Raw genomic sequence first — 57,671 nt, 5'->3', positions numbered from 1 at the left:
CAACATCAATGTTCGGTAACCGATGTTATAATAATTAAAGAAATAGAGACAATACAATATCGCCAGCACAATGGAAAATGGCCTGAATAAATAGCCGAACAACAGACTCAGTGCACCAAGTGACTCCAAAAGCATCATAATAAAGCCGATTGCTTCCGGAGGAAGGCCGATATTTATAAAGCTTAGGCCAGTCCCTATTTTTTTCCAGTAGGCAGCTCCGCCAATCAATCCGGGCATGGAATGGATTAAAAGAATGACAGCCAAACCCACGCGCATCACCAGCAGGCCAAAATTAATTTTTCTTTCCTGAGAATTATAAAACATATATTCCTCCAACTGTTATCATTGGTATTCACTATGGATAATCCATAATAAATGTCCCAACATTGAGCAGCTCTCACTCAGTATCCCCTAACCCGCATCCTACCCGTAAATCAATAAAAAAACACAAACCCAAATGCAATTGATATGTTACAGGTGCCTGATAAAGTCCCATATGGCTTTATGCACTCTTTTTGACCCATCCCCCAATAATATGCCGTGGCGTTCAAAATTAAAAAGGATGTATTCCTTGTCTTTTGAACCTAAAAGCTCAAAAATTCTCTTTGAGCCTTTCGGGTCTACCACAGGATCTCCCTGGGATTGTGCGATAAGTGCAGGCACTTTTATGTCGGCCAATTTTGGCTCAACTGAATCCATCAAACGCACAAGTTCTCTTACACCGGAAATGGGATTGCGCAAATAATTTATATGAGGGTTTTCCGGGTTATTTTCCACAAATTCCATTTTGGCGTCATCCAGGTGAACCCTGTTCATCAACTTGTTCCACACATCTACCGCAGATGCGAACTTTGATGAGAAATCTTGAAGCCTTAGTGGGGGGCAAACGGCAAAAACACCTTCAATATTTTTAACTCTGGCCGCCAGTTCAAGGGCCAAACCGGCACCGTTGGAAAATCCCCCCACCACCACACGCTTACAAAGGCTGTCTATTATGGCATATCCGTCATCAACTGATTCAATCCAGTTCTTATATGATCGAACAGCCAGGTCTTCAGGAGAAGTCCCGTGACCTTTCACCCTTGGTACATATACCCATAATCCCTTTCGGCCAAGATAGTCTGCAAGCCCTATTACCTCGGGTGGAGCGGCCATATACCCATGGATGAGAACAACTCCCGTATCCTTCGATCTCCCTTTAACCAGACGGGGCATTCCCACCTCTTTATTTTTAGATTCCCCCTCTATATAAAATTCATTGTAGTCTGTTTCATATTCATCGATTGCCTTTTTAATCAGATACCCGGCCACTTTGCGTTTTATCCAGAATCCGGGCTGGCGGGCAAGCTTTCGAACTTTGCGTTGCAGTATGATGAGCGGCTCGACCGCATTGGCCATCACTTCTATGGGGTTGTCTATTCTTGCACGATGAAAATCGTAAGGAGAAGAGAATCTCGACCGGTCCTTCAATAAAATATCTCCTTTTTTCTTCACGATATTCTTTTCCAGGGCGATTTCGAGAAAATCGGAAAATTTGTTCAACCGATCGTCTGTAAGCAGATGTGTTTGATTCCCTTCCAAGCTTTTATGGAGATAGAATTCGGTCTGGTCTCTTAGAAATAATGCTGCAAGAAATACTCTTCTCATCAAATTCTTCGGGTTAATTTTTTTCCGGGGAGTCATTCTGAGCATTGAAGCAAAAAGATGGTCGTGATTGACTGTGGTTAAAGAGTAAATCGACGACATATATCGCTGCATAATCCTTAAAGCTTCCTTCCGCATTCTCAGCAATGAAGGAAGTTTATCATCAAATTTTATTCTTTGTTTTTTTGAAATATCCCTGCTTATCGCTTTGGATTGAACGCATTCTTTTATCGAAATAGGTTTACCGAATCGTATGTCCACATCCACCCCGGAAAGCAGCATGGTGCCTTCAGCCATAATTTCTTCCACCGCTCTTTCCGGGATATCTTCAACCAACTGAACGGCAAGATTGCTCAAAATATTTTCCCGGACTCGGATCGGGTAATAAGTCAAATTCACGGGAACAATATAGGTACTTTTTTCTAGTACCGGCTCAATGGAATCAATTTGAAAAAGTTCCATTATATATTTTGCTTCCTCGGGAACTTTTTCATTCATTGTTGCCAGACGCTGCCGGTAAAATTCCGTTCTCAGCGCCAGAGTGGCGGCACCGGTATGGGGAGGGTGCTTTCCACCGGCATATGAGATCATAAATTGCCCCTTTTCTACTATTTTTTTATTTTTCACCATCCGGCCTTCGGGGAAAATGATCCAGGAAGACTCTCCGGTAAGGAGGCTTTTTACGATCAGCAAATCCCTGTCCGGATCTTTAGTGGAAACTGCACCCACCATATCAAGAAGGGTGCCCAGCGTGCCCTTAAACAGCCCATAATCGGCCAGAGACCATACCGGGGTTTTGGTTAATTTAAAGATGTAATACGGCATCAGCAGGGTTTCAATTCGGGTAAAATGATTGATAACAAAAATGACGGAGCCGTGGGGAATATGATCCGTCCCATGCACATTTATTTTTGCCTTTGAAAGGCCGGCGAGCGCTTTTATGGCAAGTCCTGTGGTTCGATAGGCAAAACGGTTCATGTTGAAACCATCCCCGCTGGAAACTTGTAGCTATTGAGGCGGATAGGCTGAAGATTGTCAGGGGAAAACGCATTTAGAGGGTATGTTTGGTACAAAAATAATTCATCAAAGTACGGCAATCATACCCCTGACCTCTTCAGCCTTCAGTCTAAATAGCTTCAGCCTGACTACATGAGTAGACACAGAAAATTCACAGGTGGCCAGGTTCACAGTTATAAATTGCATTTACCCTTGATCGGGTACATGTTAATGTTGACAGTGTTTTCAATTGTCTTTATGATAATATTTTAATGATAAAAAATAAAGGATTTTCTGGAGGTTTACCTTGTATTCAAAGATACTTATTCTTCGCTTTGACAAAACAAAGGTCCAGGAACCGATCGTTTGCTATCTGACCAGAGATTACGACCTGATTTTTAATATTCTCAACGCGACGGTTTTTCCAAGAAAAGAAGGTGTCATGGTTCTAGAGCTCTCGGGCTCTAAAAAAAACTTCAAAGAGGGAGTAAAATATCTAAAGAACAAGGGTGTACATGTTGAAAATGCGTCCCAGGAAATCAGCCGTGACAAGAAAAAATGCACCCATTGCGGCGCATGTACCGCTGTTTGTCCAACAGGTGCCCTTTCTGTGGAACGGCCGGAAATGTCTGTTAAGTTCGAACAAGAAAAATGCAGTATATGTGAACTTTGCGTAACTGCCTGCCCCACACGGGCTATGGAAATTCGCCAGATAACCCAGACTTTTTTTGAATGAAGCAGATAACAGCCATTGCCTTAAGCGGCGGCATCGATTCTCTTGCAGCAGCATACCTTTTAAAACAGCAGGGGCACCCTGTCATCGGTATCCATTTTCTTTCCGGGTTTGAAACCAAAGCTTTTCCTTCTTATAATAACAAGTTTACCGATATTGCAAACCAGCTTGGAATTGCAGTAAAAATCATAGATATAAGTGCGGACTTCAAACTAAAGGTTGTTGATTATTTCACCCAAACTTACCTTTCCGGGAAAACCCCTAATCCATGCCTGGTGTGTAATCCTTCCATAAAATTCGGCACGTTATTTACCTTTGCCCGTAAGCTGGGAGCATCTCGCCTTGCTACCGGCCATTATGCCAGGACATCGGCTGACAGTGAAGGCAAATTTCATCTGTTTCGCGGTATGGATAGAAAAAAAGATCAGTCTTATTTTCTGGCTTTTATGACTCAAAAGCAGCTGGCCCGTGCATGCTTTCCATTGGGAAAAATGACAAAATCAGCTGTAAAAAAACTGGCACAGGAAAAAGGGCTTCGTCCGCAAATAAAAAAAGAAAGCCAGGACATATGCTTTATCAAAGATAATAAATACGGAAACTTTCTTTTGCAGCAACAGAACTTCAAAGCCAAACCCGGGGATATTGTAGATATGAAAGGCCACATTCTGGGCAAGCATAATGGACTTCATCTTTTTACCATCGGTCAGAGGCGTGGTATCAACTGTCCTGCTGCCGAACCTTATTATGTGGTTAGATTGGATATAAATGATAACCGGCTTGTGGTCGGATTAAAAAAAGACCTCCTTTCATCAAGTTGCCGGGTCAGCAAAATCAACTGGATTACAGATAAACCACCCGCACCATTAGATGTAGATATCCGTTTAAGATACCGTCATAAGGCAGTCCGGTCCAGACTTATTCCTGATGGTAGCACTTCAGCTACCATCAATTTTGAAATTCCCCAGTCAGCAGTGACACCCGGGCAGGGGGCTGTATTTTATAAAGATGATGAGGTGATTGGAGGTGGATGGATAGATGCCTAAATTTACCATCACCACATTGGGATGCAAGGTCAACCAGTACGAATCAGAAACCATCGCCCAAAGGCTGTCTGATGATGGACAGTGGGTGATATTGCATGATAAAGAAATAGCGGATCTGTGCATTATCAATACCTGCACCGTCACGCAGAAAGCATCCATGCAGTCCAGACAGGCCATACGACAGGCCATACGCTCTCATCCCAGGGCACGCATCATTGTTACAGGATGCTATGCTCAAACCGAACCTGAAGAAATTAAAAAAATCAAAGGAGTCCACCATGTCATTGGCCATTTTGACAAACACAAACTTCCCGATATGATCCTTAGCGGAAAAGAAAATATTCTCCCCTCCCCTGATTTAAAACAGACAATACACCATTTTAATCCCATGCCATCGGTCGGCTTAGGATACCGCACCAGACCTTTCTTAAAAATACAGGATGGCTGCAGTGACTTTTGTACCTACTGCATCGTTCCCTATGCAAGGGGAGCCAGCCGGAGTCTTGAACCAAAACAGGTACTGGATAATATCAAAAAAATTCATCAGGCCGGTTATCACGAAGTTGTTCTTACCGGCATTCACCTCGGTCATTATGGCTTGGACCTCGGCCAACGGAAATTGGGTCTCCTTGACCTTTTATACCGTATTCGCAACTCATGCACCATTGATCGTATTCGGCTCAGCTCCATAGAACCTTTTGAGCTCACAGAGGATATCATCAAACTTGTCGCTCAATCCGGCACAGGCCCGGGAAAAATCTGCCATCATTTTCATATCCCGTTGCAAAGCGGCGATGATTTCATTTTAAAAAGAATGCACCGGCCCTATTCGAGATCATTTTTCATTGACCTGGTGGAAAAAATTCATAAGCTGTTGCCGGACAGTGCAATCGGTGTGGATACGCTCATCGGTTTTCCAGGTGAATCAAACCGGGCATTTGAGAATACCTACTCTTTAATTGAACAGTTGCCGGTCTCCTACCTTCATGTATTTCCATTTTCCCCTCGAAAAGGGACTCCCGCCTATTCTTATCCTGACCGGGTCGACTCAAACGTTATCAAGGAACGATGTCAAGAGATGAGAACGCTGGGAAAGCTTAAAAGGAATGTTTTCTATCATAAATTTATAGGCCAAACCCTTGATATCCTGATAGAGGGTAAACAGAAAAAATCGAAAAACCTCTTAAAGGGAATCACGTCCAATTATATTCCGGTATTGGTTAATGGTAAGGATAAACTGAAAAATACAATGGCTAATGTTACCATTGACGAAGTCAATGACAGCAATCAAGTGTTTGGCACAATTGATAGATAAATATAGCGGATTTATTACTTACTGAGTACATATATTTTTAAATACGATTACGTATAATGTTTTATTTTCACCGCAAGACGCAAAGAACGCTAAGAATCATTTTTTTATTACTTTCCGTTAAGCCCCGCTTAGCGGGAAAGGCCGGACGTTCAAAGAAATCTATATAAAATACGTCATCGAATTAACGAATTAGAGAAATAAGGGGGAAAATAATGTTTGATTACCTTCTATCCAAAAAAGAATTAAAATTAAGGGAAGAAGTCAGGGACCTCGTCAAATGGGTCCCAAAAAAGATGATTCTGGATATGGACCAAGACCTGATCCGGTTTCCCAAAGAGTTTCTAAAAGAAGCCGGAAAAAGAAACCTGATGGGATGCCGTTTCCCCCAAAAATGGGGTGGTAGAGATATGGACTGGGTAACCACCTGCATGGTTATGGAAGAAGTCGGCACCCTGGGTTATATTTTTGCCTGTGTTTTTGGCGTGGGTGCCGAACTGGTTTGTGATGCAATTATTCTTCACGGAACCGACGTCCAGAAGGAAAAGTATGTCAAACCCCTTTTAAAAGGTGATCTCTTTGCTGCTGAATGTCTCACCGAACCCAGGGGCGGTTCTGATTTTTTCGGAACCACCACTTTTGCTGAAAATAAGGGAGATTATTTCTTATTAAACGGTCAAAAAAGATTTATTGTAGGCGCTGAAGGGGCGGACTACTTCCTTGTTTATGCCAAAACCGATCCCCACGCCCAGCCTCACAAGGCTCTCACCTGTTTTATTGTGGATCGCGGCCCCGGGGTGGAAACCAAATATTTATACGGCCTGATGGGCTGCCGGGGGGGTAGCGCAGGCCGCATTGTATTTAAAGATGTCAAAGTACCGAAAAAAAATGTGGTGGGGCAAATCAACAGGGCCTATGCCGTGTTTAATACCATGATGATACCGGAACGCCTGGGAACAGCAGCCATGACCATCGGCGCGGCAAGACCCGCCCTGGAGATTGCCACCGCCTACACTACCCGGCGAAAGGCTTTCGGCCAAACAATTAATCAGTTTCAGGGGGTCAGTTTCCAGATTGCCGAGGCCGCCATGCTGCTTGATGCCACCCGCGCCATGATTTATACCACCGCCCGAGGGGTGGACGCCGGTATAGAGCCCAAACGTATTAGAAGGATGGTTTCTGAAACTAAAAAATTTGTCACCGAAGCATGTCAGAAAATCGCCCATCACTCCATGCAGGTCATGGGGGGCATCGGTTATACCAATATTTTTCCCATAGAACGGATTGTTCGGGACCTTAGACTAGCCTCCATATGGACAGGTACCAACGAGGTCATGTCCATGATCATCGCCAATGAATGGTATCGTGAATATTTTAAAAATAAGCAAGATGGATTTTCAAGAGACTGGGAATCGGACGCACAGGAAGCGGGAGCCTTGGACGAAAAGGTGTATGAGTAGTTATAGTTTTAATGGTGGTCATGTGTACAACCACAGCTGGATGCCAGTTCCGATTTATAATCGGAATCAGCCAGAGCCCACCACTGATCATTTAAAGGAGGGGTCAACACAAAAGGGTTCTGATTATGGTGAAGATGCCCGCATTGAAATTTTTGATCAAAAACAGCTTTATGATGCCCCTCTTTGAGTCGTTTTTCAATTATTTTATCACCCTTGACTGTCTTTTTGCCGTTATTGTCAGCAAATAGAACATTTAGCATATTAATGCTGATATCGTCCGTATCCACACATTGAAATGTATGGTTTGAACCATATATATATTCAAATCCCGGGCTGCGTGTTAGAAGCACTCTTTCCGGCTTTATTTTACTGTAAAAAGAATACAGAGAAAGAAGCCGGTCAAAAAGCGGATAGCCGAGTTCATATCCAGGAACATCTCTGCCTTTCTCACCTGCTTTATATTTCTTCTCCTTTTTGATTTCAGGATATGATTGTAGCGTTTCCTGCTTATAACAGATACGCATGGAATCAAGGCCTTCAAATGTAAAGAGTGCCAGATTGTCTTTAGAATCCATCGTCAATTCTAAAGTGGCCACATTAAAAAGTGTTTTGGGTATGTTTTCTTTGTATTCAAACAGAGGTGTGTGGGTATGATCAAAAAAATCACTTTGGATAAAAGACTGCTCTTCAAAAGAAAATGACTGAAAAACTTTTTCATGGGTGTAAGGATAGCATTTGATTGAAAAAACTCCTGTTGCCAGATCATCGCTTTCCCAATCATCATCAAACCCTTCCTCCAGTTGAATATAATAGACGCCGGGTGCTTGAGAAATCCAGAAATACCATGCCGGTTTATCTCCCCAGACCTGGCTCACCGCTTCAAGACCGATCAAGTCTTTGACTTTTTCAACCCAGGAAGTGGTGACCAGCATATTGTCTATTTTATTGCGAAAAAAGCTCTCAAAATCTATTTTAATATCCCCCCTTTTTTTTAAGCAGTTCCTTTACGATCTCATTTTTCCCCCGTCCTTCGGTTTCAATTCCATAGCTCTTGGCTGTTTCCAGCAAAATTTCATCCGGATAAGCCAGGGTCAAGGCGTAGCTCGATTCATACGACTTAAAAAAATTGTCAAAGTCCTCCTTTTGCTTAGCTTCCTCAACCCCGGCTTCAAATCCTTCGATAATTTCACCGATTTGCCGAAGAAAATACCGGGTGCAGAAATCTCTCTTGCTTTTATCCACCATTATTTTCTTTAGCTCTTACCTTTTTTTTAATGGCCATCCTTCGAAAAATTCGAACTGTACCAGGATGATGCTCAGGAATAAGAGTCCCCACACCAGCGGGGTGTCACCGGGTTGGGCAAAACCCTCCACTTTTGCCAGAAAAAAGGTTGCCAATGGAGAGTAGTAAAACCAGTAAATCAGCAATCCCAGCACCAAAGCGAGTATGGTTCGAATAATAGCCTTTAGCCAGAGCGGGCCGGCATTGGGAAAATTGTTAAAATAATTTTTCAGGATAAATACAGCCAAAATAAAAAAGCCGGCGATTTCTCCTGCATGAATATAACGAAAATCCGGACCATCCGTATACTGACCACCCACAAAAGCCTCATCCCAAACGACATTCATGACTTTTATCAGTATAAAAAGCAGGATCATTCCAAAAAGAAATGTGGTCACAAAAGTAACAAATCCTTTTCCGAATGTTCCCTCGCCATCTTTTTCCAGGAACTTCCAGGGATACCCTTCCCAATGCAGATCAGAGACAATAATCCAGAACAGGATACACAGCACCAGTCCCAGGCCGAAAAAGGCGCTTCCGGTTCCGGCAAGCTCTGCCCACCACGGATCTACTCCTGCTTTGGATTGCGCAGGATAGAAAAGATAACAGATATGAGGGTGGAACAATACCACATAAATAATGCTGACCAGAAAGGATATGCCGAAAACCCTGGACCATGCCACCACCCCTGAACTTGTTTTTTGCCAGGGCCAGCGTCCAAAACCCACACTCCAGAACAAAGCGATCCATAAAAAAGCGGTAAAGAAATAGACGACTGCGGTAGAGGCGTTTTCCCGTGCTGAAAAAGGTTCGGCCCCTATACCTCCTCCCGCCACGATGGAATCAGGACTGAAATAGGCGATGCCGAATTTCCCTAAAAACCCCCAGAAAACAAAGTAATTTATGAAAAGCATTAAAATAAAAGAAACAACGGTCAATATAATTCCCCTTAAGATAAGGTTATCCTGTGCAGGAAGATGATCCTTAAAAACAGAATAGTCGATGACCTTTGTCATCAATATAATACCGGACAGAAAAACCACCACCAGGGAAAACCCATACATCGGAGTGTAAAGTTTCATCACCGTGTTCGGATTCATAAAAATATACCACAGGAACCAGACAATACAGAATACTGCCGCTAGGTTTAACAGCCCAAAGAAATAATTAAAATTTTTTTCCGTGTCTGTGCTTGCATCCATAATATCGAACCCTCCAGTTTATTAAAAAAAGGGAAAAGAAATCATTTGCCGCGTATTCTTTTCCCTTATATTCCTTTGCCTCCCCTTTCAATTATTAAAATGGGTTCTTCTCCAATTTAATTGGAAAAGAGGATTCGAGGATTCAAGGGATTAAGGGGTCAGGTGAATGCAAATGACTAGATACAGTTTGCATAAGCACCTACGCTTTCCCTGCCCTTAACCCTTGATATCCTCAAAGTGTGTCTTTATAAAAAATGGTTCCAAGGATCAGGAAATTGTCTATATGCATTTCTTTTTCGATCATTTTCACTCGATCTCCCTTGAATCCATGACTCCTTGGCCCCTTAAGATCACTTCAACCTTTTTTGAAGTGATTCTTAAAATGTAACCGTATCTCCATTGGTTAAAAAGACATTGCTCGCCTTTGCAACCGTGGAATACTTTTTATAGGTTTTATACTTATTGGTTCCTTTAACCACCGGCACACCTGCCTGAGCGGCTTTTTCAGCCCAGATCCACCCGGTACAGTGGTTGCATCCCAGCTTTTTAATCTTGAATGCTTTAACACCCTTAATGATATCGTCAAACTTTGGATCCCAGGTTTCAAACAGGCTGATATGCAAGCCACCATAGCAACCATAAGGTTTATATCCCTTAAAATTCTTTCTGGCGTAGGAAAACAGGGACAGAATGCCGGGATGGCAGCAGCCGGTGACCGTGACAATTCCTTTGTCCTTGACGTTAAAATAAAGCACATTTTCACCCCTGACCCTGAGCAGGATGGGCACATCAAAATTCCTTATGGCCACACCATCCATCAGCCGGTAAATACCTTCCCCTTTTTCTCCTTTTGGATCGCACAGGATCAGTTTGCCGGTATGGGGAACATCATTCTTGCAAATATGCATCATTTTTCCGGTCACCTTATCCTTGGCTTTATGATGGGCCTTATCTTTTAAAAGTGCCATATCTTCAGGATAATAGGTCTTGGGAACATAAAAAGGAATGTCCGGTTTATGTTTCAACGTCGATTCAATCCCCCAGTAGTGATCCAGATGCCAGTGGGACAGTACCATGAATTCAATCTCACCGCTTTTCAGCATGGGAGGGATGTTGTTCTTTTCATTGATATAGTCCATCCATTCGTTGTTCCAGCCTGTATCCAGTAAAAATTTTCTTTTTTTTCCTTCAAGTGTGGTCACCGTCATTAAAACAGAATACCCTCCGGCATTGTCCCACTTCCAGGGAATGGTGTACTGGTTGGTCATTGCCCCGCCGTAATCCATGATGTCTTTTTTAAACTGATCGTTGTCAAACCAGCTCGTTTCGGTAAGCACATCGATCTTAAGTTCCTTAATTTCTCCGATATCGATCTTCTTGCGTGCTTCGGCCTCACGGGTCAAAACACCTGTTCCTGTCATTGATGCGGCAACCCCCGTTGCAGCCATTGATTTTAAAAAGGTTCTTCTTTTCATAGCAAAATCTCCTTTCCCAATTAAAGTTTATCAAATAAACCGTTTAACCGGCTTCTCTTTCAATGCCCCGGCGAAGGTCATAGAGAAGATCGATGATCAGCTCACTTTGTGCCTCGGATAAATCCATCCCGTAATCATGCATAATATTGACGATCATGTGCCAGTCATCCCGGGTCCGGCCCGGTTTTTCCGGATCAGCAACCGAATTATGACAACCGAGACACTTTTTCTTGAAAACCTTGAACGCTTTTAACTGGTTTTCCTTTTTGACAGATTTTTTTTCCCCAGCGATTGTGTCCGACCCCTGCAGCAATATACCCCCCAGTAAAAAGGCACTGCAAACAACTCCGATAAGAATGAGTCTCCAATAAATATTTCGCTTCATTTTATTTTTCCCCCTTTCTTATAAATTTTTCCTTCTCTTGTTAAAAATTTTCCCTCCTTTCGCTAAAAGTTCAATGTTTAACGCAACACCTACTTTTGACTTTATCTTCTCTCATTACTGCTTGCGCACCAATGTCTTTTGATTTGGCGTCAAGTTGACATGCAAACCGGATTCTATCCAGAAAGTAGGATCTGTCCACTGTTGCTTTCATTCATTTTGATGGCATCGGCAATCAGTTCCGGCATTTTAATATCTTCATACTTAACAAGCAGCTCACACATTCGAAGAATATTTTTTTCAACCTTCTCTTTGACAAAGAACGCATCTTCTTTTTTTAATCCATTTAAAATATCAACATAGTCGGCAAAAATTGAATCTCTTTCAAATTCGCTTAACTGATCAAAGTTATTGAAAAACAGGTGATTATTGCTGTTGAGCTGGTTCATGGTGAAAATTAAAAACCTGTTTTTACTGCTGCAAAAAATAATTCTGCGAAATTCCGCGTCTACATCTGCGATGTTTTCCTTTTCTCTCCCGATAATCGCCCGGCTCAAACGGATCAGACATTTTTCAAGTTCTTCTATATTTTTTTTTGTAATTCTTTTTGCTGACAGAAAGAATGTCAAAGGTTCGAATAAATATCGGGTTTCAAGCAAATTTTGTAGTTCCTCAGATGAATCCGCATCTTTGTCTTCCAGCCAGTCCTGACAATAACCGTTTTTGCACAGTACGAAGCAACCGCTTCCTTTACGAATATCCACCATACCCCGTGCTTCGAGTTTGCGCAGGGCGTTTCTCACAGTATTGCGACTGACGTTAAATTTGCTGGACAGTTTCCGCTCAGAGGGAAGAGGAAAGCCGTTTTTGAAATCATCACTGTTGATAATAGCAATGATTCCTCTTATAGTTTCAAGTTCCTTGGTCATAAGTTAAATTACCAAGTTTAGGCGACTATCTCATTCTGGTTTGGTAGTACCAATTAATAGATTAATCGAGATATTGATGTCAAGTAAAAAAATAAATATAATTTATTTTTTTTAATCTTCTGTTTTGGAAGTACCAATTTTAAAAAATATATTTCTTTTGGTTAAATTTAATGAATCGAGGAAAATAGAGGAAACAACCCTTTACGTCATGGCCGAAAGGGTCGGAATTCAATGATTTAAAAAGGTTTTGGCTCCGACTTGCGCCGTAGTGACGAAATGGAAAGTTTTTAGACATTCATGAAATTTAATGGATTTTATGTTCAGAACGGATAACGAAGAAAGGAAAGATGGCTTTTTAAACAATTATGAAGATTTCTTGTTTTTTTTTGCTTTTCGCCAATTGGTCAATCCGAGTAGAAACGGTTTATACAACAACGCATAATCGGCCACATTTTGATCGAAAAACATATGACGTTGCTCCGAACAAAGTATAAGGACCGTTCGCATGACCTTGCGATCAAAAAAAGGCTTGGCAAAATAGGACCGCAGGCCATGGGGAATGAATAGGGCCCAGTCAATGGCCTTGATGCTGGAAAAGGTATCTTCCACGATTAAATAGTCCAGTTTATAGCGATCGATATTCTCTGCAATGGTCCCTTCATAGGGGAAGACCTCCCCCTGCTTCATGGGAGACAAAGCCTTGCCTGCGGTATAAACAACCACCCTGTTTTTCCTTGCATAAATATCTGAATATATAATAGAATCAAAATTCATATGTCCATACTGGTTATCTAACATAATTTGCAGAATAACGGACATATCGCTTTCATCTCTAATTTTTCCCATCAGTTGATTAATATAACTTTGCTTAGCCGTATCTGAGGAGTTAACCTCATTTCCCAACGTAAAACTAAACATTCTATTCGCCTCATCATCAACGCTTACGTTGTCTACGGACACTCGAAATACACGAAAACCCCGGAAAAACAGGCTGCGCATAACGACCTCACCAATGAAAGGGGATTTGTTCTTGCGCTTAAGGGTTAATTTGCCTTCCCATTTTTTATCAAAAATGACTTCTTCATAAATCTTGTTGATGCGCGATTCAATACTGTGATGATAAAGATCGGAAAATTTGAGTTTTAAAAATTCACCGGCCCGATAGCCAAAAAGATCTCTTGCAGCTATGTTGTGCGCCAATATCTTTTTATCATAGGGATCAATAAGAATGACCGGATTATTTACCAGCTCTATCATGGCTTCTGCATCTGCTTCTTTTTTTAAGGTATCCTGAACGATATCGACGGTATTGGAAACGTCCAGCATAAACCCCAGATAAAAACGTGGATTTTTTTTATTGACTGTCCCGGTCACCTTGATCCAAGTAATGGCGTCATCCTGATTTTTAATTCGAAATATGGTTACAGCCGTCTCTCCATTTCTCACTGCTCGCATAAATCCTTCAAGAAGATGAAAATCTTCTTTAAGTATAATTTTTTTGCTGAAATCAATATTCTGGAGAATGAGACCCGATTTGGACCCCAACCCCTTAATCTTATAGCCGTTTAAATACTCTATCTTGTTTTTAATGATATCGATACGCCACAAAAGAGCAGGAAAATCCTCCACAAAGTTAAACAATTCCTCTTCGGTAATAATTCCCTTCGGTATCGATTCGTGTATTTCTTCCATTATTATTAAAAACCCCTATTGGTCCTGAAATCCAATACTGCAAATGAAGCAAAACCCTTGTTGTATTCCCCTTTTCTCCACCTATATTTTTTTTATTTAACTGTAATTCCTGTAATTTTTATAGATTATTAACATAAAATCATCCAATAATCAAGTAGGGATAATTCAAATAGCAGAGAATGGAAGAATGTACCTAGGTATAGGGGATTGAGATTGCAAAAGGCACAACCAGAATGTTTACCCCCGGGGAAAAAGTGAAATTGTGCGGAGTAAAGAAAGAAATGACAACAGTGGAACAACTATCATGTCAAAACTCAGTTACTTTTCCGACATGATTAAAAAAGAAACGATTTCCGAAATGATTCATCAAAGCCATTGCCGCAGGCATTCCAGTGCAATGAGACACACCGATTTTCTCAACTTTGAATTCTTGAAGTTTTGCTATGCTTTGGTTTATCTGGTATGAATCGGATCGAAAGAGATGTGTTCCACCCAGGACCGCAAGAATTTTCTTTACTCCGGTAATTTCTTGGGCGTGCATGAGTGTGTTAATCATGCCATGATGGCCACACCCCAATACTACGATCAATCCTTTAAGTGTGTTAATAATTAATGCTTGATCGTCCAGGACTTTGTCCTGTTTAAGTTTTTCCTCAGTCTTAACAAACAAATTATTATCAATGGATTCAAATGAGGTCTTCATGGGCACTTCACCGGTTGTTACGATGTGGTCATTGATCCATACAGGTTCCCGGCTCAGAGTAAATGAAGCGCCCAGGTTTTCCAATTCAGCTTTCACAAAGGGAATGCCGATAAAATGTACCTGACTGCCGGTGGTTTCGGGTCGAGTTGCATATTTTTTCGCCCAGGCTTCGGGATGAATGATAATTTCCACATTTTTCCTCATAACCTGAAGCAGATTCCTCAACCCGCCGGTATGATCTAAATGCCCGTGACTAATGACGATACGGGTAATTTGGTTCAGGTCGATCCCGTTATTAACCGCATTGTACACCACGGAACCCGTCATGCCGGTATCCAACAGGATTTTTTCCTCTCCACACTCCACCAGGATACTAAAGCCCCATTCACCAATAAAGCCAATAGAACCAACCAGGTTATCGCATAGAGTGGTCAGACGTACATTCATCGTTTTGGCCTCCGCACCTTGAAAATATGAAATTGACAGGATAAAGTTACCAAACTGTTAAAAAGCCAAATTCCTGTTCTAGATTAAATATCCTTAAAAGTGATCTTGCTTTCAGTACAAAAGCTGTATCAAAAGTTGTTAAGCCCATTAAAAAGTTTGCCTCCCCTAAAGCTTTAACTTTTTTTATATGCTGAAATAGCCAAACTAAGGTATTTTCCATTTTCCTCAAACATCAATTTTTTGTCTGTCATCATTTTCAGGAAAGGGATAAGTCTGTCTTCGGATAATTGGGAAAATTGTTGTAAGATCCTTTTAAAGGAGCGATGATGCCCACAAAACAGATAAATATCTCTGGACAGACCTTCAAGGCGGTGAGTGAACGGATCGGCTGAAACACGTTTTTGACGAATGATCAAAAAATCCTTTCCGTCCCGGTAGCTTAAGATGGGGGATTTCACCGGGCCTTTTTGAATCTCAGTGTACTCTTTTTTCCATTTTCGGATTCTCTGTTTTACCGGCTGCCATAGCCTTCTCTGATATCCAAGATCACCTCGATAAGCCTGCACCATAAAAACCATCTGCCGGCATATATCAGGCGGAAAAAGTGTGGTATAGTTGGGATGATTGAAAACCGCTTTTATGGCGAAATCTTTGGGATTTTGCCATACCGGACTTTTAAGCCCGAGCCAGAAGTGAACAAACCTCATGGGGCGAAAATAGATGGCAAATTCCAGATTTTTCAGGGTCTCTTTTACATCCTCCCTGTCACTGCCCGGAAAATGCAGTATCAGGTTTGAATGATTGGCTATCCCGAGCTCTTCACAGTGTTTCATGATCTCCAGGTTCTGTATGGCAGAAGTTCCTTTATTTATTTTTTTAAGCAACCGGGTACTAAGCGCCTCAATCCCCACCTGAACTTCCCGCACCCCTGCCCTTTGCATGCTTTCCAGCACACGCCTGGGAGTGGTTGCTCGAATTTCACAAAATAGATGAAAATCCTTTTTTAATTTGCCAAGTTTGTTAAAAATCTCTGAGGATGAGTTCACCGGAACCAGGTTATCCATAAATGCCACTGATAAATTCTGATATTTTGCAGTCAGGTAATCAATCTCAGCAACCACCTGATCCGGATTTTTGGACCGGTATCCTTTCCATTGGAGGTTGAGATTGCAAAAAGCACAACCCGAATTTCTTCCTCGGTGGACAGATTTCCCCTTCCACCAGCACCCGCGCGAAATCTCGGCTGATAGGGTGGGAAAAAATGTTTTGTCCGGCTTGAACGATTTGAGCAGGTTAAAGTAATCATCATAATCGGGAACCGGGAGATTTGCCAAATCTTCTATCTGGCTGAAACCGAGCGATTCTATCATGTCCGGTTCTTTGGCCGATATGGTACCGGGTATGGGCGGGAAATCTCCTGTCTTCTGCCAATTTTTTAAATTTCCCACCAGCCGGCTCAAAGGAAGTTCACCTTCGCCAATAACCATAAAATCTATTTCAGGAAACAATTTTACAAAATTTTTAGCTGAAACTCCGCTGAACATCGATCCGCCGACCACCACTGGAAGACTGGAAGACCTTTTCTTTATGCGGCGTATAAAATAAATAGCAGACGTAAGCTGGCATAGACAAACCGAAAAACCTGCAAGCCCAAACCTATCCCAGTCTTCCTGATCAATAAAGTCATCTGTAACTTTGGCCACCCGCTTCGTTAAAGTCTTAAAATCAACATCATGTAATAAAGGTTTGCCTTTGGCCTCTTTGATAAAAAGCTTTTCAATCGATTCGAATCGTTCTGGGTATAATAAAGCGGCATAAACGGTTTCGGCCAGCCAGGTCCTTTCAGATATGGCGTGATACAGTTTATATCCTATGCGTTCCGCAACCTGTAAATAAAAGTGATGGGTGATTACTTTGAGTTTGGGAAACTGTACCCTTAAATAGGACTTGAGGGTTCCCAGCTGAATGGATGGTCTGCTGAAAAAAGACCATGGTGTGGATAAGAGAACCACGCGTTTTAATGGTCGGGTTGAATTCATTTTGCCAATGGATGGTTTCGGAAAAAGTCGAATTTACCACGGAGGGCACAGAGTTCACAAAGACAACTAATTAATAAAACAGGCTATTCTATGTGTTCTCTGTGAAGTCAGTGGTGAAACATAACTTTTTATGAGACCGTCGCTACTTAATACCCCTTTCTTTCCTAATACGGTCGTATGCATCCTGAATTTCACGAAATTTATCTTCGGCAAACTTGGTAAACTCCTCCGGTAGACCCTTTGATACGATTTTATCAGGATGATATTCCATGACCAGTTTTCTGTACCGGCTCTTTATACGTTCATCGGTATCATTTTCCCCGCATCCCAGGACGGCATAATACTTTTCAAACTCCTGAACATATTTTGATTTCAGCTTGTTATATCTTTCGTCACTGAAATGAAATATCCTCGCCGCAGAGCGTATTTGTCTCTCCTCACTTTCACTCATCGTCCCATCCGCAATAGATACTCTTAGTAAAATATCTATCATGAGTTCAAGCATCTGAGGTTGAACACTAAACTGACTGTAAAACTGGGCGGCAAAATCATCAAAACTCTCTGAAGATTCGATCGCCGCATTAAAAATATTCATTGCAGCCATTCTACTTTCAGGATCAAGGTTCAAATCATACAGCATAAATTTATTCACCGTATCAACTTCCTCTTCTGATACATGTCCATCTGCTTTGGCGAGCTTTGCCAGCATTGAAAACGCAGCGATAAAAAAAGTAAACTGTGCTTCTTCACCTGTTGAAAGACGGGTCTGCTCACCGATGTACAGCCCTTCATTTTTTCTATCAAATGTATGACCAAAGGCAGCGCCTGCAATTGCGCCGAGTGGCCCTCCCAAAGCAAACCCTATGGTGCCTCCAACAATTTTTCCCAGCCAACCCATTTGAATCTCCTTATTTCATCTATGGTTAAAACGGTTTCATCATAATGGTAAATTCATCTACAAAAATCAATTTAAAACATTACCGTTTTTAAAACAATGCCGATTTGACGCATAAAAAAAGCGCAATGTTGAAATTGCGCTTTTTATGCTTATCTTTTTTGGTGCCGAAGGCGAGACTCGAACTCGCACAGGCATACGCCCACTAGACCCTGAACCTAGCGCGTCTACCAATTCCGCCACTTCGGCACACCAGTCAATCTTTTAAAAAAGATTGATTTACTAAAACGGATGATTTAAGTATATTCTTTTGTTTTTTATGTCAAGTATTTAATCGTCGCATGGTCTTATCTCGCTATTATGTTGAATATAGTAAACAAAAATGAAAATTATTGAAAACCTTGATGATATAAAAATGCCTTTTAAAAAAGCGGTAATCACCATCGGCAATTTCGATGGGGTTCACATCGGACATCAGGCGCTTTTTCATGAAGTCATTGAAAAAGCGGATATCATAGGCGGAACGTCCATTGCCATGACTTTTGAACCGCATCCAATCAAGGTGCTTAAAAAAAACAGTCATCCACCCCTTATTACCCTTTATGAACAGAAAGTTGAGCTTATTGAAAAATCAGGCCTGGATGTTTTAATTTGCGTCCCATTTACCCTTGAATTTGCCGCGTTATCTGCAAGAGAATTTGTGGAAGATATTCTAATCAGGCAGATTGGAATGACCATCATTGTGGTTGGTGAGGATTATGGCTTTGGTAAAAACCGGGAGGGAAATATTGATTATCTAAGAACCTTTGCCGAACTTTTTGATTTTCAGGTCATCCTGGCAGACTGGATTCAGGAACCCAATGGCTCGTCCGGCCGAATCAGCAGCACTAAAATACGCGAGCTTGTCATTTCCGGTCATCTGGAAGAGGTTCCCAAACTTCTGGGCCGTTACTATCAAATACGTGGAGTGGTTGCCACCGGACGCAACCGGGGGGGCAGACTTCTCGGATTTCCCACTGCAAACATCAACCTGCACGATGAACTATGTCCCAAAACCGGTGTATATGCGGTAACCGTCGAGTTTAGAGATATTGTCTACCATGGTGTGGCCAATATTGGGTACAGCCCCACATTTGACGACCATGTCTTTACAGTTGAAGTCCATATTTTAGGTTTTGATGAAAATATATATGGTCAAAATATCCGCGTGAATTTCATCTCACATATAAGAGATGAAATAAAATTTGAAAATATTAATGAGCTTTCAGCACAAATCAGACAGGATATTGAGAAAGCACGTAAAATTTTATCGTAATCATTCACAGACTCAGGCCTGCCATTGGAACGGCAGGCAAGATTCAGAGTTGTTTCTATTTTGTTGAATCTCAAACTGTAATCGTGAACCTTGAACCATCAAACCCGTAATATGAATAAAAAAACCGGCGTCTCCTTCTTTTTAGGAATAATACTATCATTAATTGCGCTTTATTTTGCCTTTAGAAATGTACCCTTTGCCGACCTGATGGCCTATTTGAAATCGATTAACTATCTATGGGTATTACCGTCGACTTTGATTGTGTTTGCAGGTTTTATTTTACGGGCGGTTAGATGGCAGCTTATTCTCAGCTCAAACCAAAAAATTGGTTTGTTAAGCGCATATCACCCTCTTATTATCGGGTTCATGATCAATTGTCTTCTTCCCGGAAGGGTGGGTGAAGTGGCCAGGCCTGTTATCTTAAAAAAAAAGCACGATGTTCCCTTTTCCACCGGGCTTGCCACGGTCTTGGCGGAACGAATATTCGACCTTTTTGTGCTTATCATTCTTTTTATTTTTTTTCTGTCAACAGCAAACATAGACCCCGATCTTAGCATTAAGTTTGGCGATTACAATTTAGACAGCAAAACTCTTGAAGCTGTGTTTAGGGGAATGATAAAGTTAAGTGTTCTTCTTTTTGTCGGGATTATAGTTATCGGTTTTGACCCCACGCGAAAAATCATCAACCGGATTACCATGGGGATACCTTTTGTTTTATTTTTTTTCAGCTCCTCTGTTAAAAAGAAAATACAACATAAAGTTTGTGCACCGGTGGTAAACATCATAGAAAATTTTGCTTCCGGCTTTTCTATTATAAAATCCCCCAAGTTAATCTTAACCTGTGTTGTTTTCTCTGTAATAATCTGGCTGCTGGCTGCATTTACCTATTATATATTTTCTCTCGGTTGTCCCGGTATAAATTTATCATTTGCCCAAATAACCTCTGTCATGCTGATCGTCTGCTTTTTCATTGCCCTTCCATCTGCCCCGGGTTTCTGGGGGCTCTGGGAGGCAGGAGGTGTTTTTGCCATGCTTCTTTTTGGTGTCCCCGAAAAGGAGGCCGCAGGTTTTACTTTGGCCAATCACGCCATTCAGATGTTTCCCGTTATTGTGATGGGTTTGATATCCGCCTTTATTACCGGAGTTGATATACGCCGTGTTTCATATAACAGGCAAAGAAACCGTACCTATTGAATTAAATTAAAAGGAAATACCCCATGTCGATTCTTGAAGTATTAACCTATCCGGACAAATTTTTGAGTCAGCCCACTAAAACTGTGGAAAATATTGACGACAAAATTCAGCAAACCATCGATAACATGGCTGAAACCATGTATAGCGCACCAGGCGCCGGTCTGGCTTCAATACAGATTGGGTTTGATAAAAGCATTATCGTGTATGATGGGCTTCCCGGAGAAGTAAAGCAATCGCTTCAGGTTCTGTTAAATCCGAAAATTATCGAACAAGAGGGGGAAATCATTTCAGAAAATGAAGGATGTCTGAGTGTCCCTGATTTCAGATCGGACGTTAAGCGCTCTTCCTTAGTCCTGGTTGAAGGCTTTGATCGTGACGGAAAACCTTTGCGATTTGAAGCCGAAGGATACCTGGCAATCGTTTTACAACACGAAATAGATCATTTAAACGGCATGTTGTTTATTGAGCGCATCAGCTCGCTGAAAAGGCAACTTTATAAAAGACGTATAAAAAAACAATTAAGAAAAAAGTGACGCATAAACCCAAACTGATATTTATGGGCACACCGGATTTTGCCGTGCCCTCACTAACCGCTCTGCATAAAAACGATTACAATGTATCCCTGGTTGTCTCCCAGCCGGACAGGCCGAAAGGACGGGGACGAAAGGTTGTTTCTCCTCCGGTCAAAGAAGCCGCACAGCGCTTTGGATATGATGTCATCCAGCCGATTTCGCTAAAAAATAAAGACTTCTTTGATACCCTTTCCGGGCTTAAACCCGATATGTTTATCGTGGTGGCTTTTGGTCATATTCTCTCAAAAAATATTCTCGGGATTCCGCTAACAGGGGCAATCAACCTGCACGCATCACTTCTTCCTAAATATCGAGGGCCGGCGCCTATCCAATGGGCAATCATAAACCAAGAAAAAGAAACCGGCGTCACCACCATGCTGATGGATGAAGGCATGGATACCGGGGACATTCTGCTTTCATCAAAAGAAAAAATTACTAAACTGGATACGTCCGCCAGCCTGCATGACCGCCTTGCGGTCTTAGGGGCCGACCTTTTATTAAAGACCTTAAAATCTTTTGAAATGAATAATCTCAACCCCGCCGCCCAGGACCATGCCGACGCCACTTATGCTCCCCTGCTAACAAAAGGCGATGGCCGCATCGACTGGAAAAAAAATGCCGAACAGATCGCTTGTTTTATCCGCGGGGTGACCCCATGGCCGGGTGCATTTACCTTTCAGGATGACAAACGTCTTAAAATATTTTCTGCCAAACCCATTTTCGTTGAGGTCAATGAAGCCCCGGGCACTGTTTTGAAAGGGTTTCCTGATGAACTGCGCATTGCAACCGGAAAAGGTGCACTGTCCGTCATTGAAATCCAGGGGGCTTCAGGAAAGCGTCTTTTAATTAAAGATTTTCTGATGGGAAGCCAAATGCCTCCCGGAACTGTTCTACATTAGCATTGGGAAAAGGCTCCCCGCATACGATCTTTTTTAGGCCGCTAAAGATGGCATAACTCATCTCGGACATGACCACATGAAACCAAATATCCAGCTTTTTAGAAACCAGTGGTTTTTCCTATCCTACCGGAATCGTCGTAATTGGTATCGTTGAATTTTTTAAAACTTTCTCAAAAACACTTCCAAAACGAAAATGCCCTCTTTCTCCCCGGCTTGCCATCACCACCATGTCGATCTCTTCTTTTTCAATCATTTTTAAAATCTCTTGCGCCGGGTCACCGACAGCAACGTGTTTAATGTACAGGGGGCAACTTTGCAAATATTTTTCGCAAATCTGATCTAAGCGGCTTTTAGCCGATTCATTTGTCCGTTGCATTAATTTGTTGATGTGATCTTCGTCAAATTCTCCATACCATGATCGGTGATGAGCGACGTCGTCGATCACATACAGTACATGAATTTCCGCCCCGTATTTCGTGGTCAGCGATGAAATATATGGCAAAGCCTTTTGTGCACTACTTGAAAAATCTGTGGGCCAAAGTACTTTTTTTAGTTCTATTTCAGTTTGGTTGGTATCCATGGTAAACCTCCTTTGTCTGGTATTGCTTGAGAACGATTCAATGAATAAAAGCCTTTGTAACTATTCAGGACCTGATTGTTTTCTTTTAAGTTCATTGGCGACATAACGAAAACATGGTTGATTCCTGAAAATTAAACCTGTTCATATGATAACTACTATAAGCCCGTTGTAAAGACTCATCATATTAGGAGGATACCTGCTCAAACCGGACGAAAAAAGCCAACACTTATAGAAAGGATTATCAGAGGCAGACAAGTATATGAGTTTTCATCGCAGTATATTCTGTCGGGGAATCTTATTTTGCACCATTAGCGTTTGAGGCTCTGGACAAATTAAAGCACGCACTTAAGTATTGAATGAATATCCCAGTCTGCAGAGTCTGGATATTTACCCAATACAATTCAACACATCCCGGATGAAGACTTCCACATCCCAGGATTCCTCGTCATGGGTTACTCCCAGCCTTACGACCACAACGTCTCGCGAGGGAATAATTGCCACGATCTGATCATTGAATCCGCCAAAATAAAACAGGTCGGTCGGCAGCAGCGGATATTTTCTATTGGCGGGATTTCCCCTTTCACCGGCATTCAACCAGATCTGGGCCCCGTATCCTCCCATGGGGGCCTTGGGCGTGGGGGTGGTGGAGTATGTTACCCATCCCTGCGGCAATATTCTATCATCGCCCCAGACACCATCGTTTATATATAGCAGACCGATGCGTGCCCAGTCCCGTGCCGTGGCAAACATATAACTTGAACCCACAAACGATCCCGAGGCATCCGGCTCGATAACAGCAGAATACATGTTGATGCGGTCAAACAGGTTTTGCCTGGCAAAATTGTTAAATGATACCAGCGTGCCGCCAACCGTGTCTTTCACGATACGGGCAATGATATTGGCCGATCCGCCGGAATAGTTCCATTTTTCATCAGGTTCACATTCCAATGGTTTGGCGGCCGCATAATCTGCCATGCTTTTACTGTCATAAAGCATATAGGTGACATCTTTGAACGGTTCATATACCTCTTCAAATTCCAAGCCACTGGACATCCTTAACAACTGATCCAAGGTGATTTTACTGCGGGGATCATCCCCACGCTGCCATAAAGCCACCGGGGCAGGTTCTTTGATATTGAGTTTTCCCTCTTTAACCAATAGTCCCACCAAAGCACTGGTCACACTTTTAGACATCGACCAACCCAGCATGGGTATGAAAGGGGAAAATTGTTTTTCATATTTTTCTGCAATGATACGATCCTTATATACAATAACAACGGCCTGCGTATTTCGTTGACTGGTTTCGGACGGCTCGGTAAAAGCCTCTTCAACAACCCGATATAACTGTTTGCGATCCACCTCCGGCGGCAGAGAAGACAAATCCACTCGTTCACCTGTAGGCCAGTTTTGTTTCATATCCGGTTTCGATTGCGGGATAGCTCCTTTCGCCTGTTTCATCAATTCTTCCCGGCTGACATCAATCTCGAGTGTGCAGCCAAACCCCTCCCGGTATACCGCTGTCCTCGGATGCCAAAACCCCAGGCCCTTGGAAGTAACTGTTTTCTTACTGTAATCAACTTCATTGGAAAATAACAGAAACAAAGGGTTGGTGGGTTGCACATCGTTTTCAAAAACATGATCCGGGTCCCTCCCTGCCAAAAACACCTGTGAGCAGACATATTTGGCTGAATAGCCGCTTCCTATCGGCATCGCCCCGTTCAGATAGTAGATAGCGAATCCCATTAAAAGCAGCATGGCCGCACCTAGACCATATATGACTTTTTTCATACTCTCTCCTTTCACCCTCAAATATCCTGATAATTTTTTTGATTCATTTCCACCCTAAGCCGTTTTACTAAAAAAGGCAACCTCATAACCGGTGGACAGGCATACTATATCTAATCTCTTCAGTTTTTATCGGATTTTAAGCCAAATGCGCCCCTGGTGAAAATCAGGTATGCGGTATTCTAATCCCAATTGTTTTTATGGTACAGAAATCACCTCGGATCAATTACGGCCGTTATCTCCGGCCGTTTAATTAAATCTTGAACCCAAGCCGTATAAATGCCATAAGCAACTATGATACGATCAGTCTGTTTTTCCTTTACCATCTGTTATATGCGAATTTTTTTAATCGTTTAAAACGAAATATTTTTAGAACAAACAACATAAAACCCCTTTATTTAATCGAGGGGTCGGGGAGTTTTTCAATCTCTACTCAGTTCGTTCGGAGAAGCGCCCCGATTATTTAATCATCCAATGACAAATGAATTTAAAACATATATTAAGCATCCCCGAAGAACCAGGAAGCAAAACCCGTCGTCCAGTATTCGCCATCCACATAAAAAAAATCTGCCTGATGCGCGTAAAACCGCTCTATACATCTTAAACGACCTGGATCATGGTAATAAAACCCTGGACAGTATTCTGCAGGCTTTCTCCGACCGGATGGATTTGCTTTCAAAAAAGGATCGGTCACTTTTAAACGCCCTGGTTTACGGTGTGATCAGATGGCGAGGCAGGTTGGATCATATCATAGACTGTCTTTCCAATATACCGATAGCCAGAATCGAACCAAAGGCATTAAATATTATCAGGATGGGTCTTTTTCAGATTATTTATTTATCCAGGATACCTGTATCTGCTGCAGTAAATACATCTGTTGAACTGGCAAAATCTTTTGCTCCACCCTGGGTGATCGGATTTGTAAATGCGATGTTACGAAATGCCGTTAATAAATTTGAAACGGTCCCCTTCCCTGACCCCGAAAAAGATCCTGTATCTGCCATAGCCGTTCATAACTCATTTCCCAAATGGCTGATAAAAAGGTGGATCCTTCGCTACGGAGACAAAGAGACCGCCAAGCTTTGTGAAGCGATCAATGTCATTCCCCCCATTACCATACGAACAAACACTCTCAAAACGACCCGAGGTAATTTGTTGGCCTCTCTTAAAAAAGAAGTTGTAACAATTAAACGCACGGCCTATTCACCTGATGGTATTTCTCTTGTTAAGCCGAACTCCTCTATCCCTGAAATGAAAAGCTTTAAGGATGGCTGGTTCGTTGTTCAGGATGAAGCCGCCCAGCTTGTCACCCTTTTACTGGGCGTCCACCCGGGGGATACGGTTCTGGATGCATGTGCCGGTCTTGGGGGAAAAACCGGGCACATTGCCCAGATAATGAAAAATCAGGGCACGATCTTTGCCCTTGATAAAGATGAAAGAAAACTATCCCGACTTGTTCCCGAGATGAAACGGCTGAGGATTTCTATTGTGACCCCCCTTACCGGTAATCTTGAAAAACCTTTAGACATAAAAGGGGTTAAGTTGTTTGACCGCATCCTTTTAGATGCTCCGTGTTCAGGTATGGGTGTTATCAGAAGAAATCCGGATATCAAATGGGCAACATCAAAAATAAATTTAAGCCGCTATAAAAAAAAACAGTTAATATTTCTTAAAAACATCGCCAGCCTTGTTAAACCATCGGGTATTCTGGTATACACCGTATGCAGTTTGGAACCCGAAGAAAACGAAGAGGTTGTAGAAGAATTTTTAAGCAGCTATGCTGAATTTGATATTAAAAATATTTCCACGATGCTATCTTATGGTCATGATCTTGGAGTATCAAAAGACATGTATCTGAAAACCCTGCCGCATAAAAATAATATGGATGGTTTTTTTGCAGTCTGTTTTCAGAAAAAAGCTGTTTAGTGATACTTTTCAACAGGCCAAAGGAACATTCTTTTAACATTCGGTAAAAATTAATGAAAAATCAGGCGTTAACAATCGGAAAAATAGCAGCCTTGGTACTATCCTTTATTTTATTTGCCGGGATTAGCGCATATCTAACCCTGACACTATTGATTAAAAGTGAGGATATTGTGGTGGTGCCTGATCTAATGGGAAAAGAAGTTGTCCACGTTCTTGAAATATTAACCGACCTGGGACTAAACACCAAAGTTAAGGGATTTGAATACAGCGAAGATATCCCAAAAAATCACATCATTTTTCAGCAGCCTGAACCAAGCGTAGAAATAAAAAAAGGACGCGATATTAAAATAGTCATTTCCAAAGGAACTAAAAATATTTTAATGCCCAACCTTCAGAGCCTCTCTTTTCGCCAGGCACGAATAATTATCGAAGAAAACGGATTAAGCCTTGGTGAACAGGCGGTGACTTACAGCAGTAGGTTTGACAAAGACTATATTATCGCCCAGGTTCCATCACCTGGTGTTCAAATCGCCAGGAACGGATCGGTAAACCTCCTGCTCAGTCTTGGAATTCGGCCCAGAGCATATAAAATGCCGGTCTTAAATGGCATGACTCTTGATCATGCCATCCGTTTGATTGAAAAAAGAAATTTGATTGTGGGAGAAATAAAATATTTGTTTTTTGAAGATAAACCGAAAGATACGATTGCCGAACAGGATCCTCTGGCAGGATCTCTGGTGCTTGAAGGTCGCTTGGTTAATTTTGTATTAAACAGAATCCCGGGTAAACAAACTTCAGCGTATTTAGCCGATACCACAAATGGAAATTTTTTTCGATACAGAACCACCAATGGTTTTTTAAAAAGACATATTCGTGTATTTTTGAAAGGATCTACCTTTTCAGATGATCTTTTTAATGAATTTGTAAAACCGGGTGAAGAAATCTGGCTCCCTGTGCCAAATAAAAGGGGCGCAACACTCCTGGTTTATGAAGACGATGAACTGGTAAAAATCCAAGTCATTGAATAAACATTATTGCTAACCGTTTGCGGTTTGAAAAAATTAATATAAAAAATCAGTACAATATCCAAAACTTTTCAATCGTTGTATAAACTGTGAACCGACAGCTGTAAACAGTTACCAAAAAACGAAATGAACAGGAGATACGACCATGAAACTTATTGCACCATCAATTTTGTCTGCTGACTTTTCAAAGCTCGGTGAAGAGGTAAAAGCCGTTGAAAATGCAGGCGCCGACTGGATACATGTGGATGTAATGGACGGACATTTTGTGCCAAATATTACCATGGGACCCATTGTGGTTAAAGCCGTCAAAACGGTGACCTCTCTTCCCATCGACGTTCACCTTATGATTGAAAATCCGGATAACTACATACCGGATTTTGCCAAAGCAGGAGCAACATATATTGCAGTCCAGGTAGAATCCGGCAAGCATTTAAACCGGTCTATTCAATTTATTAAGGAATTCAAAGCACTGGCAGGTGCGGTTTTAAATCCCTCCACGCCTCTTTCTTCCATAGAATGGGTGCTGGAATATTTGGACTACGTGGTTATTATGAGTGTAAATCCCGGATTCGGCGGGCAGACTTTTATTGAAAACAGTCTTGATAAAATAAGAGCCCTTCGTAAGCTGATTCAGCAAAGAGGACTTTCCACCCTTATCCAGATTGACGGAGGAGTAAATGAAAATACAATCGCTGCAATTTCTGAAGCCGGTGTCGATGTGTTTGTGTCAGGATCGGCTATTTTCGGTAGCCCGGACTACAAAAAGACCATAGACAGTTATCGAAATAAAATAGGGAAGTAAATATAATAAGCCGAAAGCGCAAATGAAAGGCAGAAGGCAGAAGTAAATAAATAAAGATGGAGAAGTCATTAAAATGGATAAAGCCAAAGGCCGACCCAAAGTCCTGGTGGTCCATGGCCCCAATTTGAATATGCTGGGGATAAGGGAAACGGATATATACGGAAAATCAACACTTAAAGAGATTAACGCGGATTTAGAAAAACTGGGAGAAACCTCCGGCATTGTGGTGGAAACTTTTCAATCGAATCATGAAGGGGCGATTGTTGAAAAAATACAGCAGGCAGCCGGAAAAAATAGCGGTCTGATCATTAACCCAGCGGCCTTTACCCACACTAGCATAGCCATCCGTGACGCACTTTTATTGCTCGACATACCGATCATCGAAGTTCACCTATCCAATATTTATAACAGAGAACCGTTTCGGCACACATCCATGATCTCCGATGTTTCAACCTCTATCATTGCAGGCTTCGGGGCATATGGCTACAACATGGCGCTTGAAGCCATAATCAGAATGATTCAGTTGTAATGATTAAAAAGTGCTCTGTTGGCTGTCGCTTTGGCACCGTTGTATTAGAAATACTTTTTCTCATAAATATGGTAAACCAGTCGAATACCCCAAGGAGTCTGTTATGATTAACAAGGTAATTTTAACCATAGCGTTAGCATTATTTATTGTTGTTTGTCTGTGCATAGACTCGCCTGCTAAGGATGCCCGCACTATAGTTAAACAAGGTTTTGATTATATGCGGGGCAAATCTTCAATTTCCGTGGTAGATATGACCATTCATCGCCCCAATTGGGAAAGAAAAATGACCATTGAAGCATGGACAAAGGGACTCAAAAACAGCCTTTTCCGAATAGTTGCTCCGGCAAAAGATAAGGACAACGGCACGCTTAAAAGGGGAAAAGAAATGTGGATGTATAATCCCAAGGTTAACCGTGTCATCAAACTTCCCCCGTCAATGATGTCCCAGCCCTGGATGGGATCGGACTTTTCCAATAATGATCTTTCCAAAACCGATAGCCTCATCGATGATTACAACCATACCATTACCGGCACACAGATTCATGACGGGAAAACGGTCTACCTTATTAAATCGGTACCCAAGCCCGACGCACCGGTGGTATGGGGGATGCAAAAACTTAAGATTAGAGAGGATCATGTGTTTCTCGCCCAGGAGTTTTATGACGAAGACTTAAAACTGGTTAAGCACATGACCACCTTACAGATACAGATGCTGGGTGGGAAAATGTTTCCCAAGGTATGGCGGATGCAAAAAGCCGAAGTCACAGATGAGTATACCGAATTGAACTATAAAAAACTCTCTTTTAAAGAAAATCTAAAGAACACCCTTTTTACCATATCCAACCTGAAAAACCCCAGGAGATAGAAAGCAATGTCCATAGATGTAAAAATGGCCTGGCGCAATATCTGGCGCAATCCCCGACGCACTGTTCTGACCATAGCTGCCATTGCATTTGCCTGCCTGCTTCTGGTTTTTATGCTCTCCTTTCAGTTCGGTTCCTATGAAACCATGATCAATTCATCGGTAAAAATACACACCGGCCATCTGCAGGTTCAATCTATGGGGTACCATGAAAAAAAAAGTATTCGTCTGGTCGTGCCGGATCCGGATGCAGTGGCTAAAATATTGGATCAAATACAAAGTGTGGAAGCGTATACTCACCGAGCCAATGCCTTCTCCCTGGTATCCTCCAAAAAACGAACCTATGGCGGCATCGTCAGCGGAATCGACCCGGATAAGGAGGCAAAAGTATCCACCTTAAAGTCCTTGATACGAAAGGGAAGGTATCTGAGCAAAGATGACACGGATCAGGTATTATTGGGACATCTGCTGGCAGAAAATTTAAAAATTGATATTCAGGATGAAGTCACCTTGCTCGGTCAGGGACTCGATGGCTCTGTTGCAGCCACTGTGGCTAAGGTAAAGGGTATTTACTCTTCCGGAATAGACGATCTTGATCGCAGTTCCATTCATATGCCGTTGAAATACTTTCAGGATGTATATGGCATGCATGGCGCTGTACATGAAGTGATTGTGACAGCAAACTCCTTAAAAACGGTCGATGAAATTAAATCCTTTGTTAATAAGGAAATAAACAAAATTAGCCCGAAATCTCCTCTGGTCGTGCTTGATTGGAAAGAACTTACACCAGGTTTGGTTCAAAGCATACAACTTGATCTTGTCAGTGGAATTATTTTTTATTTTTTATTGATCCTGGTGGTGGCATTTAGCATCCTGAACACTTTCCTGATGGTTATATTTGAACGAACCAGAGAGTTCGGCGTGCTCAAAGCGATCGGGATAACCCCCGGCAGGCTGACCAAACTCCTTTTGCTAGAATCGATGAGCATGACCATGATCGGCATCATGGCAGGCATCTTCGGCGGGTGTCTCATCACCTTATATTTCCAGGGGCACGGAATCGATATTTCCGGTGCATCGGACATTTTAGTTCAGTATGGCATTTCAGGGCGAATCTTTCCCAGATTGTCCCTGCTTTCAGCACTCAGCGGTCCAGCCATCGTATTTATGATTACATTTCTGGCTGCCCTGTACCCGGCTTTCAAGATTCGAAGCCTTCGTCCGGTTGAAGCCATGACTCATGTGTAAGTACGATAACTTTTTTCACAACTTTTAGAAAGTGTGGTTCGTTCAAATTAAATATAATTTACTGTTTTATATAGAAAATATTGGATCACTTTAAACTTAATAAAATTGAAGGTGGTTTATGTATTTCCAGCTAGCCTGGCGAAATATATGGCGCAACCCAAGACGGACAGCAGTCATCATGACTGCCATTATTATCGGTGTCTGGAGCATGGTTTTTTTAAACACGCTCATGCGAGGGATGGAAGTTGATATGATCAAAAACTCCATCTCCACGCTTACCGGGCATCTTCAAATCCATCATAAAGATTATCGGAACGACCCGGTGATCGAAAACAGTATGTATGATACCCAAACCCTTGAAACGGCGCTCAACAAAGTTCTTCCAACCGGTGCCAACCGGGCCGCCAGAATACGGGTTAATGCCATTGTGGGGAATGCCAGACATACGGGTGGTATCACCCTGGTCGGGATCAATCCTGCGGCAGAAGCCAAAACCTCTTTTATCGGACACGCAATAAACCAGGACCGCTATCTAGAAGCTGAAGACAAACAAGGCATTATTGTGGGACAAGCCCTTTTGGTTAAATTTGAAACAAAACTCGGTCGTAAACTTATTGTTATGTCCCAGGATAAGGACGGCAACATTGCTTCAAAAGCATTTCGTATCATCGGAACCTACCAATCTCAGTTACAGGCCACAGAAAAACAGTTCGCTTTTGTTAATATCGATACCGCCAGACAGATGCTAAAATTAAAAAAAGGTATTTCAGAGGTGTCTATTACTTTGCCTGATCACATAGATGCTGCTCAAATAACGGCCGGGCTTAAAGCTGAACTGGGAACAGATGGGTATCAAATACAGACCTGGCAGGAACTTCTCCCCATCATCAACGCCTATCTGGTCATTTTTGACGGATTCATCTTCATTTGGTCTTTGGTTGTTTTTATCGCCATGGGTTTCGGTATTGTTAACACCACTTTAATGGCGGTATTTGAGAGGATGAGGGAATTCGGCCTGCTCAAGGCACTTGGAATGAAGCCATGGTGGATTATTAGAGATGTGCTCTCAGAATCATTTATCCTTCTTATCATGGGCATGATCATTGGAAACCTGATGGCCCTTTTATGTGTGTTTGCCTTGTCAGAAAGCGGCATAGATCTTTCTGCCTTTGCAGAGGGTGCGGAATTTGCCGGAATTTCCAAAATAATTTTTCCTTCGGTTCATCTAAAAGATGTACTCTTATCCAACCTGGTAGTCGTTATACTTGGTCTTCTGGTCAGCCTTTATCCGGCATTCAAAGCAGCCAAGTTTACACCGGTGGAAGCTTTGGCGCAAACATGACGAACATACTGGCCGTTGCCCATATATGTCTTTTTCAACGGGCAACATAAAACTCACAAGGGGTAATTATCACACGGAAGGAACATTATGGGTATTGTAGAATGCAAAGATATTTTCAAAACATACCGTCAGGGAAAAATTGAGGTCCATGCGCTAAAAAGCGTCACCCTTTCCATTGATGAGGGAAACTTTGTGGCACTTGCAGGACCTTCAGGTTCGGCAAGACAACCCTGCTGAATATAATCGGAGGCCTTGATCAACCTGACAGCGGCAATATAAAAGTGGATGGAAATATTTTTGAGAAAATGACCCAATCCCAACTGGCGCTTCTTCGTTTACACAAGGTTGGATTTATCTTCCAGTCTTATAATTTAATCCCGGTCCTTTCCGCCATAGAAAACGTTGAGTTTGTAATGTTGCTGCAGGGCATACAGGCAACCCAAAGAAGAAAACGTGCCAGGGCTATTTTGGATGATGTCGGCCTGGAAGGCAAATACAACCGTCGCCCGGCAGAGCTTTCCGGCGGACAGCAGCAGCGTGTGGCTGTGGCCCGCGCAATTGTGTCCAACCCGTCTATTGTTCTGGCAGATGAACCCACTGCCAACCTCGATTCAAAAACAGGAAACGGCCTGCTGGAAATGATGAAAACAATGAACCAAGAAAAAAAGATCACATTTATATTCTCTACTCACGATAAGATGGTCATGGATTATGCCCATCGGCTGGTGCTTATCCGCGACGGTTGCATTGTTGATGATAAAATTAAATGAGGGGTCGGGGAGTTTTTCAATCTCTACTCAGTTCGTCCGGAGAAGCGCCCATTTGCCCGTATCAGCCTTAACAAATAAGTCCGGCACTCTGTGCACGCCCCCTATCTTCTCAGTTAAATCCATACAGGCAGAGACGATTAACGCTGCCGTGGGATTCTGTCCCTTGGGGCTGGTTCAAATCCAATCTCAGTCCGCCTAGGCGGACCGAACGCCGGTTTCTCGAAACTGTTGTTAAGGCTGATACGGGCAAATGGGCGCTTCTCCGGACGAACTACTAACAATCATAAAATCTCAAACGGTTCACCAAAAAGGCCATTGATAAGGAACTCCCCCGATCAATTAAATAGCACCGTAATTTATATCAGGTGGTGATACTTTCCCACTGATTTTTTCCAAAAATGTACGGATTAATCGTAGGCTTTGGCGCTTTCCCTCTGTGGTGTTTTGGTGATTGATCCTATATTTTCCCCAATATTATTCATTTGGCATTTGGTATAACATTAGTGTGTAATAAATTCATGAAAATGCATCTGATCGGATGGTTGCTTATGTTTTCTCTGTTGAATATAGCTATTGGTGCCTCAGCAGATTCAGCGAACTCTTTTAATCAATACACACCTGAAAAAACAGAAACTTCTCCGCCTGAGTTAACATCATGGTATGAAAACATAGACTCCCGGTGGGGTGGCCAGTTCAAAATAGCTGGAAGTGCCTCATGGCCGGATAATGATTCTATTTATTATTTGGCGAACTCGGGCCCATACTATGACGGCAGCTCTGATTTCCGGCTAAAAAACAAAACGTATTTAACTGATTGGCTATATTCAACCATCCATTATGAAGCCGTTCTGTATGGCGGCGATACCATGCGCACCCAAAATAAGCTTGCGGAACTGTTTCCAAACCTGTTGGAACACAGCTTGATACCTGGCAGCGGCATAAACGATGATCGCCGCTTCTTTGACCTTACCAAAATCATTGATGAAGATGACAAATATATTCTTTATCACCGTCTGGATCGATTCTCCCTGACCTTACAACCTGACTGGGCCACTATTCGTATCGGCAGGCAGGCCTTGACCTGGAGTAACGGCCTTATTTTTAATCCAATGGATCTGTTTAACCCCTTTGCTCCCACCGATATTGAGCGCGACTATAAAGTTGGAGACGATATGCTAACTGCCCTGTTTTCGCCCGAAAAAATCGGTGAAATCCAGATGCTCTGGGTGCCACGTCGAGATCAGGACACGCAAAATGTCAAAGGGGCTGAGTCCTCCTTTGGCGGAAAACTGCACTTTTCAGTCAGAACTGCTGAATTCGACATTATGGCTGCCTATCATTATGAGGATGTTGTTGCCGGAATCGGCAGCAACGGTTATTTACTGGACGCAGCCTGGCGCCTGGATGCCACTTGGACGTTTGTGGATGATGACACAGGCAGGGATGACTTCTTATCCCTTGTCGCCAACATGGATTACTCCTGGGTATGGTGGGGAAAAAACTTTTACGGGTTCATGGAGTTTTATTTTAATGGCATCGGCGACAAGAATTATTCAAGGGCCATTTCTGATCCGGGCATCACCGAGCGCCTGTCCCGCGGAGATCTCTTTGTTTTAGGCAAGAAGTACCTTTCTGGTGGAATCGAAATGGAATTACATACTCTGATCAAGGCCAATTTAACGGTGATATGCAATACAGCCGACCCTTCCGGAATCATTCAACCTCGTATTGTCTGGGATGTTACTGAAGACTTCCAATGTACATTGGGAGGAAATATATATTATGGTTCTTCAGAAACCGAATTCGGCGGTTTTCACCTGCCAGGAACCGACTACCTATATCAAGCCCCAAACAGCGCTTATTTGCGTCTTGCCTATTTTTTTTAAATGCTAAAGTACCGTTATTTATCACCGATGTTTTGCGATTTATCTTTGACATTCTTAGAAATTTTTAATATAATTTCATATAGATGCAAAGAGTTATAAATTTTATGTCGACAATATTGCACAACTTCAATATTCTTCATTAGGCCGAAACCTTTAAGTTTAGTTCTATAAATCCTTCCTAAAAGTAGTGTAAAAAGGAACAGATTTTATGATCAACCCATCAGTCGCAATCATCGGTTCAGGTTACTGGGGAAAAAACCTTGTCCGCAACTACCATAAACTTGGAGCACTGAAACTGATCTGTGATAAGGATGAAACCCTCCTTTCACAGTTTAAAAAGCAATACCCTAATGTTGACATTTGTTTTGCATTAAATGAAGCATTGTCCAAAGAGGATATTCAAGGTGTGGTCATTGCCACACCGGCGGAAACTCACTTCACCCTTGCACGTGAAGCACTCCTGGCAGGAAAGCACGTCTATGTGGAAAAGCCTCTGGTACTTCAAGAAAAAGAAGGTGAGGAACTTATTTTGCTGGCCGAAAAAAAGAATCTGATTCTTATGGTTGGACACCTTCTCCAATATCACCCTGTTTTTGTCCGCCTCAAAGAATTAGCTGTAAGTGGCGAACTTGGCCGTATTAATTATATTTATTCCCATAGGCTTAATCTAGGAAAAATCAGGCGAGAAGAAAACATCCTCTGGTCATTTGCCCCTCACGACATTTCCATGATTCTTTCACTGGCAGGGGAAGACCCTGAAAGTGTTTTTGCTACCGGAGGAAACTATCTTCACAAAAAAATTGCTGATGTGACCACCACTCATCTTGAATTTCCATCCGGCCTTAGGGCCCATATCTTCGTTTCCTGGCTTCACCCCTTCAAAGAACAAAAACTGGTCGTGGTGGGTGATAAAAAAATGGCGGTTTTCGATGACACCCGCAACTGGCCTGACAAACTTCTTCTCTATCCCCATGAGATCAAATGGCAAAATAGCATGCCTGTGCCGACCAAAGCCGATGCAGAAAGATTCGATATCCCGGAAAACGAACCCCTGCGTGCAGAATGTGTACATTTCCTTTCCTGTATTTCCCATGGAACAAAACCTCAAACAAACGGCAGTGAAGGTTTAAAGGTGCTTAAAATACTAAAGGCCGGTCAGCGCTCTTTAGATAATCATGGCTGCAAAGTCTCGTTTTCTTTTGATGATAAACGCTTATCAGTTGAATCTGAACATTTACCAATTTCTGATAAAGCCCATTTTGTCCACCAAACTGCCATCATTGATGAAGGTTGCATGATTGGATCAAACTCTAAAATATGGCATTTTTCCCATGTGCTGTCTGGATCGAAAATTGGTAATAGTTGTAACATTGGTCAAAACGTAGTTATCGGACCCGATGTAAACATAGGCGATAAATGCAAGATACAAAACAATGTGAGCATTTATAAAGGCACAACTCTTGAAGACGGTGTTTTCTGCGGCCCTTCCATGGTCTTTACCAATGTCTATAACCCCAGAGCTGAAATCCCTAAAATGGATAGAGCCCTGCCGACTCTGGTGAAAAAAGGTACTACAATCGGTGCCAATGCCACAATTATATGTGGTGTCACGCTTGGTTCTTATTCTTTTATTGGCGCGGGTTCTGTCGTAACAAAAAGTGTTCCCAATCACGCCCTGGTATTTGGTAATCCCGCAAAACATGTCGGCTGGATGTGTAAATGTGGAGAGAGGCTATCAGACAATCTGGAATGTACTTCCTGTGGAGCTAAATATCAGCAGACTGAAAAGAGTATTAAAGCACTTTAATAACTGATAGCCCTTGTATAAAACATATGTAAACCAAGCTTTTAAGTAATTAAATCAACTGAATCCATTAGGATTTAAACTGGATACTGATGATAATATTTGTTTTATGAAAATTAGAAATCCCAAAATTCTATTTTCCGCATTCTCTTTTTGCATAATATTAATTGTACTTCTTCTTGGGTTTAGTGAATTACCATGGATCATTTCCAGACCATTTATCTATGAAGAAAATATCCAGGCTTCACCGGTAATTGTTGTTCTTTACAGCGGCTATGGAATTACTGAAAGAAACCACCTTGACAAATATTCACTTCACCGTATTCAAAAAGCGATACAAATATGGAAAAAAGAACTATCACCGAATATTTTATTTTCTGGGGGATGTGCCGATAAAAGAGGAACCGGACTACCTGGCTCAAACAGAATGGCTGCTGAGGCTTTAAGGCTAGGTATTCCTGAACAAAGAATACTTATTGAATCTGGATCTAAAGATACTTATAATAATGTCCATAACACTTCACTAATGATCAAAAAAAAGGGTTGGGACAGTCTTATTCTAGTAACCCACGATTTCCACATTAAAAGGGCTGCTGATCTTTTTCATAAAAATAGATTTAAAATATATCCTGCTCCTGTTGAATGGGAAACAAAAAAAAGCTGGAAGTCCAACTGGACTTATCTGAGGTTCCTTCGATATGAGCTCCAAGCACGGCTTGCATATCTTTTACTAAATGAAAAGCAGCTAAACAGTCTAATGAATTTTCTCAGGCCTGAATAGTTTTATAAAACTATATCCTAATTGTTTTTAGGATAAATCAGAAAGAAGCCAGCAAATGAAAATAGCCTTTATAATTAAAAACCATGAAATTGCGGAGCCACTGGGAATAATGTACATTTCCAGCCTTCTAAGGACCAAAGGGCATAGCATTGCTCTTTTTATAGCTTCAAAAAAAAACTGGCTCCATTGTTTAAAAAACTATTCGCCCGATATAGTCGGATACTCTGTTATTTCCGGAAGCCATGCTGAGTATTTAAAAATCAATGACCAAGTCAAAACAGAAATTAAAACCTTCTCAATTCTCGGTGGTCCCCATACAACATTTTTCCCTGAAACTGTATATCAAGAAAATGTTGACGCAATATGTATTGGAGAAGGTGGGTATGCCATGCTGGAACTTGCCGACAACATCGAGCAAGGTTCCGACATCTCTGGCATCAACAATCTTTGGATTAAAAAAGCCGGGGCTGTTATTAAAAATCCGATTCGGCCCTTGCTTGAAGATCTTGATGAACTACCCTTTCCCGACCGCGACATGGTGTACATGAAAGATAAGTATCTCCGTGAAAATAAAATAAAACGCTTTATGAGCAATAGTGGATGTCCTTTTAACTGCACATACTGTTTTAACAGGGCTTATAAAAACTTATATAAGGGAAATAAAATAATACGCTGGCGAAGCGTTCAAAATGTTATTGATGAAATACGAGAAGTAAAGAACAGATATCCTCTTGAGATTGTTAGATTTATAGATGATATATTCATCCTTCCTCCTATAAGCTGGCTTAAAGAATTTAAAAATCTATATAAACAGGAAATTAATCTACCCTTTGTCTGTAACCTTCAGGTAAAACTGGTGACCGATGAAAAAATCAGACTAATAAAAGAAGCAGGCTGTATGTCTGTATATATGGCAATTGAATCAGGGAACGATAAGATCAGAACAGAACTTCTTGAAAGAAATATGACCAAAGAAGAAATAATTAATGCTTTTAATCTTGTTCATAAATATAATATTCCAATCGGAGCTGAAAATATTTTAGGGTTGCCTGAAGGTTCTTTTGAAACTGATATGGAAACATTAAAATTAAACATTAGGTGCAAAGTCGATAATGCAATCTCTACCGTATTTCAACCTTACCCAAAAACAAAATTAGGTGAATACACAATTGAAAAAGGGTATTTCGATGGAAATTTTGATCTGTTAAGTGAAAGCTATTTTCAAGGATCCCGACTCAACTGTTTTTCTAATAAAGATAAAAAAAAGATTGAAAATCTGCACAAATTCTTTGGATTTGCTGTTAATCATCCATCATTTTTACCATTAATAAAATTACTAGTATCTTTACCTCCTAATAAACTTTTCAGGTTGTTTCACAGGCTTTGGGACAGTTACTGTAAAAGAAGAAAAATATTTAACATTAGATTTACTATTAAGGATTATCTTTCTGCGCTATTAAGAGTTTTGCGTTATTGATTTTGCAATTTGATTTTTTATGCTTTACTATCGAACCTGTTCAATAGATAAGAAAGAAATAGCCAGATTAATTCTCCTAATACCCACCAAATTCGTGCCATTAATGCAATGAAGGCTGAAATATAAACTGGTAAATGTAAATTAAGCACTACTATAAGGACGGCTTCTCTAGTCCCTATCCCACCTGGTGTAAAAAAAACGAAAAGACCGATTACCCATGATATGATAAAAGCGCATGTGGTCATCGGCAATAATACTGAATCTATATATATAAAACTTCTAATTAAAAACCAGAAACTAATACCAACTCCCAGCCAGAAAATAACCAGGTATAACATCGGTTTTAATAAAGATAAAAATTCATACTTAAACCGGACTTTATTTTTATTTATGATAGCTGGCATTAAATCCAATAAACTGTTAAGAATTTTAGGATGCATAAATAATATCAGTATAATTGATATTAATATCCCCACACTCCGTATATATATATTGTCTAACCATTCAAGAGAAGAGAGTTTATCAATAAAGAACAAGGAACCAAATGAAATAAAGATACCACTTACTAAGACTAATAACGTTTCCAACAATACGCTTTTTGATGCATCACCTGTGCTCATTCCTTCTTTTTTATAAAGATATACTCGCCCCACATATCCCCAGACTCCCCCCGGCAAATATTTTGCAAATTGCGAATAGAATAAAATTAAACATACTTTTTTGAAGGAAATCTTGCATTTAAATATTTTAACAATATTTCTAAGAGATAAGGGAAGCAATGAAAAGGACAGCAACAGCAACAGCAGTGAAATGCTTAAATAAAACCAATCGGTTTCATATTTGTATTCATCAATTTTGTTCCAGTTTTCATAAACATAGAAAAAAAAATAATAAAAAATAATTGCCAAAAAAACATATTTTATTAAGTTCTTTATTGTCTTTTTAAAGCTAATATCAACTTTTTCTCTAAAATAGTTCAAAATAAACCTGACACCTCTTGACGCATTTCTGCTTATTCTTTTTTTATACCTGTAATTCCGACAGGTATATCTGACAATCTTATTTCATTGAATCCAAGTTTTTTAAACCATCCGACTACTTCTTTATTTGAAGCTTTATTTTGAAACTCTGAAGCAAGCCAGTTAAAAATCATATGAGCACGCTCATTCCAGCCGATATAACGCCCTTTTGTGCCGCTCAATTTCCAAGCCAGAGTAATGAAAGGTATTAAAAGAAAACTCATAACATATACCGCTTTAATTGGTAATATTACCGTAATCTTTCTCAGCAGTCGATTAACCTTTTCAAAGAGTGGTCTCATTTTTGGATATATTGTAATAGATAAGGCCCCTCCAGGCATGACATTTTCAGCCAGGCTGGATAGACATTGTTGGACATCAGAAACATAATGGAGTACTCCCTTGCTGTAAATATAATCAAAATATGACAACCTAAATGGAAGGTTCATAATATCAGCCTGAAGGATGTGAACGTTTAGATTCTTTTCATTCAGTATATATGCTTCATCTACCCCTAAACTAAAATCAATCCCAATTACTTCTTTAGCCAATTTGCTGATACTTTGGGTAACTCTGCCTATCCCACACCCAGCGTCAAGAACTGTCTTGCCATTGAAAAATCGCTCATTTACAACCATTCGGCGGAATAAATCCTTCAGCTCCTCTTCCTGCGAATGACCATATATCTTTTCATCGTAATTAAATACTTTCCATTCAACATCAAAAGTCTTTTTTGTTCTTAACCTACCAATATCAAGATCATGTAGTCTCGGGACCGCATCAACAATAGGAAATACGTGTCCGTTGGGGCATAATAACTCTCCCTGAATTATTTCTTCTTTGTAACATTTATTGCAAAGAGAATGTGTTTCCACTTGATCTTTAGATGTGATATTACTGGAAATAAATTCACAATAATGATTACAACCAGGAATATCGTTGCAATGCCAATTTGTGTTTTTTTTCTTAATTATTTTTAATTTAAAGGGTTGGGCGCATATCGGACAGGCTAAAATATCCATTAATCTGCGAAGCAAGATATTGTCTCCTCTACAGAATTAAGATGTCTCAGTGAGATGAGCAGTCTTCAGCCTTTCTGAACCTGCCAAGCCGATATACAGATATAAAAGGAAGAATATTTATTGGGAAATACTTCTTAATTTCAGATTTAAAATGCTGCTCAACAGCTTTCTCTATTTCACTGGCTGAATAGTAATGATCCTCAGGTTTTTTATACCCAAATAAAATACGTCCAACTTTATAAAACATGTTTTCTGTTGGAACCAGCAACAGTAAATATCCATCTGGCTCCATAATACGGGCTAATTCTCGTACAACTTCATCCAATTCTTTGAAATGTTCCAATGTCGACGCAGTTAGAATTGTGGAAAAGGATTTATCTTTAAAAGGAAGTTTCAACCCATTGGCGGTTACAGGAAAAACATTTTTTAACTCGAACCTTTTTTTTAATCTAGCTGCAGCTGTAGTATGCAGGTCAATACCAATAACAAAATTAAACAGCCCCGATAACGTTGGGAACATCACACCGTTTCCACAAGCAAAATCAAGAATGACATGATTATTTTTCGATTTAAATAATGTTAAGGCAAAATCAAGCTTTTTCCAGTTAATATATCTAATAAGGCTGTTTGCGCTAAAATATACAGGAGAATCTACATAAACGCCTTTTGCAAAATTTTCCAGATCATTTCGACTAATTTTGACTACACTGTTTTTTCCCCCACGCGATGGCAAAGCCGTTTTTAACAAAACCCAAAATCCGATGACATATTCTTTTAACTTGCCAATCGAATCAATTTCCTTTAAGAGCCTAAAAATAACCTTTGGGCGAATATACACAGCCCGATAAGCTTTTTTCTGAAGTATTTTCATTTCCTCAATTGTTCGGCCTCTAGGGACGTATGCCAGGTCTCCTTTGGTCCATCCACCATGGGTTTTATAATTCGACCAGTTTTTTGATCTTAGTCCCCCCTCTTTCACTACCATGTCATAGAGTTCTGTTCCAGGGAAGGGCGTAAAAACTGTAAATTGAGACCACCTCGCATCCAGTTTTTTTGCAAAGGCAATAGTTCGTAAGCTCTCCTTTCTTGTTTCAGTTGGAATACCAAGCATGTAAAATGCACGAATGCTAATTCCAACTTTCTTGGTGAAAGCAAAAGTATTTTCTATCTGTTCAAGAGTTATATCCTTATGGATAATATCAAGCAAACGCTGGGAACCTGTTTCAACTCCATAGCTAGTCTGCCAGCAACCTGCTTCCTTCATTTTTCTTAGCACATTCTCATCGACCGTATCTATCCGGCTCTCACAAGTCCATGATATCTTGTTGGAAAGACCTGAGCTAATAAGTCCGTCACATAGTGAAAACAGAAACTTCCTATTTACTGTTAGCGTATCTGCTTCCAGGTTGATTTCTTTTGCTCCATAATCATCTATCAGTATTTTAATCTCTTCTATTATTCTTTTAACAGAGTGGTGCCTTACTTTACGCCCGAATATCCTGCAACAAAACGCACAGTTAAACGGACATCCCCTGGCTACACTTACTGTAAATGCATGACTGGTTTTGGTTCTGCTCTTTGTTATATGATATTTGTCCATCGGAAGTAAATGTCTGGCAGGAAGCGGCAGTTCGTCAAGGTCTATAACCATAGTAGGTGGCGGATTCACAAATACTGAACTCTCTTTTCGAAAGGCTATACCTGGGATATCATCTATACTCCTACCTTTTTCAATAGCATTGACCAGGTTTAACAATATTACCTCTCCTTCGCCAATAACTACAAAATCTATCTCTTTATTTTCATTAAGGGTTTCTTCAGGCAGAATAGTCGGATGTGGGCCTCCAACGACAATTTTAATGTTAGGGAATGCATTGTATACAGCTCTAGCGACCTCAACACTTCTGGCATACATAGGTGTCAGCATGGTAACACCGACCATATCATATTTCTCCTTTTCCATATGGCCGCAAATATCCTCTGCTTTGAATTCCAGTGCTGGTGCATCAATAATTGTCACCTTATGTCCATTTCTTTCAAGGTTTGCTCCAATATATGCCAAGCCAAGTGGCTCATTAAGGGGGCCAAACTTACCCAAGTCCCTACCATATCTTTCTTCAGAACTATAAGGCGGATTTATTAATAATACATTCATAGATTTTATTTTGCCCTGCGATAAAAATTAATTAAGACTTTGGTCAGGTTCGCAGCAATATCCTCCACCATCTGGATATGCCACTGCAGCCACTTCCAACTCCACCTGTTTGGATGAATCTGCAAATAGATTTTTTTGTATTTTTTTGACCGGATAACATCAATCAACTGCCAGGTAGTTGTAAGTGTCGGTAAGTAGCTGATTGAATGACATGAAAAAATATCTTTCATATTGTATTTTAATCTATTCCATCCCCTTCCTGTATCTGTAGAATAATATAGATCAGGGTCAGTAATACTGAGATATGCCTCACCTAACAGACTAAACTTAGAATAGGAGAAATGCTTCCAAAAACTTCTGTTATCCCATTTAGTGAGCGGATTTCCGTGCATACACACAGTATTTACTTCAGCCAGTTTTCTTAAACTTGTTAATTCAGAATTAAATATTTGCTCAGCCTGAAAAATATTTCCTCTCGCCTTATCCATAACTTCATAGTGATATCCAATCTCATGTCCAAGGTCCTTTATTTGTTTAATTATATGTGGAACAAAAGCCTTTTTCTTAAATCGAAAATAATAGGTCGCATACATGCCAAGCGCTGATTCAAGCTCAGCCATTTTCAGAGCATTTTCAGGACATCGGTCAACGTCATGCCGTAAAATAATAAATGATTCCTCGTTATCCTTCTTAACAAAATATTCTTTGATTGTAATAACTTCAAAACCCGAACGTCTAATTTCCTCAAGCAGATTTTGGTAAACACTCAAGGTAAAGTCATTTTTGCTCATATTAGCAGTTCTTAGCTCTTTTACTATTCAATATTTACATCACCAGTTCAATAAGTTGGCATATCAAACATTGATTTTACAAACACCGATTATATCACTTTAAATTCTTATTGTATTCCATATCAAACCACATACCAAAAAATAAAGTCTGCAATCCGCTGACAAGCGTAAAGACAAGAGCCATTGCATTGATATCTGGAATATCACCTCGCATTATCCATATATAAAAAAGTCTTATGATCAGGGGAATACTGATACTCAGAAGTAGAAAAGAGAGGGCATAAAAAAAGATTAAGGGATGAAAATCTTTAATGACATATTTGAAAAATAAACGTCTGCAAAATCCTTTCCAAAGGAGCCATGATATTTTTGGAATTACTTTCATTAATCTTATCCCAGATTGCTCTCCAATATTATAAACAGGTTTTATATGCACATCTCGAACTTTAAAATCAAACTGGTTCAATTTAATCAAAAGATCGTTCGGCATCCCGTAATCTTTATATATTTCATCGAGGTCTATACGGTTTAAAGCAGTCAGTGAAATGGCTGTATAACCGCTTTGGGAATCTGCAATATGCCAATATCCTGATGCAATTTTCGTCATTAATGAAAGGAAAGAATTTCCCATATAACGGTAATGCGGTATCATATTCCATGCATCTCCATAGAACAAACGGTTTCCTTTTGAATAATCAACATTTTCAGATGATACCGGTTCTATTATTTTCCCGAGATCGTCAGGATCCATTTGTCCGTCTCCTGCCATAACAACAGTAACGTCAAATTCATTATCTCTTGCCCATTTATAACCAGATGCAATAGCTCCTCCCACGCCTTGGTTTGCTTTGTGTTCAAGCAGCACGATCCTATCATTATCCTGCTGACATCGCTTCACTATCATCACTGTTTCATCTATGCTGACATCATCGATAATCACAATTCGATCAACATAATCCGGCATGGTTTCGATCACCTTACTTATCTGTTTTGCCTCGTTATAAGCCGGGACTACTACACAAATTGATTTGCCTTTATACATTTTCATCGATTCCATTAAACAGTATTCACCCAGTTGATCCTGCCATATAAAAATAACATTAAACGGTTATTCAATAACGTAGCAACATTCTAAACAAGCTACCATATGCTGTCAAGCAAATTAACCATCTTCAACCATTTGTTTTTTCAATTGATATAGCCCATGTCCATTTTTAGAAAAAATCAGACTGGTGTAAGTTTTAAAAAATATTTTGACGACTTCCTTTTCTTTGTCGCTATAACTGTCCTGCAACCATTTACTGAAAAGATCATACCTGGCAAGAACGTGGGTTATACCTTTACCTTCAAGTTCAATCAATATCTTCTCTGACGAATGCTCTCGTAATATTTCTTTTGAAACCAAATCGAAACTAAAAGCAATTTTCCTATCGAAATAATAGCCACGATGCCCTAGGAACAAACATAATATTTTTGCATTAACCGGTAAGTTTAAGTTTGCATAGTTAATAGTCGCATATTCCGGGCGATACTTTTCAATGTATTTATTTCTCTCCACTCTTCCACTTATATAACTTATCGGTTCAACAATTCTGAATTGACTAATAATATAAGCAATATTTAAGCTCAGCAGGAAAGCCATAAAAGCAAAAAAAATCCCTTTTATTTTCTTTCCGGTAGTTCCTGGGTATTTATCATTTATAAAAGCGACTATTTCATTTAGACCGAACACGGATAGTATGACTAAAGACGGAAGTATAGGAGAAATATACCTTATCCTCATATCTGTTTTCATAAAAGTATATAATAAAAACAATAGCGCAAATGTAAGAAGTATTTTCTTTTCAGTTTTAAACTTGTTAAATTGCCATCTAATTTTTATAAATGCAAAAAACGGCAATATAAATAAATAAGGATTCAATCTCCCATCAAAATATTTCGGGTGATTATCTTTGCCTTGAAAGAATATCCTGGCAGGGATTGCTGCCGTTTCCCACCATTTTTCGTCATAAACTAATCTTCTTATTCCGAATGGCCCCAATCGTTCGTTGGGCTTTTTCCGATAAGTTATAGAAGTACTTTTTGTGCTATTCGTTGAACATGAACCATCTCTTTCATTTAAAGATTCTTCGTCCTGATAAATCAAGTTATCATAAAGCGGATATATTGGATTCCCAGTCCAAATAGTATTCCTTATCATCCAGGGTGAAAAGATTAGAAGTGAGATAAATAAAAAAGTAGCCCCATAACCAATAGCTTTTAACTGTCTTGATGTTTTATCATGAGTACACCGAAGATATAAAAAAGGTACAAAAAGAGTGAGTAAAAAAAATACGATTAAGCCGTTGTATTTTGTTCCAAGAGCAAGTCCGCACCAAATTGCAGAATATATCAAATACTTAACACTGAAGTCTTTTTCAATCCATTTCAACAGGCAAATAATAGAAGCCGTTGAAAAGAAAATTAACCCATGATCAACGTAAACTGTAATTGAAAGCTTTATTATTAAAGGAAGAGAAAGAAATAAAATTACGCCGAAAAGTGCATGACAGGTATCAATCCTCTTTTTCATATAATTAAAGATTAGCCACGCAGTCATCAGAGCAAATGAAAAATGAATGAACTTTGGAATAATATCATTTCCAAAAGAGAGTGGAATTAAATACAAAAGATCAAGGTTCATAGGGTAATAAGAAAATTCTAATTCTGGAACTTCATAGATACCCCCATGTTTCAGATAAAGCTTGGGAACTGCAAGGTGATGAGTCAGGGCATCCCTGCTTACTGGTGGAACATAGGAAAGGATAATAATAGAGATGCTAAGGGAGATTAAAAGTCCGATGAGCAATATTTTAAAATATTTTGAAAATGATAGCATTTTAACCTATTCAAAAGGTAACATGGATTAATACAGATTGCTCATGTTTTTTAATTTGTTATATTTACTTTCCTTTACGCCTTTTTGTCTTTGTAAGAAATATTATTTCTTAATCCAATCAATCTAAAACTATGCTAAATACCTCCAGCGGTATCTGCCCTAAATATACTTTTCCATCTATCACGTACCCTGGTGTACCATTAATTCCCAGGTTGATCCCAACAGCTATATCGTGCTTTACTCTATATCTGATTGCCCGGTTTCTTGTTGAATATAAAAGCTCTCTGTAATCCAGCCCTACTTTCCCCGCCAGTTTTTTAGTATTGAGAACATTTGTCGTCCCGGCCAGGTTAAAAAGCAGGTCATTCATCTCCCAGAACTTTTCCTTGGCTTGCGCATATTCTGCCAAAAACGCCATTTTACCTGATCCCACATGAAACGGCTCATTGACAATTGGATTGTATTTATGGTCCATGGGAAAGTGACGATGAATCAGCCTGATTTTATCAGGGTTTTTTTCCACAAGCTTTCGAAGATAAAAGTGCATTTTTTTGCATTGGAAACACTGGTAATCCGTAAATTCTGTTATTTCAAGTTCCGGATTTTCTGCACCTATCCAGGGGTACCCATCGTCAGTAATCCCGTTAGGAATATTTTTGGACAGAACCGGCGGAGAAAAATCCCAATAAGGAGGAAAAAACATTAATAAAAAAAATACAATACAGAAAATTGAAAGAAAAATGGGTATTGTCTTTTTCTTCTTATTCCACAAAAAACCTATATCTATCATTAGTCCTTCTATTATGCCTGACTTACCGAATCTCTTTTTAACAAGCCAAGTAAAATACAAAAGTAGAAAATTGATTCCAAAACTGGCAATGCACATCATGCAATAGCTATGAATATAAAATGTGGAAATATAAGCAAGAATTACGCTGTAAATACTAAATGCTAATGATATAAAAAGAAGAATGGACCAAATTATTTGTTTTTGAGCTTCTTTGCTCCAGGCAAAAGGTATAAAGAGCATAAAAAATGAATATCCAATGACCCCCCAGATCGGAACCGGTATCCCGATAAATATTGAATATGGACTCTGTGAAACCGTATCGCAATTAATTGACCTGGAAATAGCACAGAAGCTCTCGTAAGCTATATCAGTATAAACCCTATAGTGGGATATAGACAGGTAAATAGAATCTAAAACACCTGCCATGGCAAGTGCTGCTACTGTCCAAAAATAAACCGGGAATGGAAGTGGAATTATTTCCTTTTTCTTTCTCATGGCGGCTCAACACTCTGGATTGTCAGGTATTTTCAAACAATCCTTTTTTATCGACAACATTTTACCTTTTTACAATATCGTCAATCCTTATTTCTTTATTATTCCAAATTTTTATTTGTTTCTCTCTAAGGTTGCTAATGTATTTTTAAGATTCCTTTTGGCACCTTCATGGTTAGGTTTTAGTAACAATGCCTTTTTAAAATAATCAATGGCTTTTGTAAGCTTACCAATCCGAACCATCGCAGCACCCAAACCGTTGTAAGCTTCTTCAGAATCTGGTTTAAAACGTAGTGCTTCAGAATAATTACCAATAGCATCATCTATGCGCCCTTGTCTTAAGTGGGTATTACCCATATTGATATGGGCTGCAATAAAATCTGGTTTTATGCGTAACGCTTCTTTATAAAAACCAACCGCTTTTTCATGATCTCCAACGCCAGCAAAAATAACTCCTAGGTTTAGATAAGCCAACTCAAATTTAGAATTAATTTGTATTGCCTTTAAATAGTGTTCTGCTGCTTCATTAATCATCCCTTTTTCTTTTAGAGCAAGACCAAGATTATTATGTGCAACATAGTTATTGGAAGTCGTAATAAGATTATGTTCAAATAGTGTAATACTGTTGGCCCAGTATCGCCCCTGTGAATAGGATCTGACCATAAGAATTAAAAAAATTGCTATCGCTGCTGTTATAATATGTGATTTTTTTAAGTCCCACCTCACTTTAAGATCTGCAACACCCCACACGATAATAATGAAGATTCCTATAAACGGTAAGTATGTCCATCGATCCGCCATGGCCGGCCAAAGGCCTGCTTGAATTAATCCAGTGTTGGGTAATAGGACCCCAATATACCAAAACCATCCGGTTCCCATATATGGTTTCTTCCTAAAAGCCCAAATAACCAGAAAAGATATGCTCAGTAGTGCCAATCCAGCTCCCGCAGATAAAAAAATTGGTATCTGATAAGGATAGGGGTAAAAAACAGCCAGATTTAGCGGTAAGAGCATCTTTCCTAAATAAACCAGATATGAAACCAACGCATTAGCAATGCGAAGCGTGATCGGTGTTAAATCGGTAGACGCTATGATCCCATGTTGTTTAACTGATAAGACAGACATATAAATCGAAACTGCTGAAAGAATAAAAAAGGGGACTTTTTCTAAAACCAATATAAAAAATGGGAATTCTTTAAAACCATACTTTTTTGATTCAGCCTTTACACTATTACTATCAATCATATCAATTTTTAATCGTAGACGCCCAAGTGGCCAATAGTCGAGCAAAAGGAGTACAAATGGTAAGGTTACAAGTATCGGCTTACACATAAGGCCAAGTAAAAACATAAAGAATGTCAGCAAATATCTCCATATCCCCTGCAGCCTTGAATAATGGACATATGCTAACATGGTCAACATCCAGAAAAAGGTACTTAAAACATTTTTTCTTTCCGCTATCCACGCAACTGATTCCACATTAATGGGATGCAATGCAAAAAGCGCTGCAACACAGGCACTTTGCCACAATGCACCGGTCATTTGCTTGAAGATAAAAAATAATAGCAGACTATTAAAAATGTGAAAAATCAAATTGGTCATATGATGCATGCCGGGATTTAACCCGAATAATTGGCAGTCCAGCATATGGGAAATCCAGGTTAATGGATGCCAATAAGCAATGTCTGTGAAGGTAAAAGCCCATTTGATGCTTTCATAAGTCAATCCAGCCCTGACAGCTAAGTTATTAAAAACATATATATCATCGTCAAAGTTAATGAAATCATGCCCGGTGATTTGCCAATATACAGCTATTGTAGCAATCACAAGAAACAGGCTAAGCAATACCTCAAGGTGAATACCAAAATAAGAATATTTATTATTTTCCAATTGAATGTCCATGATTCGGTTTTGTTTTTAATTCAAACAGAAATTTTTTGCAGATTTTTTTAAATTCTATTATTCTTTTTTTGGATAAGAACAATTTTAGCAAACATTGCTAACTTTTGCTTCCAAGGCTGAAGCAGGTCTTCAATTCGTTGACAAATTTCGAATAAGCAGCCAGGCACTAAACTTCGAATTGACACACCGCCGGACAAGAGATAACTAAATGGCGAGTGCAACTCTATTTCCTGTATTTCCCATTCAGGAAATTTTCGTTTAAACTTTTCCTGATCACGTTTAAAAACTATCCAAGGTAAAGCCGAGTTTGACCGGGATAATGGTCCACCTTTTTGGAAATCCCAATCTTTTGAATTTGAATCAAATGTTTCATGATGTAAATAGTTATAAACAAATCGTGACCACGGGGTGTACCATGGTTCAATCATGACTATAACTCCGCCGGACATTACGCAACGAGTGGCTTCGGTAAGAAATGATTTTACACAAGGAATATGATGAAAAACATCAATCATCACAATCCCACCCAAAGAGGCATTTTTAAATGGAAGTTTCTCTCCATCAAGCGCAACTTCTATACCTGGAATCAGAAACATCTCTGAAGATAATAAACCTGGAATAAATTCCTTAAGAAAACCGCCCCCGGAACCAATTTCAAGAACAGGTCCGGTTATATTTGAAGGCAGAGATTTCGAGATTGAATCATACCATTTCTCATAAATTTTTCTTAAAAATCCTTTTTCTTTGATAATATTTGAATGTATTACAGCAGCTTCAGGGGAATCTATATCCAAATTTTGAACAAGCGGATGTTTGATGAATAATTTTATCAATTTAATGGGCATTCTTTAATTTAAATTGTTTCAGACGGTGTAATTCGTTTTAAAGGAACAGCGATAATGTCTGTCGTGTAACGTTCAGGTATCTGCACATGAAAATTTTGAAGTGATATTTTTTTTCCATTTTTACTGTTATACAACGTATAAACAAGGGATGGAAAATAATTAAAATACTGTTCAAATGAAATATTGTATTCTTCAATAATATATTGCCCTATTTCAAATATGACATATGGTTTGTATTTCCTAATTGTTTTACTGGCACCTGCCAGAACTTGAATTTCATGCCCATCCGTGTCGATTTTTATTAAATCCAGCCTATTAATTCTATTCTTAGCACAAAAATCATCTACCGTAATTGCTTGAATTGACTCAGCCGGCTTGATATTGCCTCCATGAACAGGATGTGTGTTCGAGGTTGTTCCTTTAATCTTCCAGCTCGAGTATGCTTTAATTTTATGATTTTTCTGTGATTTGTCAGATAGAAATAATTGAAAAGGGGTAATTCGACTTGCAAGTTCTGGATTAAGATTAATATTTCGCATTAACTTATTAAAAGCATAATCTGTGGGTTCAAACGCGTATATAAGGCCATTAGTAACAATATGTGCAAGTGATAAAGTCATGCTTCCAATATTTGCCCCGATATCGAAAACAACAGCGTTGGAAGGCAAGGATAAGTATTTATTTTTTAAAATGTTACTCTGATAGCTTCCAAATAAAAATAAAGACAAGTCTATGCCTTCCGTCAAATCGACTTCATAGGAAATTCCTTTGCGCTGAATAAGCTGTTTGTCAGCTAAAAAAAATACTTTAAGAACGCGATACAATATTTTCGCAACAAACAATTTTACTCGTGTCAGTGGTATTCGATGTAGAAATGTAGCATGAAATCGGTATATCATATCGATATCTTATAATTTTCGATCAGGTAGTCAGATAAATTTCAAGCGTTTTGCAGCAAATACTACCATTTTTAGTAACAACCATCCATGCCGCCATCGATCGATATTTGTTTCGCCATAAGTGCGAGATCTATAACGAATCGGCATCTCGACAATTTTTAAATTAAGCTTTGACGCCCCAAAAAGCAGATCGAAATCACCAAAAGGGTCGAAATTTCCGAAATAGTCGCGATTACTTTCTATCGATCTATAATCCTGCCTCCATAAAACCTTGGTTCCACAGAGAGTATCTTTTACAGGTTGTCCAAGCAACCATGAAAAAGCGAGGCTAAAGAACTTGTTCCCAACGATATTTAAAAAACGCATTGATTGATCTTGCAGAGGATAAACAAGACGAACTCCATTTATAAATTCCCCTTTTCCTGAAACAAGCGCCTCATAAAAACGGTTCAAGTCTTCAGGTGGAACAGTCATATCCGCATCAAGAATCATCAAGATATCTCCTTTGGCCTTTTCAAAACCAAGCCTGACAGCATCGCCTTTCCCCTCTCCTTTTTGCCTTAAAAGTTTGCAATTTTTCTCAGAAAATTGCTTAATTACATTTTGTATAACTATATAAGTATTATCTGTTGAATTCCCCTCAACAAACACAAGTTCTGTATCTTTTCCAAATGAAGGTACCCGCCTAACAATATTTTTAATATTTCCAGCTTCGTTCCTTGCTGGAATTATTATGGAAACAGAAGCTTTCTTTTTTTTTCGATTCTGCTTTTCGATTTCAACTGGCCTTGCGATTACGAAATTAGTTAGAGCTAGCCAGTTAAACGGTATTATATTCACTAAATATTTATTGGCCAACTTTGACAGTATTGGAACCGGCAAAGGAGATAGAATGTGAGAACTATATTTAACGACTTCAAAGTCTGTCAATTCCAGCATGTTAAACACATCGTTAGGTGAAAACCAGTTTTGCTCCATAAAGTCGGCGCCCAAACCTAATAACTTTACTATTGATAAGGGTATGCGCCATAGATTGTTATAAAAATTTATAACCAAGCGTGTTCTTGAATGGCAAATTCTTTTAAGGTTCTCTAATAGCGCCTGGACATCCCATAAATCATTTACAAGATCAGAAAGAATTATAAAATCGAATTTTTCTTTAAATACTATTTCATGTCCATCTGCCCGAACGAAATATAAATTTGGATGTTTTACCGAAGCGTAACTTATCATATCACCAGCAAAATCAACCCCAACGCCCATAGAAGGGTTTGTAGAAGCAATTAGATCTCCATGGCCACATCCGAGTTCCAGTATCCTCGATCCTTGGGGGATCAGGAATTTGCAATAATGCATGAGTAGTTCATGGTAATAAGCATCGGCACGTCTATTATTTTCCTTATTCGGTGATACTCGATTCCAATGGCTGATTCTCTTGTTACGATAGTTTTGTTCGGTTTGATCTATGTATTTCTCTTCTATCATTTTTACATCCAGCTAAAATTGATGAATTCACACAAAACCGTCACTCCAGCAAAAGCCGGTGTCCATGCGCTTAGTAATTTTTAAATTTATAAGAATCCGGCTTTTGGCGGAATGATAAAAAAGACAGTGCTTCGATTCTTGCAAGACTGTCAAAATTATTTATGTTTATCTTTTTAATTTAAAAGACTGCAGATTCTGATAGATAAATTTACTCATTGGTTTTTTAACTTATTATTTTTATACTTCAGAGTTTTTCTAAGGTTGTTATTCGCTTCAATATAATCAGGCTTAATTCTTAAGGCTTCCTGGAAATGAAATATAGCTCTTTCAATTTTTCCATCACGAATCATAGCTGCTCCTAGATTATTATGTGCAAACGGATAACCGGGATTTATCCGCAAGGCCTCATTATAGTGATAGACGGCTTTAGCTGTCTTTCCTTCTCTATAATAAACATTCCCCAAGTTGTTGTGGGCAAGATAGTTTCTTTCAGTTGCATCAATGGCCTGCTTATAAATTGTCACACTATTCTTCCAATATTGAATTTGTTGCGATGAAGTTATCATTAAACATAACAGGGCCAATCCTGCTGCTGCAACTAACACAATTTCTTTATAATGCCATTCTTTTATTAGATCAACCACACTCCAGACCAAAATAATGAATATTCCGATAGTAGGAATATATGCCCAGCGGTCAGCCATAGCTGGCCAAAAACCCGCCTGAACCAGACCAATAACCGGTATCAAGCTTACAAAATACCAGAGCCAACCCACAAAAAAATAAGGTTTCGTCTTTATTTTCCAAACCGATACAGCAGTTATTAAAAAAAGTAGCAAACCTGCGCCTACACTCTGCCACACAGGTATCATGTCAGGATATGGATAGATAAACGTTAAATCATTTGGCCAGAATGCATTTTTAATGTACTTAATGTAAGAAACCAGTGCATTTTCGATACGAAGAACCATAGTTTTAGAATCTATGGACAATATAATACCAAAACGGTGAACCGATACAGAAGTCACTAAAATCGAAACAGATGAAAGAAAAATAAGCGGAATTTTCTCAAGTACTAAAGAAGAAGGAGGACTTTCTTTTTGGACTGAAAATATAAACTTGCCAATCTTTCCATCCTTATTAAAACATATTTTTCCAAATTTTACACGTTCAAGGGGCCAGTAATCGATTAAAAGAAGCACAAAAGGTAGCGTTGCAAGCATTGGTTTGGATAGGAGGCCTAAAATAAAGAAAACAAATACTAGCAGATATCTATAAATAGAAGGGCGTCTAACATAATACACGTAAGCCAGCATGGTGAGCAACCAAAAAAATGTGCTTAAAACATTCTTCCTCTCGGCAACCCATGCAACTGATTCAACATTAATGGGATGTAATGCAAATAATGCTGCTACGAATGCGCTACGCCAGATGGCACCTGTCACCTGTTTAAAAACAAAAAACAATAACAGGCAGTTTATGATATGAAGAATCAGATTTGTCAAATGGTGCATACCGGCATTTAGTCCGTATAACTGGCAATCCAGCATGTGAGAAAGCCATGTTAGTGGATGCCAGTAAAAAACATCGTTAAAACTAAACGCCCAAGCTATGCTTTCTCCTGTCAAACCGTTTTGAACATGGAAATTCTTTGTAACATACAAATCGTCATCATATGTAATAAATGAATGATCTTTTAATTGTGAGTAGACGCAAAATGTTATTAAAACAAGAAAAAAACAAATCAGAATGTCCGTGCGTTTTTTATAAAAACTTTTATTATGAGTATGATAAGCAGTCATAGCCTATTCATTTCAAATATGATTGAAAAAAATTATACCATCAGATCTTGTTGTATCAATATAAAAAATGGCTGTTTTTTTTAGATACTGATTGAGCCAAACAGCTGTTTGCCCGTTTTAATGGCAAGCGCCTTGCTATTAGGGGTTGTCTCGCACAGGATGGATATTTTGTGAAACCGTATCACAATTAATTGATCTGGTAACGGCACACAAACTCAGACAAGTAAAATTTACGTGATTTTGATTATGAGAATAAATTATGCACAGTAAATCTACAAAACTGGCCAAAAAACAGGTAACACCCTCAGACAGTAAGTTTTATATGGCAGAAGCAGATTATTGTACCGACTCATTATGCCTAGAATGAATTCAACTGTTTGATTTCGGAAGCCAAAAAAATGGTTAAATTGAAATGATCAATAGGCACGTTTTTATATCTTTCTTCTGACATCTTAAGATTTTTTAAAATCAATGGAAGCGGAAACGATTCAAGCATTCTTTTTAGTGTTTTTTTTGCCATAGGTAAATCATTGTTTAGCAGTGCATTTTGGATCAAGTTTAGTGAAACAATTACCTCATGTCCCCCCTTTTTTTCAGCAAGCTTAAGAAACCATTGAGCCCGGTCATAATGACCAAGGGAAGACATACAGTTCCCAATGTATAGCAAGGTCTTGGGATAACCTGGTGCCAACTTCAGCGCTTTCCATAAAAGTGGCAGTGCCTTGTCCGAATCACCGAGCCACAAATATGAATAACCCAGTAATCCATAGTAGTCAACATGTAACCCACCTTTACTTAAGATCACCTCCAATTCTTTAACGGCTTTTGAAAAATCCCCGTGACGAACAAGAGTTTTGGCGAGATTGAACCTGTTTTTCGAGTGGTTCGGGTCAATTTTCAGTGCTTTGTCATAGTATTCCAGTGCTTTTTCGTTTTGACCTAATTTATCATAAATACTTGCAATATTACCAAGCTGTTCCGCCTCATAATTTCTATTCATTCGCAGGGACAATGTTTGCTTGGTCAGTTCCAGAGCCTTACGATATTTAAACGGTGAAGGATTCTCTCCCCAGGCCAGCATGATCGCCAGTGTTGCCCTGGGGCGTGCAGATCCTGGTGCTTTTGCCAAGGCATCCAACCACAATGATTTTTCAGTTCGCCAGACCTTGTTCCGTGTATGCGTTGCGTATGTCTCAATTCCCAATACTAATGAAATCAATACGGTTGCAAGTGCAATAAGGCTTTTCCGTTTACCAATTTTCACAATCACTGCATTCAGCACCTGAGCAATAGGAAGGAAGAGAAAGACCGACGGTAAATAATTTCGATGTTCAAAAAGAAGTTCCAGGGGAACGATTGTAGATTCTATCATATGATTCAGATAGAAAAAAAGAATGGAAAGAGAAACCAGCGGCTGTTTACGCCAAAGCTTAATTGAAATAAATAGCAGAAATATGTGAGCAACGATAGCTGGGATGGTTGTCCATGGAGATATAAGGGTGGAAGAAAGGGTGATATCATGCTCAACGGACAATCGACTGGGCGCCGGGAAAAAAATTTGGCTAAGGTAAAACAGCACAATGCGTGGTTCGGTAAGGATTCTTTCTTTGAGTGTAAATGGCCGGTTCACGTAGTAGTTTAGAATAAAATCGGTTGCATTGGGCTTCATTAAATATATGACAGTAAGGCAAAAACATATAATGAGTCCGACATAGGCAAGGGTTTTCTTTAACGGCACCGGTTTGCTGTGGTCATGGAAGAAGAGAAATTCCACTACAGGTATGGACAAAGGCAAAATTACAACATTTTCTTTTGAGAGCAGTCCTAACAGATAGAAAATCGCCGAGGCAAAAAAGAACAAAAACCGGTATCTAAGCGACTTATTTAGTCTTGCTCTAAGATAAAATAAGATGGCCAGGACAGAGAACATCCCTGCCAGGGATGCCATGCGCTGTACAATATAGGTGACAGCCTGAGTCTGAACAGGATTCAGTGCCCAAAGTAATGATGAAAGGCTGGCGATAAATACGATTTGATGACTTGGATATTGATCTGTGAGCCGAGGAGTTGAAAAAAGAGCAATGATAGTGAGAAAGAGAAACCAGGTAGTTCCTAAATGTATAGCGAAATTGACCATATGGTACCCAAAGACATCTTTTTTTCCTACAAACCAGTTCAATGCAAATGTTGCACATGCAACAGGACGGTAGAAGCCCCCTGTTCCGGGCATGGCATTCATGCTTTGCCAGAGCTGATCTAACGATATTTCAGTTATCTGGATACGAGAGTTGTTTAGGATATTGGGTTTATCATCAAGATGCCAGGAAGCATGGAACGTATTTCCATAACCGATAAGCAACACGATGAAAAACAGAAAAAAAAGACGGGTGAAGTTATTTGAAATAAATCGGGGACCTGTTTCCATATATAACGATCAAATATCATTAGTGTCCGGTTAAGAATCGAATAAATTCAGCTGGATATGGCCACTAGTAATTTTATTTTTGTAATCAATTGGCGTAATGGCCTGTGAAATAAGCCTTTGTTCAAAAACAGTTAT

At 39.9% G+C, this 57,671-nt stretch carries 48 protein-coding genes and 1 tRNA gene (1 of these 49 running past the window's edge); 21 read left to right on the top strand and 28 right to left on the bottom strand.

Translation table 11 applies throughout. From position 1 onward, the window contains the following. A protein-coding gene (locus SWH54_08600) for a DoxX family protein (protein ID MDY6791312.1) crosses the window boundary here: on the bottom strand, nt 1-324 show its 5' portion. 90 nt of this gene lie to the left of the window's left edge; only the first 324 of its 414 coding nucleotides appear in the window; the start codon lies at nt 322-324; the stop codon falls past the left edge of the window. Nucleotides 325-471: 147 nt separating this feature from the next. Further along, the gene (locus tag SWH54_08595; GenBank protein ID MDY6791311.1) at nt 472-2,622 is read right to left on the bottom strand and encodes an alpha/beta fold hydrolase; all 2,151 of its coding nucleotides are present in this window, start codon (nt 2,620-2,622) and stop codon (nt 472-474) included. A 325-nt stretch (nt 2,623-2,947) separates the two neighbouring features. Between SWH54_08595 and SWH54_08590 the strand changes: the two genes are divergently transcribed. From SWH54_08590 to SWH54_08575, 4 genes are all read left to right on the top strand, one after another. Further along, nucleotides 2,948-3,376, top strand: a complete 429-nt coding sequence (locus SWH54_08590; GenBank protein ID MDY6791310.1) for an NIL domain-containing protein — start codon at nt 2,948-2,950, stop codon at nt 3,374-3,376. Further along, nucleotides 3,373-4,416, top strand: coding sequence for a tRNA 2-thiouridine(34) synthase MnmA (mnmA, locus tag SWH54_08585; protein ID MDY6791309.1), 1,044 nt, complete (start codon nt 3,373-3,375; stop codon nt 4,414-4,416). The genes SWH54_08590 and mnmA overlap by 4 nt, the downstream gene beginning before the upstream one ends. Continuing rightward, on the top strand, nt 4,409-5,731 hold the full coding sequence (gene mtaB / locus SWH54_08580; protein ID MDY6791308.1) for a tRNA (N(6)-L-threonylcarbamoyladenosine(37)-C(2))-methylthiotransferase MtaB: 1,323 nt from the start codon (nt 4,409-4,411) through the stop codon (nt 5,729-5,731). The genes mnmA and mtaB overlap by 8 nt, the downstream gene beginning before the upstream one ends. A gap of 212 nt (nt 5,732-5,943) precedes the next feature. Next, nucleotides 5,944-7,188, top strand: coding sequence for an acyl-CoA dehydrogenase family protein (locus SWH54_08575; GenBank protein MDY6791307.1), 1,245 nt, complete (start codon nt 5,944-5,946; stop codon nt 7,186-7,188). An 8-nt stretch (nt 7,189-7,196) separates the two neighbouring features. On the opposite strand, the gene SWH54_08570 is transcribed toward SWH54_08575, so the two are convergent. The 11 genes from SWH54_08570 to SWH54_08520 all read right to left on the bottom strand — a co-directional run bounded on the left by SWH54_08570 (nt 7,197) and on the right by SWH54_08520 (nt 18,483). Then, nucleotides 7,197-8,120 (bottom strand): hypothetical protein, encoded by a 924-nt coding sequence (locus SWH54_08570; GenBank protein ID MDY6791306.1) that lies wholly within the window; start codon nt 8,118-8,120, stop codon nt 7,197-7,199. A gap of 40 nt (nt 8,121-8,160) precedes the next feature. Further along, entirely contained in the window at nt 8,161-8,433 is a 273-nt protein-coding gene (locus tag SWH54_08565) for a hypothetical protein (GenBank protein ID MDY6791305.1), read from the bottom strand. A 15-nt stretch (nt 8,434-8,448) separates the two neighbouring features. After that, complete coding sequence (locus SWH54_08560; protein MDY6791304.1) at nt 8,449-9,672, bottom strand: hypothetical protein; 1,224 nt, start codon at nt 9,670-9,672, stop codon at nt 8,449-8,451. 377 nt (nt 9,673-10,049) lie between these two features. Further along, nucleotides 10,050-11,147 carry an MBL fold metallo-hydrolase gene (locus SWH54_08555; protein MDY6791303.1) on the bottom strand — a complete coding sequence of 366 codons (1,098 nt, stop codon included), beginning with the start codon at nt 11,145-11,147 and terminating at the stop codon, nt 10,050-10,052. 43 nt (nt 11,148-11,190) lie between these two features. Continuing rightward, nucleotides 11,191-11,532 (bottom strand): hypothetical protein, encoded by a 342-nt coding sequence (locus SWH54_08550; GenBank protein MDY6791302.1) that lies wholly within the window; start codon nt 11,530-11,532, stop codon nt 11,191-11,193. Between the two features lie 173 nt (nt 11,533-11,705). Continuing rightward, on the bottom strand, nt 11,706-12,458 hold the full coding sequence (locus SWH54_08545) for a GntR family transcriptional regulator (protein ID MDY6791301.1): 753 nt from the start codon (nt 12,456-12,458) through the stop codon (nt 11,706-11,708). Nucleotides 12,459-12,821: 363 nt separating this feature from the next. Next, nucleotides 12,822-14,150, bottom strand: coding sequence for a PAS domain-containing protein (locus SWH54_08540; protein MDY6791300.1), 1,329 nt, complete (start codon nt 14,148-14,150; stop codon nt 12,822-12,824). A 307-nt stretch (nt 14,151-14,457) separates the two neighbouring features. Next, on the bottom strand, nt 14,458-15,300 hold the full coding sequence (locus SWH54_08535) for an MBL fold metallo-hydrolase (protein ID MDY6791299.1): 843 nt from the start codon (nt 15,298-15,300) through the stop codon (nt 14,458-14,460). Nucleotides 15,301-15,473: 173 nt separating this feature from the next. Then, nucleotides 15,474-17,339 (bottom strand): RiPP maturation radical SAM C-methyltransferase, encoded by a 1,866-nt coding sequence (locus SWH54_08530; protein MDY6791298.1) that lies wholly within the window; start codon nt 17,337-17,339, stop codon nt 15,474-15,476. A gap of 142 nt (nt 17,340-17,481) precedes the next feature. Next, nucleotides 17,482-18,237, bottom strand: a complete 756-nt coding sequence (locus SWH54_08525) for a TerB family tellurite resistance protein (GenBank protein MDY6791297.1) — start codon at nt 18,235-18,237, stop codon at nt 17,482-17,484. A 159-nt stretch (nt 18,238-18,396) separates the two neighbouring features. After that, nucleotides 18,397-18,483: transfer RNA gene (locus tag SWH54_08520), tRNA-Leu, on the bottom strand. A gap of 133 nt (nt 18,484-18,616) precedes the next feature. Here SWH54_08520 and SWH54_08515 point away from each other — a divergent pair. The 4 genes from SWH54_08515 (at nt 18,617) to fmt (ending at nt 22,214) form a co-directional block, all read left to right on the top strand. Then, a complete protein-coding gene (locus SWH54_08515; protein MDY6791296.1) occupies nt 18,617-19,549 on the top strand; it encodes a bifunctional riboflavin kinase/FAD synthetase in 933 nt (310 codons plus the stop codon). 111 nt (nt 19,550-19,660) lie between these two features. Beyond that, on the top strand, nt 19,661-20,743 hold the full coding sequence (locus SWH54_08510; protein MDY6791295.1) for a lysylphosphatidylglycerol synthase transmembrane domain-containing protein: 1,083 nt from the start codon (nt 19,661-19,663) through the stop codon (nt 20,741-20,743). Nucleotides 20,744-20,766: 23 nt separating this feature from the next. After that, the gene (gene def, locus SWH54_08505) at nt 20,767-21,276 is read left to right on the top strand and encodes a peptide deformylase (protein MDY6791294.1); all 510 of its coding nucleotides are present in this window, start codon (nt 20,767-20,769) and stop codon (nt 21,274-21,276) included. A 23-nt stretch (nt 21,277-21,299) separates the two neighbouring features. After that, nucleotides 21,300-22,214 (top strand): methionyl-tRNA formyltransferase, encoded by a 915-nt coding sequence (fmt, locus tag SWH54_08500; GenBank protein ID MDY6791293.1) that lies wholly within the window; start codon nt 21,300-21,302, stop codon nt 22,212-22,214. Between the two features lie 118 nt (nt 22,215-22,332). Here the strand turns inward: fmt and SWH54_08495 are convergent, their stop codons facing one another. Both SWH54_08495 and SWH54_08490 read right to left on the bottom strand, forming a co-directional pair. Next, nucleotides 22,333-22,794: a universal stress protein gene (locus tag SWH54_08495; GenBank protein ID MDY6791292.1), complete on the bottom strand. Its 462-nt coding sequence runs from the start codon at nt 22,792-22,794 to the stop codon at nt 22,333-22,335. A 387-nt stretch (nt 22,795-23,181) separates the two neighbouring features. Continuing rightward, complete coding sequence (locus tag SWH54_08490; GenBank protein ID MDY6791291.1) at nt 23,182-24,582, bottom strand: serine hydrolase; 1,401 nt, start codon at nt 24,580-24,582, stop codon at nt 23,182-23,184. Between the two features lie 471 nt (nt 24,583-25,053). Here SWH54_08490 and rsmB point away from each other — a divergent pair, with 471 nt between their 5' ends. The 13 genes from rsmB to SWH54_08425 all read left to right on the top strand — a co-directional run bounded on the left by rsmB (nt 25,054) and on the right by SWH54_08425 (nt 39,031). Continuing rightward, nucleotides 25,054-26,505 carry a 16S rRNA (cytosine(967)-C(5))-methyltransferase RsmB gene (gene rsmB / locus SWH54_08485; protein MDY6791290.1) on the top strand — a complete coding sequence of 484 codons (1,452 nt, stop codon included), beginning with the start codon at nt 25,054-25,056 and terminating at the stop codon, nt 26,503-26,505. Between the two features lie 53 nt (nt 26,506-26,558). Then, nucleotides 26,559-27,533 carry a PASTA domain-containing protein gene (locus SWH54_08480; GenBank protein ID MDY6791289.1) on the top strand — a complete coding sequence of 325 codons (975 nt, stop codon included), beginning with the start codon at nt 26,559-26,561 and terminating at the stop codon, nt 27,531-27,533. Nucleotides 27,534-27,675: 142 nt separating this feature from the next. Beyond that, entirely contained in the window at nt 27,676-28,332 is a 657-nt protein-coding gene (gene rpe, locus SWH54_08475; GenBank protein MDY6791288.1) for a ribulose-phosphate 3-epimerase, read from the top strand. 73 nt (nt 28,333-28,405) lie between these two features. Beyond that, the gene (gene aroQ, locus SWH54_08470; GenBank protein ID MDY6791287.1) at nt 28,406-28,861 is read left to right on the top strand and encodes a type II 3-dehydroquinate dehydratase; all 456 of its coding nucleotides are present in this window, start codon (nt 28,406-28,408) and stop codon (nt 28,859-28,861) included. A gap of 103 nt (nt 28,862-28,964) precedes the next feature. Then, nucleotides 28,965-29,726: an outer membrane lipoprotein-sorting protein gene (locus SWH54_08465; GenBank protein MDY6791286.1), complete on the top strand. Its 762-nt coding sequence runs from the start codon at nt 28,965-28,967 to the stop codon at nt 29,724-29,726. A 6-nt stretch (nt 29,727-29,732) separates the two neighbouring features. Then, on the top strand, nt 29,733-30,971 hold the full coding sequence (locus SWH54_08460; protein ID MDY6791285.1) for an FtsX-like permease family protein: 1,239 nt from the start codon (nt 29,733-29,735) through the stop codon (nt 30,969-30,971). A gap of 118 nt (nt 30,972-31,089) precedes the next feature. After that, on the top strand, nt 31,090-32,313 hold the full coding sequence (locus SWH54_08455; protein ID MDY6791284.1) for an FtsX-like permease family protein: 1,224 nt from the start codon (nt 31,090-31,092) through the stop codon (nt 32,311-32,313). Between the two features lie 87 nt (nt 32,314-32,400). Continuing rightward, nucleotides 32,401-32,550, top strand: coding sequence for a hypothetical protein (locus SWH54_08450; protein ID MDY6791283.1), 150 nt, complete (start codon nt 32,401-32,403; stop codon nt 32,548-32,550). Continuing rightward, complete coding sequence (locus tag SWH54_08445; GenBank protein ID MDY6791282.1) at nt 32,544-33,083, top strand: ABC transporter ATP-binding protein; 540 nt, start codon at nt 32,544-32,546, stop codon at nt 33,081-33,083. Before SWH54_08450 ends, SWH54_08445 begins: the two co-directional genes overlap by 7 nt. Before the next feature lie 518 nt (nt 33,084-33,601). Beyond that, nucleotides 33,602-34,969, top strand: a complete 1,368-nt coding sequence (locus SWH54_08440) for a hypothetical protein (protein ID MDY6791281.1) — start codon at nt 33,602-33,604, stop codon at nt 34,967-34,969. A gap of 208 nt (nt 34,970-35,177) precedes the next feature. Next, a complete protein-coding gene (locus SWH54_08435; GenBank protein ID MDY6791280.1) occupies nt 35,178-36,776 on the top strand; it encodes a Gfo/Idh/MocA family oxidoreductase in 1,599 nt (532 codons plus the stop codon). 106 nt (nt 36,777-36,882) lie between these two features. Further along, nucleotides 36,883-37,554 (top strand): YdcF family protein, encoded by a 672-nt coding sequence (locus tag SWH54_08430; protein ID MDY6791279.1) that lies wholly within the window; start codon nt 36,883-36,885, stop codon nt 37,552-37,554. A gap of 55 nt (nt 37,555-37,609) precedes the next feature. Next, nucleotides 37,610-39,031, top strand: coding sequence for a radical SAM protein (locus SWH54_08425; protein MDY6791278.1), 1,422 nt, complete (start codon nt 37,610-37,612; stop codon nt 39,029-39,031). Between the two features lie 17 nt (nt 39,032-39,048). Here SWH54_08425 and SWH54_08420 read toward each other — a convergent pair whose 3' ends face one another. From SWH54_08420 to SWH54_08360, 13 genes are all read right to left on the bottom strand, one after another. Then, nucleotides 39,049-40,011, bottom strand: coding sequence for a lysylphosphatidylglycerol synthase domain-containing protein (locus SWH54_08420; GenBank protein ID MDY6791277.1), 963 nt, complete (start codon nt 40,009-40,011; stop codon nt 39,049-39,051). Between the two features lie 32 nt (nt 40,012-40,043). Then, nucleotides 40,044-41,087, bottom strand: coding sequence for a methyltransferase domain-containing protein (locus SWH54_08415; GenBank protein MDY6791276.1), 1,044 nt, complete (start codon nt 41,085-41,087; stop codon nt 40,044-40,046). Nucleotides 41,088-41,118: 31 nt separating this feature from the next. Next, nucleotides 41,119-43,227 carry a cobalamin-dependent protein gene (locus SWH54_08410; GenBank protein ID MDY6791275.1) on the bottom strand — a complete coding sequence of 703 codons (2,109 nt, stop codon included), beginning with the start codon at nt 43,225-43,227 and terminating at the stop codon, nt 41,119-41,121. A 5-nt stretch (nt 43,228-43,232) separates the two neighbouring features. Further along, on the bottom strand, nt 43,233-44,018 hold the full coding sequence (locus tag SWH54_08405; protein MDY6791274.1) for a hypothetical protein: 786 nt from the start codon (nt 44,016-44,018) through the stop codon (nt 43,233-43,235). Nucleotides 44,019-44,112: 94 nt separating this feature from the next. Further along, nucleotides 44,113-45,060, bottom strand: coding sequence for a glycosyltransferase family 2 protein (locus SWH54_08400; protein MDY6791273.1), 948 nt, complete (start codon nt 45,058-45,060; stop codon nt 44,113-44,115). Nucleotides 45,061-45,180: 120 nt separating this feature from the next. Continuing rightward, the gene (locus tag SWH54_08395; GenBank protein ID MDY6791272.1) at nt 45,181-46,896 is read right to left on the bottom strand and encodes a glycosyltransferase family 39 protein; all 1,716 of its coding nucleotides are present in this window, start codon (nt 46,894-46,896) and stop codon (nt 45,181-45,183) included. A 118-nt stretch (nt 46,897-47,014) separates the two neighbouring features. After that, nucleotides 47,015-48,181 (bottom strand): vitamin K epoxide reductase family protein, encoded by a 1,167-nt coding sequence (locus tag SWH54_08390; protein MDY6791271.1) that lies wholly within the window; start codon nt 48,179-48,181, stop codon nt 47,015-47,017. Nucleotides 48,182-48,292: 111 nt separating this feature from the next. Beyond that, complete coding sequence (locus SWH54_08385) at nt 48,293-50,068, bottom strand: tetratricopeptide repeat protein (protein ID MDY6791270.1); 1,776 nt, start codon at nt 50,066-50,068, stop codon at nt 48,293-48,295. A gap of 59 nt (nt 50,069-50,127) precedes the next feature. Continuing rightward, entirely contained in the window at nt 50,128-50,913 is a 786-nt protein-coding gene (locus tag SWH54_08380) for a methyltransferase domain-containing protein (GenBank protein MDY6791269.1), read from the bottom strand. Nucleotides 50,914-50,933: 20 nt separating this feature from the next. Next, nucleotides 50,934-51,767: an FkbM family methyltransferase gene (locus SWH54_08375; protein MDY6791268.1), complete on the bottom strand. Its 834-nt coding sequence runs from the start codon at nt 51,765-51,767 to the stop codon at nt 50,934-50,936. Between the two features lie 87 nt (nt 51,768-51,854). Further along, nucleotides 51,855-53,309 (bottom strand): glycosyltransferase, encoded by a 1,455-nt coding sequence (locus tag SWH54_08370; protein MDY6791267.1) that lies wholly within the window; start codon nt 53,307-53,309, stop codon nt 51,855-51,857. Nucleotides 53,310-53,521: 212 nt separating this feature from the next. After that, nucleotides 53,522-55,111, bottom strand: a complete 1,590-nt coding sequence (locus SWH54_08365) for a tetratricopeptide repeat protein (GenBank protein MDY6791266.1) — start codon at nt 55,109-55,111, stop codon at nt 53,522-53,524. A gap of 358 nt (nt 55,112-55,469) precedes the next feature. Continuing rightward, nucleotides 55,470-57,536, bottom strand: a complete 2,067-nt coding sequence (locus SWH54_08360; protein MDY6791265.1) for a tetratricopeptide repeat protein — start codon at nt 57,534-57,536, stop codon at nt 55,470-55,472. Nucleotides 57,537-57,671 lie beyond the last annotated feature (135 nt).

The sequence above is a fragment of the Thermodesulfobacteriota bacterium genome (assembly GCA_034189135.1).
In the GTDB taxonomy this organism is placed as follows: Bacteria; Desulfobacterota; Desulfobacteria; order Desulfobacterales; family JAUWMJ01; genus JAUWMJ01.
This window is presented reverse-complemented; position numbering and strand designations above follow the sequence as displayed.

Coding starts and splice junctions, on each gene's coding strand:
- SWH54_08460 (MDY6791285.1), top strand. CDS start 29,733: ATGTCCATAGATGTAAAAATGGCCTGGCGCAATATCTGGCGCAATCCC.
- SWH54_08540 (MDY6791300.1), bottom strand. CDS start 14,150: ATGGAAGAAATACACGAATCGATACCGAAGGGAATTATTACCGAAGAG.
- aroQ (MDY6791287.1), top strand. CDS start 28,406: ATGGATAAAGCCAAAGGCCGACCCAAAGTCCTGGTGGTCCATGGCCCC.
- SWH54_08390 (MDY6791271.1), bottom strand. CDS start 48,181: ATGAGAAAGAAAAAGGAAATAATTCCACTTCCATTCCCGGTTTATTTT.
- SWH54_08490 (MDY6791291.1), bottom strand. CDS start 24,582: ATGAAAAAAGTCATATATGGTCTAGGTGCGGCCATGCTGCTTTTAATG.
- SWH54_08510 (MDY6791295.1), top strand. CDS start 19,661: ATGAATAAAAAAACCGGCGTCTCCTTCTTTTTAGGAATAATACTATCA.
- SWH54_08525 (MDY6791297.1), bottom strand. CDS start 18,237: ATGGGTTGGCTGGGAAAAATTGTTGGAGGCACCATAGGGTTTGCTTTG.
- SWH54_08400 (MDY6791273.1), bottom strand. CDS start 45,060: ATGTATAAAGGCAAATCAATTTGTGTAGTAGTCCCGGCTTATAACGAG.
- SWH54_08465 (MDY6791286.1), top strand. CDS start 28,965: ATGATTAACAAGGTAATTTTAACCATAGCGTTAGCATTATTTATTGTT.
- rpe (MDY6791288.1), top strand. CDS start 27,676: ATGAAACTTATTGCACCATCAATTTTGTCTGCTGACTTTTCAAAGCTC.
- SWH54_08495 (MDY6791292.1), bottom strand. CDS start 22,794: ATGGATACCAACCAAACTGAAATAGAACTAAAAAAAGTACTTTGGCCC.
- SWH54_08530 (MDY6791298.1), bottom strand. CDS start 17,339: ATGAATTCAACCCGACCATTAAAACGCGTGGTTCTCTTATCCACACCA.
- SWH54_08410 (MDY6791275.1), bottom strand. CDS start 43,227: ATGAATGTATTATTAATAAATCCGCCTTATAGTTCTGAAGAAAGATAT.
- SWH54_08440 (MDY6791281.1), top strand. CDS start 33,602: ATGAAAATGCATCTGATCGGATGGTTGCTTATGTTTTCTCTGTTGAAT.
- mnmA (MDY6791309.1), top strand. CDS start 3,373: ATGAAGCAGATAACAGCCATTGCCTTAAGCGGCGGCATCGATTCTCTT.
- SWH54_08565 (MDY6791305.1), bottom strand. CDS start 8,433: ATGGTGGATAAAAGCAAGAGAGATTTCTGCACCCGGTATTTTCTTCGG.
- SWH54_08450 (MDY6791283.1), top strand. CDS start 32,401: ATGGGTATTGTAGAATGCAAAGATATTTTCAAAACATACCGTCAGGGA.
- SWH54_08435 (MDY6791280.1), top strand. CDS start 35,178: ATGATCAACCCATCAGTCGCAATCATCGGTTCAGGTTACTGGGGAAAA.
- SWH54_08425 (MDY6791278.1), top strand. CDS start 37,610: ATGAAAATAGCCTTTATAATTAAAAACCATGAAATTGCGGAGCCACTG.
- SWH54_08360 (MDY6791265.1), bottom strand. CDS start 57,536: ATGGAAACAGGTCCCCGATTTATTTCAAATAACTTCACCCGTCTTTTT.
- SWH54_08535 (MDY6791299.1), bottom strand. CDS start 15,300: ATGAATGTACGTCTGACCACTCTATGCGATAACCTGGTTGGTTCTATT.
- SWH54_08570 (MDY6791306.1), bottom strand. CDS start 8,120: ATGCTGGTCACCACTTCCTGGGTTGAAAAAGTCAAAGACTTGATCGGT.
- SWH54_08555 (MDY6791303.1), bottom strand. CDS start 11,147: ATGAAAAGAAGAACCTTTTTAAAATCAATGGCTGCAACGGGGGTTGCC.
- SWH54_08395 (MDY6791272.1), bottom strand. CDS start 46,896: ATGCTATCATTTTCAAAATATTTTAAAATATTGCTCATCGGACTTTTA.
- def (MDY6791294.1), top strand. CDS start 20,767: ATGTCGATTCTTGAAGTATTAACCTATCCGGACAAATTTTTGAGTCAG.
- SWH54_08480 (MDY6791289.1), top strand. CDS start 26,559: ATGAAAAATCAGGCGTTAACAATCGGAAAAATAGCAGCCTTGGTACTA.
- SWH54_08560 (MDY6791304.1), bottom strand. CDS start 9,672: ATGGATGCAAGCACAGACACGGAAAAAAATTTTAATTATTTCTTTGGG.
- fmt (MDY6791293.1), top strand. CDS start 21,300: ATGGGCACACCGGATTTTGCCGTGCCCTCACTAACCGCTCTGCATAAA.
- SWH54_08370 (MDY6791267.1), bottom strand. CDS start 53,309: ATGATAGAAGAGAAATACATAGATCAAACCGAACAAAACTATCGTAAC.
- SWH54_08550 (MDY6791302.1), bottom strand. CDS start 11,532: ATGAAGCGAAATATTTATTGGAGACTCATTCTTATCGGAGTTGTTTGC.
- SWH54_08595 (MDY6791311.1), bottom strand. CDS start 2,622: ATGAACCGTTTTGCCTATCGAACCACAGGACTTGCCATAAAAGCGCTC.
- mtaB (MDY6791308.1), top strand. CDS start 4,409: ATGCCTAAATTTACCATCACCACATTGGGATGCAAGGTCAACCAGTAC.
- SWH54_08405 (MDY6791274.1), bottom strand. CDS start 44,018: ATGAGCAAAAATGACTTTACCTTGAGTGTTTACCAAAATCTGCTTGAG.
- SWH54_08575 (MDY6791307.1), top strand. CDS start 5,944: ATGTTTGATTACCTTCTATCCAAAAAAGAATTAAAATTAAGGGAAGAA.
- SWH54_08430 (MDY6791279.1), top strand. CDS start 36,883: ATGAAAATTAGAAATCCCAAAATTCTATTTTCCGCATTCTCTTTTTGC.
- SWH54_08455 (MDY6791284.1), top strand. CDS start 31,090: ATGTATTTCCAGCTAGCCTGGCGAAATATATGGCGCAACCCAAGACGG.
- rsmB (MDY6791290.1), top strand. CDS start 25,054: ATGACAAATGAATTTAAAACATATATTAAGCATCCCCGAAGAACCAGG.
- SWH54_08545 (MDY6791301.1), bottom strand. CDS start 12,458: ATGACCAAGGAACTTGAAACTATAAGAGGAATCATTGCTATTATCAAC.
- SWH54_08515 (MDY6791296.1), top strand. CDS start 18,617: ATGAAAATTATTGAAAACCTTGATGATATAAAAATGCCTTTTAAAAAA.
- SWH54_08365 (MDY6791266.1), bottom strand. CDS start 55,111: ATGACTGCTTATCATACTCATAATAAAAGTTTTTATAAAAAACGCACG.